This window comes from Nocardia sp. NBC_01499 (genome assembly GCF_045040275.1).
Classification (GTDB): Bacteria; Actinomycetota; Actinomycetes; order Mycobacteriales; family Mycobacteriaceae; genus Nocardia.
The window spans coordinates 7468553-7523921 of record NZ_CP109426.1 but is presented as its reverse complement, the minus strand read 5'-3'; the positions used below and the strand labels follow the sequence as shown (position 1 = coordinate 7523921).

General features: G+C 65.7%; 62 protein-coding genes, 1 other RNA gene and 1 pseudogene (2 of these 64 cut by a window edge). 25 read left to right on the top strand and 39 right to left on the bottom strand.

From position 1 onward, the window contains the following. Positions 1-275, top strand: partial view of a hypothetical protein gene (locus tag OG203_RS34555; protein ID WP_405161409.1) — the final stretch only. It extends 337 nt beyond the left edge of the window; the window shows 275 of its 612 coding nt (coding positions 338-612); its start codon lies beyond the left edge, outside the window; its stop codon occupies positions 273-275. Between the two features lie 33 nt (positions 276-308). On the opposite strand, the gene OG203_RS34550 is transcribed toward OG203_RS34555, so the two are convergent. The 8 genes from OG203_RS34550 to OG203_RS34515 all read right to left on the bottom strand — a co-directional run bounded on the left by OG203_RS34550 (position 309) and on the right by OG203_RS34515 (position 5804). After that, complete coding sequence (locus tag OG203_RS34550) at positions 309-1457, bottom strand: hypothetical protein (RefSeq protein ID WP_405161408.1); 1149 nt, start codon at positions 1455-1457, stop codon at positions 309-311. 75 nt (positions 1458-1532) lie between these two features. Continuing rightward, positions 1533-2375, bottom strand: coding sequence for an EamA family transporter (locus OG203_RS34545; RefSeq protein WP_405161407.1), 843 nt, complete (start codon positions 2373-2375; stop codon positions 1533-1535). 121 nt (positions 2376-2496) lie between these two features. Next, complete coding sequence (locus tag OG203_RS34540; RefSeq protein WP_405161406.1) at positions 2497-2844, bottom strand: YbaB/EbfC family nucleoid-associated protein; 348 nt, start codon at positions 2842-2844, stop codon at positions 2497-2499. Positions 2845-2846: 2 nt separating this feature from the next. Then, positions 2847-3395, bottom strand: a complete 549-nt coding sequence (locus OG203_RS34535) for an SMI1/KNR4 family protein (protein ID WP_405161405.1) — start codon at positions 3393-3395, stop codon at positions 2847-2849. Continuing rightward, positions 3364-4818, bottom strand: coding sequence for a deaminase domain-containing protein (locus OG203_RS34530; protein WP_405161404.1), 1455 nt, complete (start codon positions 4816-4818; stop codon positions 3364-3366). Before OG203_RS34530 ends, OG203_RS34535 begins: the two co-directional genes overlap by 32 nt. Beyond that, positions 4815-5108: a WXG100 family type VII secretion target gene (locus OG203_RS34525; RefSeq protein ID WP_405161403.1), complete on the bottom strand. Its 294-nt coding sequence runs from the start codon at positions 5106-5108 to the stop codon at positions 4815-4817. The genes OG203_RS34530 and OG203_RS34525 overlap by 4 nt, the downstream gene beginning before the upstream one ends. Next, complete coding sequence (locus OG203_RS34520; protein WP_405161402.1) at positions 5105-5413, bottom strand: WXG100 family type VII secretion target; 309 nt, start codon at positions 5411-5413, stop codon at positions 5105-5107. The genes OG203_RS34525 and OG203_RS34520 overlap by 4 nt, the downstream gene beginning before the upstream one ends. A 40-nt stretch (positions 5414-5453) precedes the next feature. After that, positions 5454-5804 carry a hypothetical protein gene (locus OG203_RS34515; RefSeq protein ID WP_405161401.1) on the bottom strand — a complete coding sequence of 117 codons (351 nt, stop codon included), beginning with the start codon at positions 5802-5804 and terminating at the stop codon, positions 5454-5456. A gap of 152 nt (positions 5805-5956) precedes the next feature. Here OG203_RS34515 and OG203_RS34510 point away from each other — a divergent pair, with 152 nt between their 5' ends. Together OG203_RS34510 and OG203_RS34505 are read left to right on the top strand one after the other, a co-directional pair. Further along, complete coding sequence (locus OG203_RS34510; RefSeq protein ID WP_405161400.1) at positions 5957-6367, top strand: pyridoxamine 5'-phosphate oxidase family protein; 411 nt, start codon at positions 5957-5959, stop codon at positions 6365-6367. Positions 6368-6452: 85 nt separating this feature from the next. After that, positions 6453-6851 (top strand): helix-turn-helix domain-containing protein, encoded by a 399-nt coding sequence (locus OG203_RS34505; RefSeq protein ID WP_405161399.1) that lies wholly within the window; start codon positions 6453-6455, stop codon positions 6849-6851. A gap of 4 nt (positions 6852-6855) precedes the next feature. Here the strand turns inward: OG203_RS34505 and OG203_RS34500 are convergent, their stop codons facing one another. From OG203_RS34500 to OG203_RS34485, 4 genes are all read right to left on the bottom strand, one after another. Continuing rightward, on the bottom strand, positions 6856-7449 hold the full coding sequence (locus OG203_RS34500; protein WP_405161398.1) for a ClpP family protease: 594 nt from the start codon (positions 7447-7449) through the stop codon (positions 6856-6858). Between the two features lie 2 nt (positions 7450-7451). Continuing rightward, positions 7452-8054: a ClpP family protease gene (locus tag OG203_RS34495; protein WP_405161397.1), complete on the bottom strand. Its 603-nt coding sequence runs from the start codon at positions 8052-8054 to the stop codon at positions 7452-7454. Positions 8055-8130: 76 nt separating this feature from the next. Continuing rightward, positions 8131-9297 (bottom strand): acyl-CoA dehydrogenase family protein, encoded by a 1167-nt coding sequence (locus OG203_RS34490; RefSeq protein WP_405161396.1) that lies wholly within the window; start codon positions 9295-9297, stop codon positions 8131-8133. A 186-nt stretch (positions 9298-9483) separates the two neighbouring features. Further along, positions 9484-10344 carry a helix-turn-helix transcriptional regulator gene (locus OG203_RS34485; protein WP_405161395.1) on the bottom strand — a complete coding sequence of 287 codons (861 nt, stop codon included), beginning with the start codon at positions 10342-10344 and terminating at the stop codon, positions 9484-9486. Between the two features lie 101 nt (positions 10345-10445). On the opposite strand from OG203_RS34485, the gene OG203_RS34480 reads away from it, so the two are divergent. Then, on the top strand, positions 10446-11195 hold the full coding sequence (locus OG203_RS34480) for an SDR family oxidoreductase (RefSeq protein WP_405161394.1): 750 nt from the start codon (positions 10446-10448) through the stop codon (positions 11193-11195). A gap of 67 nt (positions 11196-11262) precedes the next feature. Here OG203_RS34480 and OG203_RS34475 read toward each other — a convergent pair whose 3' ends face one another. The 3 genes from OG203_RS34475 to OG203_RS34465 all read right to left on the bottom strand — a co-directional run bounded on the left by OG203_RS34475 (position 11263) and on the right by OG203_RS34465 (position 15060). Continuing rightward, a complete protein-coding gene (locus OG203_RS34475; protein ID WP_405168103.1) occupies positions 11263-12828 on the bottom strand; it encodes an ABC transporter substrate-binding protein in 1566 nt (521 codons plus the stop codon). 197 nt (positions 12829-13025) lie between these two features. Then, complete coding sequence (locus OG203_RS34470) at positions 13026-14747, bottom strand: thiamine pyrophosphate-dependent enzyme (RefSeq protein ID WP_405161393.1); 1722 nt, start codon at positions 14745-14747, stop codon at positions 13026-13028. Between the two features lie 40 nt (positions 14748-14787). Next, the gene (locus OG203_RS34465) at positions 14788-15060 is read right to left on the bottom strand and encodes a GlsB/YeaQ/YmgE family stress response membrane protein (RefSeq protein ID WP_405168102.1); all 273 of its coding nucleotides are present in this window, start codon (positions 15058-15060) and stop codon (positions 14788-14790) included. 147 nt (positions 15061-15207) lie between these two features. Between OG203_RS34465 and OG203_RS34460 the strand changes: the two genes are divergently transcribed. Genes OG203_RS34460 through OG203_RS34445 form a run of 4 tightly spaced genes read left to right on the top strand, consistent with a single transcriptional unit; the run spans position 15208 to position 18318 of the window. After that, on the top strand, positions 15208-15972 hold the full coding sequence (locus OG203_RS34460; RefSeq protein ID WP_405161392.1) for a glycosyltransferase: 765 nt from the start codon (positions 15208-15210) through the stop codon (positions 15970-15972). Then, positions 15972-16961, top strand: a complete 990-nt coding sequence (locus tag OG203_RS34455) for an acyl-CoA dehydrogenase family protein (protein WP_405161391.1) — start codon at positions 15972-15974, stop codon at positions 16959-16961. The genes OG203_RS34460 and OG203_RS34455 overlap by 1 nt, the downstream gene beginning before the upstream one ends. After that, positions 16943-17695 (top strand): PIG-L deacetylase family protein, encoded by a 753-nt coding sequence (locus tag OG203_RS34450; protein WP_405161390.1) that lies wholly within the window; start codon positions 16943-16945, stop codon positions 17693-17695. Before OG203_RS34455 ends, OG203_RS34450 begins: the two co-directional genes overlap by 19 nt. Next, positions 17692-18318, top strand: a complete 627-nt coding sequence (locus OG203_RS34445; protein ID WP_405161389.1) for a class I SAM-dependent DNA methyltransferase — start codon at positions 17692-17694, stop codon at positions 18316-18318. The genes OG203_RS34450 and OG203_RS34445 overlap by 4 nt, the downstream gene beginning before the upstream one ends. A gap of 4 nt (positions 18319-18322) precedes the next feature. On the opposite strand, the gene OG203_RS34440 is transcribed toward OG203_RS34445, so the two are convergent. From OG203_RS34440 to OG203_RS34430, 3 genes are all read right to left on the bottom strand, one after another. Next, the gene (locus tag OG203_RS34440; RefSeq protein ID WP_405161388.1) at positions 18323-20434 is read right to left on the bottom strand and encodes a prolyl oligopeptidase family protein; all 2112 of its coding nucleotides are present in this window, start codon (positions 20432-20434) and stop codon (positions 18323-18325) included. A gap of 9 nt (positions 20435-20443) precedes the next feature. Further along, on the bottom strand, positions 20444-21025 hold the full coding sequence (locus tag OG203_RS34435) for a TerD family protein (RefSeq protein ID WP_405161387.1): 582 nt from the start codon (positions 21023-21025) through the stop codon (positions 20444-20446). Positions 21026-21134: 109 nt separating this feature from the next. Beyond that, positions 21135-21569, bottom strand: coding sequence for a MarR family winged helix-turn-helix transcriptional regulator (locus OG203_RS34430; RefSeq protein WP_405161386.1), 435 nt, complete (start codon positions 21567-21569; stop codon positions 21135-21137). Between the two features lie 204 nt (positions 21570-21773). Here OG203_RS34430 and OG203_RS34425 point away from each other — a divergent pair, with 204 nt between their 5' ends. Next, positions 21774-23198 (top strand): pyridoxal phosphate-dependent decarboxylase family protein, encoded by a 1425-nt coding sequence (locus OG203_RS34425; RefSeq protein ID WP_405161385.1) that lies wholly within the window; start codon positions 21774-21776, stop codon positions 23196-23198. 18 nt (positions 23199-23216) lie between these two features. Here OG203_RS34425 and OG203_RS34420 read toward each other — a convergent pair whose 3' ends face one another. Further along, a complete protein-coding gene (locus tag OG203_RS34420; RefSeq protein ID WP_405161384.1) occupies positions 23217-23876 on the bottom strand; it encodes an RraA family protein in 660 nt (219 codons plus the stop codon). A gap of 436 nt (positions 23877-24312) precedes the next feature. Between OG203_RS34420 and OG203_RS34415 the strand changes: the two genes are divergently transcribed. Further along, on the top strand, positions 24313-25953 hold the full coding sequence (locus OG203_RS34415; RefSeq protein WP_405161383.1) for a TerD family protein: 1641 nt from the start codon (positions 24313-24315) through the stop codon (positions 25951-25953). Between the two features lie 19 nt (positions 25954-25972). Here the strand turns inward: OG203_RS34415 and OG203_RS34410 are convergent, their stop codons facing one another. The 6 genes and pseudogenes from OG203_RS34410 to OG203_RS34385 form a co-directional block, all read right to left on the bottom strand. Next, positions 25973-26761: a class I SAM-dependent methyltransferase gene (locus OG203_RS34410; protein WP_405161382.1), complete on the bottom strand. Its 789-nt coding sequence runs from the start codon at positions 26759-26761 to the stop codon at positions 25973-25975. A 65-nt stretch (positions 26762-26826) separates the two neighbouring features. Beyond that, the gene (locus OG203_RS34405) at positions 26827-28593 is read right to left on the bottom strand and encodes a sugar-binding protein (RefSeq protein WP_405161381.1); all 1767 of its coding nucleotides are present in this window, start codon (positions 28591-28593) and stop codon (positions 26827-26829) included. Between the two features lie 73 nt (positions 28594-28666). Next, positions 28667-28963 (bottom strand): annotated as a pseudogene (locus tag OG203_RS34400) (response regulator); the annotation flags it as partial. Between the two features lie 75 nt (positions 28964-29038). Next, the gene (locus tag OG203_RS34395) at positions 29039-29476 is read right to left on the bottom strand and encodes a DUF488 family protein (protein WP_405161380.1); all 438 of its coding nucleotides are present in this window, start codon (positions 29474-29476) and stop codon (positions 29039-29041) included. A gap of 121 nt (positions 29477-29597) precedes the next feature. Continuing rightward, the gene (locus tag OG203_RS34390; protein WP_405161379.1) at positions 29598-30281 is read right to left on the bottom strand and encodes a hypothetical protein; all 684 of its coding nucleotides are present in this window, start codon (positions 30279-30281) and stop codon (positions 29598-29600) included. 227 nt (positions 30282-30508) lie between these two features. After that, positions 30509-30811: a hypothetical protein gene (locus OG203_RS34385; protein WP_405161378.1), complete on the bottom strand. Its 303-nt coding sequence runs from the start codon at positions 30809-30811 to the stop codon at positions 30509-30511. 306 nt (positions 30812-31117) lie between these two features. Here OG203_RS34385 and OG203_RS34380 point away from each other — a divergent pair, with 306 nt between their 5' ends. Together OG203_RS34380 and OG203_RS34375 are read left to right on the top strand one after the other, a co-directional pair. Further along, positions 31118-31384, top strand: coding sequence for a type II toxin-antitoxin system Phd/YefM family antitoxin (locus OG203_RS34380; RefSeq protein WP_330249824.1), 267 nt, complete (start codon positions 31118-31120; stop codon positions 31382-31384). Beyond that, a complete protein-coding gene (locus OG203_RS34375) occupies positions 31381-31635 on the top strand; it encodes a Txe/YoeB family addiction module toxin (RefSeq protein WP_330249825.1) in 255 nt (84 codons plus the stop codon). The genes OG203_RS34380 and OG203_RS34375 overlap by 4 nt, the downstream gene beginning before the upstream one ends. Positions 31636-31678: 43 nt before the next feature. On the opposite strand, the gene ssrA is transcribed toward OG203_RS34375, so the two are convergent. From ssrA to recQ, 7 genes are all read right to left on the bottom strand, one after another. Next, positions 31679-32050, bottom strand: a transfer-messenger RNA (tmRNA) gene (gene ssrA / locus OG203_RS34370). Between the two features lie 82 nt (positions 32051-32132). After that, entirely contained in the window at positions 32133-32996 is an 864-nt protein-coding gene (locus OG203_RS34365; protein WP_405168101.1) for an EamA family transporter, read from the bottom strand. Further along, entirely contained in the window at positions 32993-33466 is a 474-nt protein-coding gene (smpB, locus tag OG203_RS34360) for an SsrA-binding protein SmpB (protein ID WP_405161377.1), read from the bottom strand. The genes OG203_RS34365 and smpB overlap by 4 nt, the downstream gene beginning before the upstream one ends. A gap of 65 nt (positions 33467-33531) precedes the next feature. After that, positions 33532-33768: a hypothetical protein gene (locus tag OG203_RS34355; RefSeq protein ID WP_405161376.1), complete on the bottom strand. Its 237-nt coding sequence runs from the start codon at positions 33766-33768 to the stop codon at positions 33532-33534. Between the two features lie 68 nt (positions 33769-33836). Next, positions 33837-34904 carry a metallophosphoesterase gene (locus tag OG203_RS34350; protein WP_405161375.1) on the bottom strand — a complete coding sequence of 356 codons (1068 nt, stop codon included), beginning with the start codon at positions 34902-34904 and terminating at the stop codon, positions 33837-33839. A 96-nt stretch (positions 34905-35000) separates the two neighbouring features. Next, the gene (gene phoA / locus OG203_RS34345) at positions 35001-36491 is read right to left on the bottom strand and encodes an alkaline phosphatase (RefSeq protein ID WP_405161374.1); all 1491 of its coding nucleotides are present in this window, start codon (positions 36489-36491) and stop codon (positions 35001-35003) included. A gap of 232 nt (positions 36492-36723) precedes the next feature. Then, the gene (recQ, locus tag OG203_RS34340) at positions 36724-38610 is read right to left on the bottom strand and encodes a DNA helicase RecQ (protein WP_405161373.1); all 1887 of its coding nucleotides are present in this window, start codon (positions 38608-38610) and stop codon (positions 36724-36726) included. A gap of 389 nt (positions 38611-38999) precedes the next feature. On the opposite strand from recQ, the gene OG203_RS34335 reads away from it, so the two are divergent. Continuing rightward, on the top strand, positions 39000-39518 hold the full coding sequence (locus tag OG203_RS34335; RefSeq protein ID WP_405161372.1) for a GNAT family N-acetyltransferase: 519 nt from the start codon (positions 39000-39002) through the stop codon (positions 39516-39518). Beyond that, positions 39518-40141 (top strand): histidine phosphatase family protein, encoded by a 624-nt coding sequence (locus OG203_RS34330; RefSeq protein WP_405161371.1) that lies wholly within the window; start codon positions 39518-39520, stop codon positions 40139-40141. Before OG203_RS34335 ends, OG203_RS34330 begins: the two co-directional genes overlap by 1 nt. 14 nt (positions 40142-40155) lie before the next feature. On the opposite strand, the gene hisN is transcribed toward OG203_RS34330, so the two are convergent. Together hisN and OG203_RS34320 are read right to left on the bottom strand one after the other, a co-directional pair. After that, positions 40156-40941, bottom strand: coding sequence for a histidinol-phosphatase (gene hisN, locus OG203_RS34325; protein ID WP_405161370.1), 786 nt, complete (start codon positions 40939-40941; stop codon positions 40156-40158). Positions 40942-41142: 201 nt separating this feature from the next. Further along, a complete protein-coding gene (locus tag OG203_RS34320; protein ID WP_405161369.1) occupies positions 41143-41733 on the bottom strand; it encodes an NADPH-dependent FMN reductase in 591 nt (196 codons plus the stop codon). A gap of 141 nt (positions 41734-41874) precedes the next feature. On the opposite strand from OG203_RS34320, the gene OG203_RS34315 reads away from it, so the two are divergent. The 6 genes from OG203_RS34315 (at position 41875) to ftsX (ending at position 46824) form a co-directional block, all read left to right on the top strand. Then, a complete protein-coding gene (locus OG203_RS34315; protein ID WP_405161368.1) occupies positions 41875-42723 on the top strand; it encodes a helix-turn-helix transcriptional regulator in 849 nt (282 codons plus the stop codon). Between the two features lie 132 nt (positions 42724-42855). Next, positions 42856-43971 (top strand): peptide chain release factor 2, encoded by a 1116-nt coding sequence (gene prfB, locus OG203_RS34310; RefSeq protein WP_405161367.1) that lies wholly within the window; start codon positions 42856-42858, stop codon positions 43969-43971. Between the two features lie 107 nt (positions 43972-44078). After that, positions 44079-44924: a mechanosensitive ion channel family protein gene (locus OG203_RS34305; protein WP_405161366.1), complete on the top strand. Its 846-nt coding sequence runs from the start codon at positions 44079-44081 to the stop codon at positions 44922-44924. Positions 44925-44937: 13 nt separating this feature from the next. Then, positions 44938-45135, top strand: coding sequence for a hypothetical protein (locus OG203_RS34300; protein ID WP_405161365.1), 198 nt, complete (start codon positions 44938-44940; stop codon positions 45133-45135). A 94-nt stretch (positions 45136-45229) separates the two neighbouring features. Further along, entirely contained in the window at positions 45230-45919 is a 690-nt protein-coding gene (gene ftsE / locus OG203_RS34295) for a cell division ATP-binding protein FtsE (protein WP_405161364.1), read from the top strand. After that, positions 45919-46824 carry a permease-like cell division protein FtsX gene (ftsX, locus tag OG203_RS34290; protein WP_405161363.1) on the top strand — a complete coding sequence of 302 codons (906 nt, stop codon included), beginning with the start codon at positions 45919-45921 and terminating at the stop codon, positions 46822-46824. The genes ftsE and ftsX overlap by 1 nt, the downstream gene beginning before the upstream one ends. Positions 46825-46954: 130 nt before the next feature. Here ftsX and OG203_RS34285 read toward each other — a convergent pair whose 3' ends face one another. Beyond that, positions 46955-47326: a MerR family transcriptional regulator gene (locus tag OG203_RS34285; protein WP_405161362.1), complete on the bottom strand. Its 372-nt coding sequence runs from the start codon at positions 47324-47326 to the stop codon at positions 46955-46957. A 59-nt stretch (positions 47327-47385) separates the two neighbouring features. Here OG203_RS34285 and OG203_RS34280 point away from each other — a divergent pair, with 59 nt between their 5' ends. Beyond that, a complete protein-coding gene (locus tag OG203_RS34280; protein ID WP_405161361.1) occupies positions 47386-48147 on the top strand; it encodes an alpha/beta fold hydrolase in 762 nt (253 codons plus the stop codon). Here the strand turns inward: OG203_RS34280 and OG203_RS34275 are convergent. Next, positions 48144-49607 carry a glycosyltransferase family 39 protein gene (locus tag OG203_RS34275; RefSeq protein WP_405161360.1) on the bottom strand — a complete coding sequence of 488 codons (1464 nt, stop codon included), beginning with the start codon at positions 49605-49607 and terminating at the stop codon, positions 48144-48146. The two genes, OG203_RS34280 and OG203_RS34275, sit on opposite strands and share 4 nt — an antisense overlap. A 129-nt stretch (positions 49608-49736) precedes the next feature. Between OG203_RS34275 and OG203_RS34270 the strand changes: the two genes are divergently transcribed. Continuing rightward, positions 49737-51131, top strand: a complete 1395-nt coding sequence (locus tag OG203_RS34270) for an acyl-CoA dehydrogenase family protein (RefSeq protein ID WP_405161359.1) — start codon at positions 49737-49739, stop codon at positions 51129-51131. A gap of 33 nt (positions 51132-51164) precedes the next feature. Then, entirely contained in the window at positions 51165-52394 is a 1230-nt protein-coding gene (locus tag OG203_RS34265) for an acyl-CoA dehydrogenase family protein (protein WP_405161358.1), read from the top strand. A 56-nt stretch (positions 52395-52450) separates the two neighbouring features. Here OG203_RS34265 and OG203_RS34260 read toward each other — a convergent pair whose 3' ends face one another. The 3 genes from OG203_RS34260 to OG203_RS34250 are packed head-to-tail and all read right to left on the bottom strand — an operon-like array spanning position 52451 to position 53843. After that, on the bottom strand, positions 52451-53308 hold the full coding sequence (locus tag OG203_RS34260) for a class I SAM-dependent methyltransferase (RefSeq protein ID WP_405161357.1): 858 nt from the start codon (positions 53306-53308) through the stop codon (positions 52451-52453). Between the two features lie 17 nt (positions 53309-53325). Further along, positions 53326-53664 (bottom strand): VOC family protein, encoded by a 339-nt coding sequence (locus OG203_RS34255; RefSeq protein ID WP_405161356.1) that lies wholly within the window; start codon positions 53662-53664, stop codon positions 53326-53328. A 26-nt stretch (positions 53665-53690) separates the two neighbouring features. Then, on the bottom strand, positions 53691-53843 hold the full coding sequence (locus tag OG203_RS34250) for a CopG family transcriptional regulator (protein WP_405161355.1): 153 nt from the start codon (positions 53841-53843) through the stop codon (positions 53691-53693). Positions 53844-54399: 556 nt separating this feature from the next. Here OG203_RS34250 and OG203_RS34245 point away from each other — a divergent pair. Together OG203_RS34245 and OG203_RS34240 are read left to right on the top strand one after the other, a co-directional pair. Further along, positions 54400-54837: a hypothetical protein gene (locus OG203_RS34245; RefSeq protein ID WP_405161354.1), complete on the top strand. Its 438-nt coding sequence runs from the start codon at positions 54400-54402 to the stop codon at positions 54835-54837. 177 nt (positions 54838-55014) lie between these two features. Further along, positions 55015-55369 carry the 5' portion of a hypothetical protein gene (locus OG203_RS34240; RefSeq protein ID WP_405161353.1) on the top strand. The gene runs 278 nt beyond the window's last position, so the window shows 355 of its 633 coding nt (coding positions 1-355); it begins with the start codon at positions 55015-55017; its stop codon lies beyond the right edge, outside the window.

Genomic DNA, 55369 nt, shown 5'->3' with positions numbered 1-55369 from the left:
TCAGCGTCTACGCCACAGAAGTCGACAAGGACAGCAAGACCGTCGCCGAAGGCGGCGGCACCGCAAAACTCGTCGTCACGGACTACGACCCCGACACGAAGAAGAACACGGAGAAGCCGGGGTGCGACGGCACGCAGCAGCGGTTGACAGTCACCCTCGACAAGGATGACGAGAAGCCGTGGGTGAAAGGTGGAATGGGCACCGTGAAAGTGTCATTCAGCGACGATGTCCAGCTCAACACGACGCAGAACAACCTGAAGTTCATCGAGGATTAGTCAAATTCTGCACGCTGATTCCGGCGCCGCGATTCACATGAACGACGAGTCCTTGGTCAGCCCAAGGGATTCGTCACCACCGGTGATGATCGGCTGACAGTTACCGACACCGGTCGCACCGGTGGAATCGGTGACCCGGACCACGGTGTCGCGGATCTGATGTAGGCGGCGAGCGGATTCGTAGGTGGAGCAGTCCTCGATCCGCTCGCCGTCCACGTGCAGACCAGGCCCGAGCCACGAACCGTGGTGTCGCCCTTCGAATCCGAAATAGAGCCCGGCGCCGAGATGAAACCCGGTGTCCGACACGGCTTCCAGTGTCAGCACCCGCTCCTTGCCGTCCTCCGTCGTCGCCTGGATCTCGCCACCACGCAGCCGCCGATTGTCCGGATCGAAGGACAGATCGGGCACCAGGTCCTTCCACTTCTCGAACCGGCCGTCCGCATGCTCAACCCCACCCATCACCGTCTTGCTGAAAAACCCGTCCAGCTGGACGATTTGGTAGTGCAGGTGCAGTCCATAGCGTGAGCCGTCCTGGCGGGTCATCAGGATCGGCGCCCAGATCATCCGGAACGAAACCTCCGGCGGCAGATCCATCGACTCCACATCACCGAGCGGCACCCCGACGTCGTAACGCACGCCCCACGAGTGATCCCTGGTCGACACCCAGTCCTCGAACGTGGTCCGCACCCCGTCGATACTGACCCACCCGGACGCGGTACCGATCTGGTGATAGCGCACCAAATCCGACATCACCCGATAGCCACGCCGCATATGCGTGCGATCCTCCAGCTGCGCGGGCAGCGCCGCCTCGAAGACCCAATCGAAAGCCACCGGCTGACAATCGTTTTCCGCCAAGCTGAACCGAATCTGCTGCAGCGGCTCCACGATCTCGTACTCGATCGGCCCCACCGACAGCGCCTCGGGCGTAGGCGCCAGCGTCCGACTCCCCCGCACCGTCACCTGCTCGACGCCCCGCGATATCCCCGCATACCCGTCGAGCACATTGCGATTCTTGTACTGCCCCAACCCGAATCCCAGCTGCACCGACCCATCCGGCGCACACGCCATCGCGCACACCTTCTCGGTCCATGCCAAGTCACTGGTGCCGACCGTGGCAACGGTATCGACGATCTGATGATTAAAACCTTCGTCGGCAGCGCCGAGCGGTCCGATCGGATTCACGCCGCCCGTCGTAACACGCCCCGCGAACCCCCGTCGACCCCCGATCCCGCCCACCGGGCGCACCTCCGCCGTCCGTTAACCCTTGTCCGCCGTGCGCGTAGCACCAACCGAAGCGGCAACCACGCAGATGACGCCCACCCACTGCGGGATATTCATGAACTGGCCGAGCACGATCACTCCGGCGAGCGCCGCCACCGCGGGTTCCAGGCTCATCAGCACCCCGAATACACGAGGCGGAATCCGCCGCAGCGCCTCCAGTTCCACCGAGTACGGCAGCACCGACGACAACATCGCCACCCCGAATCCCACCGCGAGAACAGCGGGTTCGAGCAGCGAACTGCCCGCGTCGACGATGCCGACCGGCACCATCAATACGCCGCCGAACGCCATCGCGATCGCGAGCCCACCCCCGCCGCTGGTCCGCTCGCCGAGCGCCGCGCTCAACAAGATGTACGTCGCCCACAACGCGCCCGCACCCAGTGCGAGCAACACCCCGACCCATTCGACCTCGGCGTCGGCCTGGGTCAACAGCACCACCCCGCCCCCGGCCAGCACCGCCCAGACCGGATCGGTCCAGCGGCGCGATCCCGCCAACGCCACGGCGAGCGGTCCGAGGAACTCGATCGTCACCGCCATCCCGAGCGGAATCCGATCGATCGCCTCATAGAACGACAGATTCATCAACGCGAGCACCAGGCCATACGCCAGCGCCACCGGCACCGCGCGCCACCCGATCCGCAACGAGGACCGCCAGAACACCAGCAACACAATCCCCGCGAACACCAACCGAATGCTGACGGCCCCCGCTGCCCCCGTCGTCGCGAACAGCTGCTTCGCCAGCGCCGCCCCCACCTGCACACTGACGATCCCCGCCAGCACCAACGCTGTAGGCGGCACCCCGCCGAGCCCACGCTCCACAACTCCTCGCCACGCCCCGCGAGCCCCACCCCCACGCACCGACCGTTCAACGTCGATCGCTACCACAGCAGTCCCTCCATCCAGTCCCCCGCCGACACCCAGGGTGTCCCGACGCCGGTCGCTATCTGTCGCGCAGTGCGCGCGACGCCGACAATGTTGCCGCAATACGCGGATCACCCGTCAACGGTGCCGCCGCTTCGCTCGCTTGGCGCGCGGCCGTTTGCTCGGCCTGCCTGATCGTCTCCACCAGCACCTGCGCCAGCTTGACGTCGCCGAGCCGGAGGGCCTGCGGGGTAAGTCGGATATCGAGCACGTGACCCTTCGCGTCCACGGTGACGCCCAGTTCACCGTTGCGTGCGGACACCCGGACGCGTATCTGGTTCAGCGCGGTCTCGACTGCGCGCGTCTTTCGCTGGAGTTCAGCGACTGTCGCGCGCTGCCGAGCCTCCCAGTCACCGAGTTCGGTCATCGCTACAGTTTCCCCTCGGCGCGCATCTGCGCCCGCTTGGCTTCGGTCTCGGCCTGGAGTCGCCTGTTGTCTTCGTCTATCGCTTTAGACCGTTCGAGAACTGTCCAAAGCCAGGACTGGAATGTTTCACCTAGCTTCTGGACCTCGGGATGACCTTCTTGGTAAAAGAAGACTGCTGGCGATCCTTTTTCAAAAAAGAAGACCCTATATCCCTGATGATGGCCGAAGAAGAATCTATCCGGCAGCGTCAGTTTCTCGTTCGGGCCTTCAGCGATATCCTCTGCGGCTTCGAATGCGTCCAAGGGCTCAGGAAAGAAGATTGCACTTCCACGCAGCAGGGTTCCCGCCTTCCGGCCGAGAACCTTCAGGAAGGCCACATACTCGTCGGGGAGGGGGAACGTCGCGACGGCAGCAACACGAGCGATCTCTTCGTCGGTGCAACCGGCAATGTCGTCACCTGTGGCGATGCCTGCATCGATCAGTGCGTGACGGAAGCGTTCAACTTCCCGCAGACTCTCCTCAGTTGGGGGGAACGTTGGTGTAGGTGACATTCAGTCTCACTCCAGGGAATTTGGCCGAAAACTGGTTTATGACACTATCGCATGCCCTACAGGGGGCATTCTCGGTATACAAGTCGATCACGCCTTTGGAATCGGGCTTCAGCCGAGTCGCAAGTTCCTCGAGAATCTTATACTCGGAGTCAGTAGGACGAACGACTTCACCGTATTCGTCAGTTGGCCTGAAGACAGGATTCTTTGGAACTTCCACGGTGCCTGTCGGCGATGCCTCTCCGCTGACCGACTCCAACCTCTCCGCAGGTATGAACTGCCCGTCGATATCCGCCTGCGCGACCGCGACATTCCTCTTGTTCTTGATCGTTTCGCCCGCATTCGCCAGGCGGTCTCGCGCGTTCTGCGCCGCCTGCTCACCATTGAATTCACCCGCCTCAGACCCAGGGCGCACCTGCGTCGGCCCCGGCTCACCCCCACCCGGACGCGTATTCGCATCGAACTTCGTAGGCTGCGCATCGAGCAACGGCTGCACATTCTGCAACAACGCGCCACCCGCGACCGCCACACCCGCCAGCCGTACCGCAGACGCATCCGCGACAACGACCAAACCTTCGATAGCCCTGGCGACCTCACCGCCCACCGTCGCGCCCCGCACACCGGCGAGCGCGGCCCCACCACCACCGCCGAGCGGACCGGCAAGCAACCACCCGGCGCCTTCGATCAGGATCGCGGTCCCGACGAACCCTGCGAGCAGCGCCAGGATCTTGCCGTGTGCGTCTTCGATCGCCTGCGCGTAGTCGTCGCAGGCCGAGGCGAGGTTGTAGAACTGGTCGACGGTGGCGGTGATGCCGTTCGCGACGATGTCGATTTGAGTCAGGATCTGCGAGACTTCGGGCGAACTCTGGTCGGCGATAATCGTTCGAGCGCTTGGGATTCCGTAGCCAGCCCCTGTGACGATCCCGGCTGCCGTTCGCCATGCGGTCGCTACCGCTCGCAGCTTGTCGGGATCGCCGTTGGGCCACACATAGCCCTGTACCCACCGGCTGATCAACGCCCAGCCGAACGGTGCGTCCGACGGCCCGCCGTAGGCGCCCTTGAACTTCGGCGCCTGAAGGAATGTGGTCTCCGGGGGGAGCGGCAACTCGTCGGCCGGGTTCGGGCTGACCGACGATTGGCTATGCGCGTTGGCGTGATTCACGCTATTGGCCTGCAACAGATCGTGCAGCTTGCCGAGCGAGTTCACGATCGCGGTGCCCATGTCGACGGCTTTGAAGGCGGCCGGGTCGTAGCTGGAGGTCCACCGCTGGCCGCTGGTGTCGGTGCCGCCGCAGCCCCAGTTGGCGTCCAGGGTCGCGGCAAGCGCCTTCATGCCGAGTGCCGCGGATTCGCGTCCACCCGAAAACGTGCCAGCCGCCTGGCCGAACGCCGCTGGCAGCACGCTGATCGTCGCGGTCGGACTCACCCGGGCCACATCCCCTGAAGATGTTGGCCGTTGGCCGAATACACGTCGTGCGCCCGCTGCGCGGCGGCGGCCAAGGTGCCCAGCGCTTCGCGCATTTCCCGCGCGGCGGCCATCCATTCGTCGTGCTTGGCTCGGTGCGCCGCGGCGGCGTCACCGGACCAGCCGATGTGCAAATCGTCGACGGTCCGTCCGGTGTCGGTCAGACCTTGATCAATGCGATCGCTGATGCGCTTGGCCGCGTCGACCAGATCCAGAATCTCGCCGAGGTTGGCGACATAGCGGCCGCTCACGGCAGATCCAATCCGCGTAATGCCTGGGCATAGCCGTCGTCGGTCCCGCCGAAGCGCGCCGCGGCTTGATGCAGCAGCACCGCGTCCGCGGACAGGGCGGCGACGATCCGGCGAACGCCGCCTTCCCATTCCTCCCATGCTGTGTGGTGGGTGTCGGCGGCATCGCCGAGCCATTCGGCGCCGATCACCGAACGGGCTCTGCGCATCAGTCCGTCGATATCGTCGGCGAAACCCTCGGCCAATCGACTGACTCGATCCGCCGCGGTATGGATTTCAGTCTTGTTAGCCGCCACCCCACCTGACATGCGGACCAGCGTAACAGCGCAGGTCGGCGGCCCACAGTGGTCAGCGGCGGCGCAGGCGGGGGCGGGGGATTTGGCCGTCGGCCGGGGCGGGGGCCTGGCGTTCGCTGGCCAGGGCGAGCATGGCGAGGCCGGTGTCGCGGATCAGCATGTCGAGGTCGTCGACCAGGGCGGTGATGGTGTCGCGGACCTGGGGTTGGGCGACGGGGTCGATGGCGTCGAGTACGTGGTGCAGTTGCAGGCCGACGTCGAACAGGTGGCGGACCAGGCGGTCGCTGGCGTCGGTGAATTCCACACTGCTGCTGGCGGATTCGAGGGGAGGCTCGGCGGATCGGTGCGGGAGGCGGACGCGTGTCGGTCTGCCCGTGTAGCCGAGCCGCGCGGAATAGGGCATGTACTCCTCCTCGATCCATACGTGGCTCGACGCCACATTCGAGCCGCGCTTCGGGACTCCCGGCGATGCCTAATTTTACGGATACTCGGGCAATTTCCGCTATCGACGTCCATGCCCCGAAACCGATCCGCAACAGGTGGAAGAATGGACATATGCCCGCCCACCGCGCAAGCGAGACGCGTGAGCTGTCGGTAGAGGACTCCTTGGACCTGCTGCACACCGTCCGATTCGGCCGTATCGCGTTCTCGCGGCATGCATTACCCGCGATTCGCCCTGTCCGGCACACGATCGTCGACGGCTGCATCGTGATCGCCGCGGACCCGGCCATGATCCGCACCCTGCACAGACAGGTTGTCGCCTACGAGGTCGACACCATCGACCACCAGACCAACCTCGGCCGCTGCGTGATCATCACCGGCGTCGCCGACACGGTCACCGACCAGCAGGAACTCGCCCATTACCAGCTCCACCTGCAGCCGGAGACGGTGCTGGACGGTCAGCTGATCGTGATCGATCCGGACATCATCACCGGCATCGAATACATCGACGGCAACGGCGCCTGAGCCTGCCGAATCCCCTCGCCATGCCGTTGTCTGCCGTGGGCGAACATCGTCCGGATCGGCGGCGCGAGGTGTAAGACTCGTCGCTATGGCAGCAGAAGAGGATGGCGTCGTAGTCGATCTCGATGCGCACCGCCGTGGCGAGCACCGCCGGAATCGGGTCGCGACGGCCGAGCCGCGCCGGGATCGGGTCGATACCGCGTCGCCGCTGCTGCGTTCCGTGTATGGCGAGGTGCTGCGCGACGAGCGGCAGGATCAGGACCGCACGCTGGCCGATGTCGCGACCGAGGTCGGCATGTCCAAGCAGTATCTGTCGGAGATCGAGCGGGGACGCAAGGAAGCCTCCTCGGAAATGCTGCATTCGATCTGCGGTGCGCTGGGATTGTCGATCGAGGTGCTGCTTTTCCGCGGCGCTCGGAGACTGGGCGCGCTGCGGCATCTCAACCGCCCGGTCTCCGAGGCACGCGTCGAACTGCTCGCGGCCTGAGGCGTCAGCGGTCGCGGGTGAAGATCAGTTCGTCGGCCAGGCCGTAGTCGACGGCCTCCTGCGCGGTGAACACCCGATCACGAGCGGTGTCCTTGCGCAACTGGTCGACGCTCTGACCGGTGTGCTTGCTGAGAATGGCCTCGGTCTGCGAACGGATCCGCATCACCTCCGCCGCCTGCAGCGCCAGGTCCGAGATGGTGCCCTGCCCCTGCGCCGACGGCTGATGCAGCAGCACGCGGGAGTGGTTGAGGACGTAGCGCCGCCCCGGCGTGCCCGCCGACAACAGCACCGCCGCGGCCGACACCGCCTGACCCATGGCGTAGGTCTCGAGCGGCGGCCGCAGGAACTGCATGGTGTCGTAGATGGCGAGCATCGCCGTGTTCGAGCCGCCCGGTGAGTTGATGTACAGGCTGATCTCGCGATCCGGTGACTCCGACTCCAGGTGCAGCAGTTGCGCCATCACGACATTCGCGACGCCGTCGTCGATCTCGGTGCCCAGGAAGATGATTCGGTCGTTGAGCAACCGGCTGAAGACGTCGAAGGAGCGTTCGCCGTTCGGGGTGCGCTCGATGACATGGGGAATCGTGTACTGGGACATGGTCACAACCCCGCTCGGTGTGCGTTGGTGAATGGTGCGATCTGGGCGAAGCCCGCGGCGATCTCGTCCACGATGCCGTAGTCGCGCGCCTGCTCCGGAGTGAACCAGCGGTCACGGTCGCTGTCCTCGCGGATCTCCTCCAGCGAATGCCCGGTCTCCGCGGCGAGGATCTGCTCCGACTGCAGCTTCATGTACTCCAGGTTCTCCGCCTGGATCGCGATGTCCATCGCGGTGCCGCCGATGCCAGCGGAGGGCTGATGCATCATGATCCTGCTGTGCGCCAAGCTGATTCGCTTGCCCTTGGTACCGGAGGCGAGCAGCACCTGCCCCATGCTCGCGGCGAATCCGACGGCGACGGTCACCACGTCGTTCGGTATCAGCTTCATCGTGTCGTAGATGGCGAGCCCGGCGAGCACCGACCCGCCCGGTGAGTTGATGTAGAGGACGATGTCGCGCTTGTTGTCCTCACTGGCGAGCAGCACCAATTCACTGCAGGCGCGCTCGGCCATCGCGTCGTCGACCTCACCGGTCAGTTGGATGGTCCGATGGCGGAACAATCGATCGGCTAGTTGTCCCCGGTAGTCCAGGTGCGATGTTTCGATCATGCCTCAGGTCTATCCCCGCCGACACCTCGAATCCCCCGGTGTCTGCCGACAGCAGACCCGCCGCTCGACCGACCGCCTAACGCACGCCGAGCACGAACGGGAATTCCGGTTTCCCGCCGAGCAGGAACGCGCCCGCCGTCTGGATCATCTGGTCGTGCGCCATGAGATGGGTTGTCATGGTGCTCATATCGCGCAGCCAGATATCGAGGGGACTCGGTTTGTAGATCGAATCCGTGCCGACCAGCTCGCACAGGCGGGCGACGATGCGGCGGCAGGCGCGGTACGAATGGGTGCGGGTCAGCAAGGTCTGAATCCGGATGTCCGCGGGCAGGTCGGCAAAACGGTTCTCGTCCAACGCATCCCACAGGGTGCGCAGGCTGTCGACGACAGCGCCGCGGGCGACGATGTATTCCATCTCGCACTCACCCAGAATGTATTGGGCCCGATAGTTATCCGCCCACTTCTGCCCGGTCGCCGCAACGACCTTGCCCCGCGCGAGATCGCGGACGTAGTCCAGTGCGGCGCGCGTCGCGCCGAGCGGGATGCCGGGCATCACCCTGGCAAGGGCCTCGGGTTCGGTGAGTTTTCCTGTGCCGCTTCTCGGTTCGTAGAAGTCGAAGCAGTGCCGCTCGGGAATGAAGAGATCGTCGACCGCGTAATCGTTGCTGCCGCTGCCGCGCAGGCCGGTGCTGTCCCAGGTGTCGAAGACCTGAACCTGATCGCGGCGCATGAAGTACATCTTGGCGATCGGCGCACCGTCGGCGGTCGCGACTTGGTCGCCGTCGAACACCATGGCACCGGCGACGACGAGGTCGGCGTGCGTGATGGCGCTGCCGAGTTTCCATCGGCCGGTCAGCCGATAGCCGCCGGCGACTCGCACGGCCCGTCCGGACGGCGAGATCAGTCCGGCGGTGATCAGGTCCCGCGTCGGCATCAGCTCGGCGATGACCCGCTTGTCGAGGAATCCGGCGTAGATGCCCGTCGCCGCGCCGATCATCGCGCACCAGCCGGTGGCGGTATCGCCGTAGGCGAGTGCCTCGAACACCTCCATCTGCTGTAGCGAGGTCAGCCCTGGCCCGCCGAGTTCGGCGCTGAATCCCATGGCGTAGATGCCCATCGAACGAAGCCGTTCGACGATATCGGCGGGCAACTGCCTGGCCGCATCGATCTCCTGTCGTCGCTTCGCCACTTCCGGCGCGAAGGCGCGAGCCGCAGCCAACAGTGCACTTGCGTCTCCGGTCACCATTGCCCCCAATCAGGTCCAGCCGCAATCGAATTGGCACCATTTCCGGTACTCGCAGCGTATATCGATACGCGAGCTCCAACGCTGAGAATCAAGTTCCCGGAGCAACCACGACCGAAGTATCTCCAGGCACCGCTACCAGCGCCAGCGACCGGACCACTGATCGAACCAACCGGACGCGACGAGCTAATCCAACGACGGCGCGGGTGACTTCCGCAAGGCCGGATCCCCGGTAGCGACCATGCTGCCGAGCAGCGCGAGCCCACGCTCGGACTCGGAGCCGGGTGCCGCGTGATACGCGATGAGCAACTGCCCAGGCGCACCGTTCACGGAGAACGTTTCATAGGACAACGTCAGCTCCCCGACCAGCGGATTGAGGAAGCGCTTGGTTCCAGCGATCTTCCCCCGAATGTCGTGGCGCGCCCACAACCTGCGGAAGTCGTCACTCTTGAGCGACAGCTCGCCGACGAGTTCGGTCAGCCGTGGATCGTCGAGATCGCCCGCGCTTGCCCGCAAACTCGCCACCGTCTCCGCGGCGTGCATAGCCCAGTCCGGGTAGACAACGCGCGCCTCCGGATCGAGAAACATCATCCTGACCTGGTTGACGCCCGGCACCGAACACGAATTGACCGCGGCGGCAAGGGGATTCGCGGCAAGCACGTCCAGATGCCTGCCGAGCACCAGCGCGGGCGTCTGCGGCCACGCCTGCATCAAGGCGAGCAGGCCGGGACTCACCTTCTCGGGACGCTGCGGCGCGCGCCTGCGCCGCACCACCGGGCGGGCCAGCTCGCGCAGATGCGTTGCGCCCTCCTCGTCGAGCGCGAACACCCGCGCCAACGCGGCAACCACCTGCTCGGACGGATGCTTGTCCCGTCCTTGCTCGAGCCGCACGTAATAGTCGGCGCTCACGCCAGCCAGCATCGCGACTTCTTCGCGGCGCAGCCCGGCCACCCGGCGCTGGCCGCCGCCGGACATGCCGAAGTCCGCCGGGCACACCAGCTCGCGCCGTGCCCGGAGAAAGGCGCCCAGTCGGTTGTCGGAGTCCATACTTCGAGGGTAGGTGAGGGGCTTGCCGGCTGGGTGGCCCTGCCACTACCAGGAAGTCCGTACCCTGGCACGGGTCCGTGACCAGCGCGAATGTTGTGGTCATGACAAACAACCTCACCGGCCGCGTCGCGGTCGTCACCGGAGCGTCCAGTGGAATCGGCGCCGCCACCGCACAGCGGCTCGCGGCCGACGGCGCGAAGGTCGCGCTGCTCGGGCGGCGCAAGGATCGGCTCGAAGAGTTGGCCGCCCAGATCGGTGGCGAGGCGCTCGCGGTCACGGCCGACGTGGCGGTACAGCAGTCGATGCTGGACGCCGCGGCGACCGTGCGGGCGGCGTTCGGTCCGATCGACCTCGTTGTCGCCAATGCGGGCGTCATGCTCGGCGCACCGTTCGAGTCAGCGCGGACCGACGAGTGGGACAAGATGGTCGGCACCAATATCAACGGATTGTTCTACACCGGAAGGGCTTTCATCGACGATCTGCTCGCCGCGGCGAGCAACGGCGAACGTGCCGACCTGGTGCACGTCGGCTCGATCGCCGGACACGTCGCGTTCCCCAACTACGGCGTCTACTGCGCGACCAAGGCCGCCGTCGCGCACCTGACCCGCAACCTGCGCACCGAATTCGGGCCGCGCGGTGTTCGCGTCCGGACCATCGAACCCGGATTCGTCGGCACTGAACTCGGTGCCGGCATGCTCGACGAGGACCAGAAGACCGTTCTCGCCGGATGGCGCAGCGAGATGGAAATCCTTGTCGCCGACGACATCGCGGACGCGATCGTCTACTCCGTCACGGCCCCGAAGCGGGTGAACATCGCCGAAATGATCGTCGTACCAACCCCACAGGGCTGATACCCGAACTCGAAGGCCCGCTGACGCATTCGCGCGTCAGCGGGCCTCGGCACCGAACAGCAAATCGCTACTTCTCGATATTCTCGAAGTCGAAGAAACCGTTCCACGCCAGCTCGGCCTTTTTCACCTTGTCCGAACGACCTGCGGCAGCGTTGTAATCGAGCACCGGGATTTCGGCCATGTCCTTGAACAGCAGCATCTGGGCCTGCGCCACGATCTTGTAGGACTCCTCCAGGGTTGGCGCGGCCAGCGCGGCGTTGAGCAGGGCGTCGAACTCCGGGCTGTTGTAGCTGACGTTGTTGGTCTCGGAGAAGCTGTAGTACTGCGAGGTCAGGAACTGCAGCATGGTCGGGTAGTCGCCCTGCCAGCCGCCACGGAACGCCTTGCCGATGGTCTTGGCGGTGATCGCGTCGCGGATGGTCTTGAATGTCGGATACGGCGCGCCGATGGCCTCGATACCGAGGGTGTTCTTGATGCTGTTCGCCGTGGCCTCGATCCAGCCCTGATGGCCGCCGTCGGTGTTGTAGGCGATCTCGTACTTGCCCGACCACGGGGAAATAGCGTCAGCCTGCGCCCACAGCTTCTTGGCCTCTTGCGGGTTGAACTTCAAGAACTCGGAGCCGGGCAGGTTCCCGTTGAACCCGGGCAGCGTGCTCGCGGTGAAGTCACGGGACGGGATCCTGGCGCCGTGGAAGATATTCTCGCAGATCTGCTCTCGATTGATCGCCATCGAGATGGCCTTGCGGCGCAGCACGCCTTCTTCGCCCGCGAAGTGCGGGACATTGCTCTGGATACCGATATTCACCTTGTACGCGATCGGCTTGCTGATCGCGCGGTCGCCGAGATCCTTTTTGTAGCTGGTCATCGCGCTTTCCGGGATGACGTCGAGGGTGTCCAGATTGCCCGCCTGCAGATCGGCGTAGGCCGTGTCGTAGGACTGGTACATCACGAACCGCAGGCCCTTGTTCTTGGGCACCCGGCCGCCCTTGTACTCGGGGTTCGGCACCAGGTCGATCTGGACGTTGTGCTGCCACGCACCGTTCTTCGCGAACTTGTACGGGCCGTTGCCGATCGGATTCTCACCGAACGCCTTCATATCCTTGTACGCGACCTCGGGCAACGGGTAGAACGGCGCGAAGCCGAGCTCGGTCTCGAAGTCGATCGACGGCTGCTTCAACGCCACGGTGAGGGTGTGGTCGTCGACCACCTTCAATCCCGACATCGTCTGCACCTTGGCGTCTTTCGCCTGCACTTCGTCGAACCCGATGATCGGGGCGAAGACGTAGCTCTGCAGCTGAGCATTAGTGCCAAGGGCACCGTAGTTCCACGCATCGACGAACGACTTGGCCGTCACCGCTGTGCCGTCGGAGAACTTCCAGTCCGGCTTGATGGTGATCGTGTAGTTCTTCCGGTCCGTCGTCTCGATCTTCTGCGCCATCTCGTCGTGCGCGCCGCCGTTGGCGTCGTAGTACTTCAAGCCCGCGAACAGCCGGTCGACGACGCGGCCGCCCATGTTCTCGTTGGTGTTGGTGGGCACCAACGGGTTCTGCGGCTCACCACCGTTCGTGGTGACGACGTCGGCATCGCCACTGTCATCCGACGAGCATGCGGTCAGCCCCAGGCTTGTGGCCATGAGCGCCGCGGCGAGCAGCGCACCAGCTCTTGTGAATCTCACGCGTTCTCCCGATTTCGAACAGGTCAACGGGACCCACCGGGACGCGAACAAACTCACCGCGCCCCAACCCGATCACCTTTGAATGTCCTCGGACACTAACCATTCCGAGGACACTTGTCATGGGATCCACCGATGATCGGACCGGGGGCGAGCCGTCATGCGCGGCTCTCGAGCGTCTCCTTCACCTTGGCGATGGCGAAGCCCCATGCCTGATCGAAAGTCGGCTTCGGTGGTATCGAGATCTCGTCGGGGTTGGTGACGACATCGAGGAGCACCGGGCGGCGTTGCGCGAAGGCCTGCGCGACCGCCTCGTCCAGATCGTCCGGGTCGGTCACGCGACGCGATTCCAGGCCCATCGCGGCCGCGACCGCGGCGATATCCGGATTATCGAGCACGGTGCCGAACTCGGGCAGGCCACCTTCTTCCTGCTCTAGTTTGACCATGCCGAGCCGCCCGTTGTTGAACACCACCAGCGTGACCGGCAGATCGTAGGTGACCGCCGTGCGCAGGTCGCCGAGCAGCATCATCAGGCCGCCGTCCCCGCAGAAGGCGACGACCTGACGGTCCCGATCGAGGATCTGGGCACCGAGGGCCTGCGGCATGGCGTTGGCCATGGACCCGAAGTTGTAGGAGCCGATCAGCCGGCGCGAGCCGCGCAGGCTGAGGAATCGGGACAGCCACACCGTGGACATGCCGGTGTCCGAGGTGAAGATCGCGTCGTCGGCGGCATGGGTGTTGACCGCGGCGGCAACGGCTTCGGGTCGGATCAGCTGGTCCGGGTTGTCCAGGTGCCGACGGATCCGGCCGAGGAGTTTGCGGTCGTGCTTTGGTTCGGCCAGCCGCTGCTGGAGTCCGTGCCAGCGCTCGTACTCCGACTGCGCCTTCTTCAGATGCTTGTCGGACGACTTGGTGTCCAGCTTCAGCAGCAGTTCGCGCAGTGACGGGCCCGTGTGGCCGACCAACGCGACATCGACGGTGGTGCGGCGACCGATGTGGTCGAGCCGGGAGTCGAGTTGGACGACCGTCTTGCCGGTGGGATACCAGTCGCGGTAGGGGAAATCGGTGCCGACCATGAACAGCACGTCACAGTCCTCGAGCGCCGAATTGGCGGCGGGGTTGCCGATCAAACCGGTCTGCCCGACCGCGTACGGGTTGTCGTGCTCGAGACCTTCCTTCGCCTTGATGGTGAGCACCATCGGCGCCGAGAGCTGCTCGGCGAGCCGCAGCACCTCCTCGCGCGCCTCCCTGGCCCCGATGCCGACCAGCAGCGTGACCTTGTCCGCCTTGTTGAGCGTCTCGGCGGCCTGCACGATCTCGGTCGTGCCGGGAACCGTCGTGCGGTCGCGCGCGACGAACCGGGGGCGCACGTCGGTGTCGAGTTTCAGCCCGCCGATGTCACCCGGAATGGTCAGCACGGAGACGCCCTGCCGCGACACCGCAGCGTTCACGGCCTGTTCGAGCAGCCGCGGCATTTGACTGGCATTGGTGACCGTCGCGGTGAACTCCGAGACGTCGCGGAAGACCGCGTCGTTGTCGACCTCCTGGAAGTACTCGCTGCCCATTTCGGAGGTCGGCACCTGACCGCAGATCGCCAGCACCGGCGCATGCGATTTCTTCGCGTCGTAGAGACCGCCGAGCAGATGGATCGAGCCGGGACCGACAGTGCCCATGCACACCCCGATGGTGCCGGTGAGCTGGGCCTGAGCACCCGCGGCATAGGCGGCGACCTCCTCGTGGCGCACACCGATCCACTCGATGCGATCCTCGCGGCGGATGGCGTCGGTGATCGGGTTGAGTGCGTCGCCGACGACGCCCCAGACCTGGGTGACGCCCTCGTCGGCCAGCGCGGTGACGATCATTTCCGCAACCGTGGTCATAGTCGGCTCCTTTTCTTCCTAGTCTGCTCGGCGGCCCAGATCAGTGCGACACTCGCCGACCGGTGACAAGACCAACCAGGAACAGCAGGATCACCGCACCGGCGATGCAGGTGAAGAAGCTGAACCAGAGGCCGCCGCCATTGACGTCGACGCCGAACAACTTCAGCAGGAAGCCGCCGAGCAGGCCGCCGACGATGCCGACGACGATGTTCAGGAAGATGCCCTGTTCGGCGTCCGTCTTCATGATCTTGCTGGCGATCCAACCCGCAAGGCCGCCGATGATGATCCATCCGATGATCCCGAGACCCAGCATGATGTCCTCCTGTTGTGGTCGTGCCCGCCGCAACGGCGCGCTTCGGCGGTCATACCCCCGGATCAGCAGCCCAAGCAGACCGGCGAGATTCACCACATCGAGACTCGCTGACCGTTTGCCCGATCCGCCGCAGGGTAGCCGGGAGCCATGACCGACTCACGTCCTCGCGACCGAGTCCGTACCCCGCACGCCGACCGGCCCGAAGACGCCGCGTCCGGTAGTGCGGTCGCGCGGATTCTGGTTGTCGTTCCGGTGCGCGACGAGCAGCGGCTACTGCCCGCCTGCCTATCGGCGTTGGCCAGGGCGGCGGAGCTGGTCGATGTGCCGGTCCGCGTGCAACTCGTGCTCGACGCGTGTACCGACGATTCCGCGCGGGTGCCCACCTCTGCTGTCGAGGTGATGGCGGTCGACGAGCGCAATGTCGGCGCGGCCCGCGCGCTTGGGTTCGCGCGCGCCGGTGCGACCTGTGGAGCCGAAACCTGGTTCGCGACAACCGATGCCGACTCCGAAGTCGAGGAAAGATGGTTGCGTACCCAGCTCGCGCACGCCCGTGCAGGCAGCGACGTGGTTGCCGGAATCGTCGGGGTACGGAGTTGGGCGGGCCACCCGGACGCCGTCCGGCACGGCTATGAGGAGCAGTACCGCACCAGCGGCGAGCACGGTCACGTGCACGGTGCGAATCTCGGCTTCCGGGCCGACGCCTATTGGCGGATCGGCGGCTTCCGGCACCTGCGGACCGGTGAGGACGTCGACCTGGTGTCCCGCATGACGGCCGATGGCGCACGGATCACGTGGGCCGATGACGTCCGCGTCACCACCTCCGCCCGCCGAGTCGGGCGGGCACCGCAAGGGTTCGCCGCACATTTGCGGCGACTCGCGAATACGTACAGTACCGAGAGCAGGAGTGCCTGATGCCGCCGACCGAGGTCCTGAGCACTCCGGCCACGCCAAGCGCGACGGCGAGCGCGCTGCGGCGGCTCGCGGATTCCGGTCGGCTCGAGCTCGCGCTCCCCGGTTCCGGCGGCACCATCGAACGCTGGCGCGCGCTCGCCGACTTCACGTTCGGCAATGTGGTGGTCGGGCGGATGGTCGAGGCGCACGCCGATGCCGCAGCGATTCTGGCCGAGCTCGGCGGTGCCGCCGTCGCGCGCAGCCAGCTCTGGGGCGTGTGGGCCGCCGAGCCGCCGAAGCCGGTGCTACAGGCCACATTCGGGCCCGACGGCTGGACCCTGCACGGGCGCAAACCGTGGTGCTCTGGCGCGACGATCTGCACCCATGCCCTGGTCACCGCGCGGGCCGGGGACGAGCGCAGGTTGTTCGCCGTCGATCTCGCCCAGCCGTCGATCCGCGCGGTGCCGGACACCTGGCACGCCGTCGGGATGCGGGAATCCGACTCCGGCGCAGTGGATTTCACCGATGCCGTGGCCGAGCCGATCGGCGAACCCGGCGCGTATCTGACCCGGCCGGGCTTCTGGCACGGTGCCATCGGCGTGGCCGCCTGCTGGTACGGCGGCGCCTGCGCTGTCGCCCGCACCCTGCACGACCGCGCCACCGACGAGCACGCGCTGGCCCACCTCGGCGCCGTCATGAGCGGATTGCACGCCGCCGCAGTGTGTTTGGCGGATGCCGCGCGGGAGATCGACGCCGACCCGACCGACCGTGCTTGCACCGCGCGGCTGCGCGCCAGGACGGTGCGGGCCGTGGTCGAGGACGCGGCAACCGCGACCATCGACCGGGTCGGGCGCGCGCTGGGCGCCGGTCCACTGTGCGCCGACGCCGAACACGCGCGGCGCGTCGCCGACCTCACCGTCTACCTCCGCCAGAGTCATGCGGAGCGAGATCTGGCCGCTCTCGGCCGTGACTACGCGGAAAAGGAGTTCTCATGGTTGCCGAACCGCTGATCGACCTAGCCGCCCGTGGCACTCCCGAGCGCGCCTGGGCCCGGTGGCGCCTGCGTCGCCCGGAACTGTCGCTCACCGGGTGGCGGCACTTGATCGTCGTCGCACCGCATCCCGACGACGAGGTGCTCGGCGTCGGCGGGCTGATCGCGCTGGCGCGCTCGCGCGACCTGCCGGTCACCGTCGTCACGGTGACCGACGGCGAAGCGTCGCATCCGGGTTCGCCGACCTGTTCGCCGAGCGAACTCGCCGACCTGCGGGTGGCGGAATCTCGTCGTGCCGCAGCGGAATTGGGTGCCGAACCGCCGATCCGGCTCGGTATCGGTGACGGCAGGATCGCCGCCGACGAGGCCGCGGTGACCGGTGCGCTGTCGGAGGTTCTCGCCGAGTGCGGCCATGCGGGCGCGTGGTGCGCGACGACCTGGCGGCGCGACGGGCACCCTGACCACGAGGCCGTCGGCCGCGCCGCCGCTGCGGCCTGTGCGGGCACCGCGACCCGGTTGCTGGAATTCCCGGTGTGGATGTGGCACTGGGCGACGCCCGAACATCCCGTCGTCCCCGCCAGCCGCGCCCGCACGTTGACGTTGCCCGGCACCGCGGTCGACGCGAAGTTGCGCGCCATCTCGCAATTCCGCAGCCAGATCCTGCCGATGTCGGCAGACCCCGCCGACCAGCCGATCCTGCCGCCGCACGTGCTCGACCGGTTCACCGGCAACACGGAAACGTTCTTCGTATGAGCGAGACCCGTTTGGCCGCAGACTATTTCGACGACATGTACGCCCGTGATCCGGACCCGTGGGGCTTCATCACCCGCTGGTACGAGCAGCGCAAGCGCGCACTCACCATGGCGGCGCTACCGAAGCCGCGCTACCGCAGCGCGTTCGAGCCGGGCTGTTCGATCGGCACCCTGTCCGCCGAACTCACCGGCCGATGCGATCGACTGGTGTGCACCGACATCGCGGCCCAAGCCCTCGACTCGGCGGGCAAGCGCATCGACCGGCTGCCCGAATCCGAGCGCGGCGCAGTCGAATTCCGCCGCTGGGGCCTCGGCGAGCTGTGGCCCGACGAGCATTTCGACCTGATCGTGCTCAGTGAGGTCTGCTACTACCTCGACTCCGCCAGCCTGCGTACGGCTTTCGCGCATGCCGTCGAACACCTCGAATCGGACGGCACGCTGCTCTGTGTGCATTGGCGGCGAAAGGTGCCCGAGTATCCGCTGTCCGGCGATCACGTGCACGCGATCGCGCGCACCACACAGGGTTTGACGGCCATGGCGGGCTACCACGACGAGGACATGCTGCTCGACGTCTTCACCGCGGGCGACCCGATCTCCGTCGCGAAGACCGAACACATCGAGTGATCCGCTACATCAGCTTGCGCATGAAGTAGGTGTATTGGAGGACGCTGGTGTGTACCGTTTCGTCGATATTGGCGTCGGCTCCGTGGCCGCCCTCGGTGGCCTCGTAGAAGAGGTAGGGCGTGCCGAGCTCGGCCAGCCGCGCGGCGAACTTGCGGGCGTGCTGCGGGCCGACGCGGTCGTCCTTGGTGGTGGTCCAGACGAACGGCTCCGGATACCGCACGCCCGAGCGCAATTGCGCGTAGGGCGAGATGGATTCGAGGAAGGCGCGCTGGGCCGGGTCGGCGACCGTGCCGTATTCACCGACCCAGGAGGCGCCGGCGGCGATCTGTTCGTAGCGCATCATGTCCAGCAGCGGCACCTGGATGCCGACCGCATTCCACATCTCCGGATGCTGGGTGAATTCGACGCCCATCAGCAGTCCGCCGTTGGAGCCGCCGAGAATGCCGAGACGCCGCGGTGTGGTGACCTTGCGCGCGATCAAATCCTTACCGACGACGGCGAAATCGTCGAAGGCGCGCTGCCGGTTGGTGGTGAGCGCCGCTTCGTGCCACGCCGGGCCGAATTCACCACCGCCGCGAATGTTCGCCACCACGAACGCGCCGCCGTGCTCGAACCACAGCTTGCCGAGAAGCCCGTCGTAGGTGGGTGTTTGGGACAGACCGAAGCCGCCGTAGCCGTAGATGATGGTCGGAGTGGTGCTGTCGAGCTTCATTCCGGCGGCGTGCACGATGAAGTACGGCACCTGGGTGCCGTCGGGCGAGACGGCCTTCTGCTGATCGACCACGAACCGCGACGAATCGAACTGTGGCGACGTGGTTTTCACCTGCTGCACCCGCCCGGTCGCGGTGTCGAGGCTCCACAGTGCGGTCGGCGACAGGAACGAGGTGACCGACAGGTAGGCGACACTGCCTCGTGCGTCGGCGTCGACGGTGTTGATGGTTGCGTTGTCCGGCAACGGCACCGGTGCGCCGGACCAGGAGCCGTCCGGCTGCGGGGTGTAGGCCGTCGCGCGGCCACGCACGTCGTTCAGCGACGTGACGACAATGTGGTCGTGGGTGGTAAGCACGCCCTCCAGCGTCTCCGTCGGGCCGGGCTGGTAGATCGGGGTGGCGCGCAGCCGCTGCGGGTCCTTGGTCACCTCGTCCGCGTTCAGCGAAACCAGCGATCCGGTGCGGAATGTCGCGCCCTCGGTGGTCCAGTCCTGCCGCAGCGAGACCAGGATGTGGTTGCCGACCAGACCCGCCAGGTCCGATTTCGGCGGCAGCGCGAACGGTGTCGTGCCGGACGCGGTGAGCAGGCTGAATCGACGTTCGAAGAACGAGGGGTTGCGCTGGATGACACTCAGCCTTCGCCCGTTGCCGTCGTCGAGCAGCAGCGATTGGGTCGCGAGTCCGTCCGACTTCTCGCCACGGGTGATTTCGGTTGCGTCCGTGAGGCTTTGGCCTCGGCGCAGCTGTTTGACGATGAACGGATAACCCGAGGTGGTCGTCTCCCCCGGCTGCCATTCCCGCGACACCAGCAGCGTATTGTCGTCGGTCCACGTCACGTACTGCTTGCTGCGCGGCAGCACGAATCCGTCGGCGACGAATCTCTTGGTGGCTACATCGAATTCGCGCAGCGTCACGGCGTCTTCACCACCGTCGGACAGCGAGATCAGGCAGCGCTTCTTGGTGATCGAGTCACAGTTGGCGCCCTTCCACACCCAGTTCTTTCCCTCTGCCCGCGCGAGTGCGTCCAGATCGAACAGCGTTGTCCAATTCGGCTGTGGCGACTCGTAATCGGCGACGGAGGTGGTCCGCCAGATGCCGCGCGGATGGTCGGGGTCCTGCCAGAAGTTCGTGAGCGCACCGTCAGAGAACGCGGGCATCGGAATGCGATCGGGTGCGTTCCCGATCCCCTCGGCCGCCGCCAGATTGTCGGCGTAGCGCGGATCCCGCTCCAGCACGCCGAGCGTCTTGGCGTTCTCCGTGTCGACCCACGCCTTGGCCCGCGGGCTGTCGAGCTCCTCCAGCCAGCGGAACGGATCGTCCTGCGCCGCCGGCTTGCCGCCGCATGCCGCGATCGTCACCAGGGCGAGCGCCATCGCCCCGGCCCGCCAAATGCCCCGCACGCTCATGTATAGCGACTACGCCATCGCGAAGCGGAGCAGTGCCTGCTTGTCGCCCTGCTTGATCTTGCCCTTGCGGTTCAGCACTTCCAGCTGCCATGCGGAGCCGGAGCGGAAGGCGCGGGCGACGGCATTGGCGTTATCCGCGCCGAGCAGCGACGGCCAGATGTCGGCGACCTGCTGGCTGCTGCCACCGCTCGCGTCGTAGACCTTGAAGCTGATGTTGTTGGCTTTGTCGAACGAGCTGCCCTTCTTGAAGGCGGCCGCGACGAAGATGATCGAGTCGATGCCGCCGGGCACATCCGCGAAGGTGACGTGCACGGTCTCGTCATCGCCCGCGGCGGCGCCGGTCTGCTCGTCACCGCTGTGCAGCACCGAGCTGTTGCCCAGCGGGTCGAGGGAGTCGAGTCCGGCGAAGCGGACCGGCTCGGCACCCTGCATGAGGATGGCGATCAGGTCCAGGTCGACGCCTTTTTTGCGGCGTGCCCAGCCGAGCGCCCCGCCGCTGGTCCCCGCCGAAGGATCCCAGCTCACCCCGACACTCAGCTTGGTGACACCGGCGAGATCCGCGGCGCCGTCTTCTTTCTTGAGCGTGATCATGGGTTCAGATTAGCGGGGGTTTCGTAACACCAAGCGCCAGAATGATTCTCGTTCGGGTCGTGCACGACCATCGCGAAACCCATTGATAGCGCATAGCTCTCGTGACTGCTCAGGTGCTGGAAGTGGCCTTCGACAGTAGTCGGTGCAGCTGACGTTGCTCCCTGGCCGACAGTCGGCGCAGCGGCAGGTGCTCGGTCATCGCGTCGACCAGCTTTTCGCGTTGCGCCGCACCGGCCGCGGTGAGCGCGACCACTTTCACCCGCTTGTCGTCCGGTCCGGGTAGTCGCTCGACGGTGCCGCGTTTCTCCAGCTTGTCGATGATGAAGGTGACCGTCGAGGGGTCGCTGCAGGTGCGGCGGGCGAGCTCGGACATCGACGGCAGCGCGGCCGCCGGGGTGAGGTGCCAGAGCACGTTCGCCGACGGCACGGTGAGATCCAATTCACGCAGGACGCTGACGAGCGCGGCGTCGAGCTGGTCGGATACCGTACGAAGCTCGGCGAGCAGGCGATAACCCAGGTCCGCTTCAGGCAGGTCCGCTGTCACGGACGACAGTGTAGCCAGCTACTTGAAGTCTCCTATCAAGTTACTTTGACACTCAAATTTCGACGCCGTGCTGTCGGCTGCCGCATCGTGTGATCGCAGCCCGAAGATCGCGTGTCGCCTCGGCGCGCCGCACCGGTCCAGATGATCAATCACCTTGGCCGACTGGCTATTTACAAAGGCGGCCGACGCGCGGTTCGGTGGGGCATGGCTGATCCGCTGAAAGAACACGACCTCACTACGCACGCGCTGGCATTGGTGAATCAGGCGGCGGGGCCGTACCTGGACAGTCTGCCGGAGCGGCTCGTGCACGACGCAACGCACAACCCGCTCATCGACGACCTCGGCGGCCCGCTGCCCGAGCAGGGCGGCGGCGCGCTGGCGGCGATCGAGGAGTTGCTCGCGGTCGGCACGCGGGCGGCGGTGCACACCGCCGGGCCGCGCTTCTTCCATCTCGTGGTGGGCGGGGCAACTCCGGCCGCGCTGGCCGGTGACTGGATAACCGCGCTGCTCGACCAGAATGCCGGGCTGTGGGTGAGCTCCCCGCTGGCGTCGAGCACCGAGACCGTGGTGCTCGGGTGGCTCAAGGATCTATTCGGTCTACCGCAAGACTTCGGCGCGGTACTCACACCGAGCGCCACCTTCGCGAACCTGACCGGGCTGGCGGCGGCTCGCTACTGGTGGGCCGATCGGCACGGGGTGGACGTGGTCGCTCGCGGGTTGGCGGGGCTGCCGCAGCTGCCGGTGCTGACCAGCGGGCTGGTGCACGCCAGCACTCGCAAGGCGTTGCAGATTCTCGGGTGCGGCCGAGATACGTTGCGCACCTTCGTCCGCGACGATGCCGGACGAATCGACCTGGCGGCGCTGGAGCGGGCGCTGGTCGAGCTCGATGGCGCGCCCGCGGTGATCGTCGGCAACCTCGGCGAGGTGAACACCGGCGACTCCGATCCCATCAACGACCTGGCCGACCTGGCCGAGCAGTACCGCGCATGGCTGCACGTCGACGGCGCGTTCGGACTGTTCGCGGCGGTCTCGCCGCGCACGGCGCACCTCGCCCGCGGTGTCGAGCGGGCCGATTCGATCACCGCCGACGGGCACAAGTGGCTGAATGTGCCGCAGGAGAGCGGGTTTTCGTTCGTCAAGGACAATTCGTTGCTCGGCAAGACGTTCGGCAACTGGGCCGCGGCCTACCTGCCGACCCTCGAAGACGGACAGATCAGCTACAACATGCACGGCCCCGAATCCTCCCGCCGCGCACGAGCATTCCCCATCTGGGCGACACTGCGGGCATACGGTCGCGCCGGATATCGCGAGATGGTGGAACGCCATCTGGACGTGGCCGCCCACCTCGGACGAGTCGTCGACGAAGCACCCGACCTCGAGCTCCTGGCACCAGTTCAGTTGTGCGTCACCTGTTTTCGCTACCGCCCGCCGGGCGTGCCGGAATCCGAGCTGAACACCCTCAATGCCCGCCTCGGCCAAGCCATCCTCGACGACGGCCGCGTCTACGTCGGCACCACCACCTACCGAGGGATGACCGCCCTGCGCCCGACCTTCGTCAACTGGCGCATCACCGAACCGGAAGCAGACCTGCTGGTCCAGATCATCCGGGAGATCGGGCCTCGGCTGTGAACCCCTTGCCGCCCGCGCTCAGGTCAGGAACTGGAGAGTCGAGCGCTCGCCATTGCGGAGGGCCTCGGTGTGCGTGGCGACGTTCAGTCCGTCGCTCAAGGTCGAGCCAGCATCCAATTTCGCGATGATCCCGGCTTCGGCCTCCTTGATGGCCGCGGCGGCCTCCAGCAGGGACTCGATCCGGTCAGCATGGACGACGATGGCGCCTTCTTCGTCGGCGAGGATCAGATCGCCGGGGGCTACCGCGACACCACCGCAGGTCACCGGAACCTGAAGTTCACCGAGCTGGGATGTGCCGCCCGCCATGGGAGTGACGAACCGGCTGTAGATCGGCAGCTCGCAGCCACGGACATACCCGATGTCCCGGTACCCGCCGTCGACAATGATCCCGCCGAGCCCTCGAGCAATCGCCCCGCGCGCGAAAAGTTCTCCGGCGAACGCGATTTCACTCCCACCACCATCGACAACGAGCACATCACCGGGCGACGCGGACTCGACCGCCCGCAGCACCGCGAAGAAGTCGCCCCGGCACCGAACGGTGAACGCGGGCCCAACGATCCGCACCTCGGCACTACGCGGCCGAATCCCACTGTCCAGCACCCGAATCGACTTGTCGGCATCGCACAGCGCGGTCGTATCGACAGAGTGGAACTTCGCGACAAGCTGTTCGGCCAGCATCGGCGCCGCCCCTTCAAGGCTCGGAGTGTGCAGTCGCGTCGACTGTACTTTCCGGGGAATGCCGTTATCCGCGCAGGCCGCTGTCGGACACTTCCGGCGGCAATGTCTTTGGGGCCAAGAGAATTCGGGTGTCTACGACCCGTCCATCGCGTGCGATGCTGAATGCGAGCCGAAGCGGATGGGAGACCGAGGAGGCCGGGTGGGGAAATCACGCACGCGATTCGTGGCCGATCAGCTCGTGGCCGAGCAGCAACGGACCCCTCGCAAGCTGGCACTCCCCCACCACCCCACCGCCGGACAGCCCCGAAGCCGATACCGCCCGCTTCCTCCAACCCACCGACTGGATTTCGAAACCAAATACCCCACCCAGCTGAGCACAGGCCGGTCTGCCTGCCCCGGCCGCCGTACGCGTAACGGAACTCGCCGCGGAGACGGTGTGCTGCACGTGAAGCTCGCACGAGGTGGGAACGCTGCGGTGACCGCGCCGACAGTGACCGTGATGCTCAAATGGGGGACCCAGCAGGAGGTCGACCCACAGGCGCTGCTCTTGGCAGCAACCGGGAAGATCCGGACTAACGACGATTTTGTGTTCTATAACGCGCAACGCCACCCGTCCGGCGCGGTTTCGCTGGACGAGTCCGTAGCCGGCCGGGCAGCACTCACTGTCTCGCTGCCTGCCGTTGAGGACGCCGTTTCCCGAGTCGTCATTTCGGGATCTGTTGATCAAGGTTCGTTCCGCGACATCCCCGGCCTCACGCTGACCGTGCAAGACGGGAGCCGCACTCTGATCTCGTTCGACGTCGATCAGTCCGATGCCGTCACCGCGATGGTGTTCGGTGAGTTCTACCGGCGCGACGGAGCGTGGAAATTCCGGGCGGTCGGCCAAGGATGGGTAAGCGGATTGCGTGGGCTTGCCGAAGAGTTCGGTGTCGAGGTCGATGATTCGCCGACCACCCCACCATCGCCCGATCCGGTACCCCATCACGTGGCACCACAGCCTCAGATGGAGCCAGGATGGTATCCGGACTCGACCGATTCGGGTCACGTCCGCTGGTGGAATGGCACGACGTGGACCGGTGACACCAGACCGCTGTTCCCATCGGATCCGGCGGTATGCGAGCGTTGTGGTCGAGCGAAACGAGTTCAGCGTTTCGGTAGCCCGCCACCGTGTCGCTGGTGTGAGTCGGATGTCAACGGATTCATGGAAACGTGGCGGTCTCAGGCGTGGCAGGTGCTGACCACCTCGGGTCCGCACGGCCCCGGCTGGGACCAACTCTGGATCGCCCTGCGCTTCCAGCGGATTCATGAAGCCAGCGGCCGGGAAGCGCTACTCCCCCTCGCCATGGCGTACCTGGAACGGGTAGTCACCTTCGCCTTTGCCGACGACGAAATCGAGGCCCATGAACTCGACGGCTTCGAGCGCGCGGTGACCGATCTTCAAGCGGTCGTTGACATGAGCGTCGCCCACCAGCGGGTGAACGAACTTCGACAGCGCATGCTCCGCGGCAGATCGCTCACCCAGGTGCGTGCCGGTGAGCTGCCTCGCATACAACGACCTGACCTGCATCTGGAGGCTGACGAAACGCTATACATCGACGTCAACGCGGCGCAGGTCAAATACTTGGCCAGCGGGCCACGGCACAACAGCGGCAGGCTGATCGGTAGCAGCAAGAAGCTCCGGTTCGTCGGTGCGGGAGCCGGCACCGAGTTGCCGTGGTCGAAGATCATCTCGATAGCCAGCGAGTACGGGAACGTCATCATCTCCGCGACCACCGCCCGCGGCGGTGGAACCTACAGCGTTCCCGACCCCGAATACGTTGCCGCCGTGCTCGAAGGAGCATTGCGCGTCGCGAAGCGACTGGTACTCGCTCCAGGGCACCGTGATTCCCGATCGATACCACCGGACGTGAAAGCCGCAGTGTGGCAACGAGATGGCGGACAGTGCTGTCAATGCGGCGACACCCACTATCTAGAGTTCGATCACGTCATCCCGTTGAGCCGAGGCGGTGCGACCAGCGTCGGCAACCTCCAGATCCTTTGCCGCAGATGCAATCTCGAGAAAGGCGCACGCATCTGATCAAAGGTCCGCCACCGGGTCATGCGCGGGAGAAGACTGCGTGAAGGAGGGGTGGTTGTTGGGGCGGGAACTCGACTGTTATTGCGGGGTCGGCGAATTCGGCGAGAGCAGCGAGAGCTTGGGGGCGGTAGGCGCGGAGCATGCTGATGATCGCATCGTGCAGGAACGGCAAGATGGTTATCGGGCCCTTGCGCAGCGCGCCTGGCGCCGCGACGACGAGCCCTAACAAGGGGATGAGTGGGAGTATCGGCGTTGGTAGTCGGGCGAGGTCGATCACCAGGAATTTCGTGCCGATGCGGGTGGCTTCGGAGATGGCGCGCCAGGCGAGTGCCGGGGGTAGGTGATGGAACGACATCGCGAATACCACCAGGTCATAGCTGTTGTCGGGCGCGTCGATGGCGGTGGCGTCGACGACCTGGGTGTTGGCGCGCTGGTGCGTGCCGAGGGAACCTGCGGCGATATTGGCGACCGAGGTCGGGTCCAGGTCGGTGACGGTCACCGTCGCGCTCGGGTGTAGTTCGAGGATCTTCGCCGACAGTTTCCCGTGTCCCGCACCGAGTTCGAGGATTCGCGGGCTGTCGATGTCGGCGACCAATGCCAGTGCTGTGCGCGCGTTGTCCTCGTGCCAGTCGCTTTCACCCTTGCGCTCGAGTTCGCTGATGACGACCTGTTTGATGTGATCCGGCACGTCGTAGCGATCGATGTATTCGAGCAGATCGGTCTGCATCCGCCGGTCCAGCCAGGAGGCGCTCGGGCCGCCGCGTGGCATCGTGTCGATGTCGAAGACACATGATTGCTGCTCAGCCATGACTTACCAAAATCCCTTGCTCGCCGATGTTTTCACGGTACCGGGTGCGGGTAACGCGAGCCGAGCTAGCGGGCGGGCAACGGGTTGCCCGCGATCGGCACTCCGGTGCGCTTGGTCTGGGCCAGGGCGGCAGGCGAGTCGGCGCTGTGAGCGGCGGTTTGCGGTATGGCAGGCGGTATCTCGGCTGTCGGCGGGGGCCGATAGTCAGCGAGTACCGCGGTGCCCCACACGTAAGGATCTGCCTGCGCACTGCCGAATGGTGACCAGGCCAGGCGCGTTTGGCCGGTCTTGTCGTCGGTGTCGGAGTCGTAGACGAGGATGTTCATCGCGAACCTGGCCGGATCGACCGGTGCGGGCAGCTCGGTGAGGGGGATCTTCACCTCGACCGAGTAGCCGCGGTACGGCTCGGTGACGATCGCGGCCACCCGCATCCCCGGTATCGTCTCTCCCTGATGATTGTCGGCGTCGCGCTCGGCGGCCGGACCACCGCGGTTCGCCGTGTACGGCAGGATGCCGGTTTTGAAGGTGGTCGAGGTGTCGTCGGAGTCGCCGCGCGGATCGATGGCTATCTCGACCGAGTCGGTGCGCCAATGCCGTTTGATGTCGTCGGCCGCGAGTTCGGCGCCCTTCCGATCGTCGGTCACGGTGACGAGCACGTAGAGGTCGTCATCGTGCCTGGCCAGCTTCGCGGTCGCCGTGCAACTGCCGCCGCCCTGCCAAATAGCAAGCGGCAGTTCAGGTCCCGGGTACTCCCCCGGTCCGTCGGCGCCGTTCAAGATCGGTGCGATCGCAACGGCCGGGATGATGGTGGTCGGGTTCGGCGGGTAGTCCGGCTGGACCCGGTTGGCCAACCAGGGCACCCCGGTTCGGTCGGCCCAGTCCGCGAACTCGGCGTACAGCGGTTTCAGTCCGGTCTGCCGGTGCACCGGCGCCTCGATGAACCGGCCGTCCTCGGCCAGGACGGTGAACCAGTCGGAACCGAGCTGCTGCGGGTCGGTCGGCATTCGCGCGGGCTTCGCGGCGTAACCCTGTGTGAGATATAGCCGAGCCGCGTCGCGCTCGAGCTGCGCCCAGGTCGTGTTGTGTGCGCGCGAGCGGGTGCCGGACCACACGCCGAGGAGCGGCAACCCGGTGTCGGGATCGGTGCGGGGTTGTTCGGGTGCGTCCGGTCCGAGCAGCGAGTCGAAGCCGTAGTTCTGGGCGAGGAGCCTGGTGGGCTGCCACGGCGTCAGGCCCTCGTCGGTGAGCTGCTCGGGATATGACTGCGGGTCGCCTGCCAGTCGGCACGCTTCGATACCGAGACGTGCCGAAAGTTGGTGGCCGCCATGCTGATTGAACGGACGGGGATCCATCACCACGATCGTGTGCGGTGTGGTCAGGCGGACCAGCCGCACCAGTCTGGCCCTGGTGTCCTCGCCCCAGATGCGTGCGGTCAGCGGCGCGGAGAGGGTGTACCAGAAGTCCGGCTTGTCGAGGTAGTAGATGTTCTCGATCCCGGCGAAAGCGGTCGCCTTGCGTTCCTCCGTCTCGCGAATCAGGCCCAGCTCCGGACCTTCCTGCAGCCCAACGGCATTGCCGCCACCCTCGCCACGGGTGACGGTGACGACGCCGGTGCTCCAGCCCAGGTCTTCGTGCCACTGGCCGAAGGTGGACAGGTTGCTCGATTCGTCGTCCGGGTGCGCGCCGATGAACAACACGTCGGTGTGGGCCGGGTCCCGCTGCACCGTGTTCCGTCGCCCGCGGTCCGAGGAACTGTCCGTGACCAGCCAGGTTGCGGCCAGTCCCAAAGCAAGGACGGCTCGGCGGCTCAGCGGGCCCCCTACTCCTGCCATCGAAGCTCGCCTGCCGTCAGTCTTGCAGGGGTAGCCAGGCGAACTGGATGAAGAAGTTGTCGATCTGTTTGATCGCCTCGATCCGTTCGAGAACCTGGCGGCCGTCGTACTTCGGCAGGTTCAGATCGAGCAGAATCAGGCCGGCCCGCGGCGCGTCAGCGTGATCGCCTTGCCGGTAGAGAAAGTCCAGCGCCTCTTGCCCGTCACGCGCCACATGCAAGGTATTGCCAACCTTGTTCTCCTCCAGCGCTTCCCGTGTCATCAGCTCGTCACCGGAATCGTCTTCCACGAGCAAGATGTCGACCGAATCGCCGAAAATGCGCACGCATGCTCCTAGGAATCTGTCTGCGTTCGAGTATTGGGCGACCATGACGATAGTCGGTGGTTAGCTCGACCCGCTCGAGTGAGCGCCGTCCCGAGCCGCGGGACGACAGCAGACGCCCGGTCAACCCAGGTGCTCAATCGTGACGCCACCCCAGCGCCGCGCCAGATATTCCGCAACCAACCGACGATGACAGTGGTGCGGCGCGTCCTCACTACAAAGCAGAACCGCATTGTCGACCAGTTCCCGCGGAACAGCCTCCTCGATACCCCGCTCCGCCATCAGTTCCAGAAACCGCGCCTCATACATCGCCCAGCCAGTACCCAACTTCCGATAGTCATCCAACATCGGCTGCGTAGGCGCCAAATCCGGCCGATGTTTGTACTCCATACCGCACAACTCACGGACGAAGTACCTCAAATCATCCCGCTTAGCGAACCCCGCCAACTGCGAAACATTGTTCAACCGAACATCGATCAGCGTCCCCGCCCCCGACGTCCGCAAGAGTCCGAAGAACCTCTCGGCAGACTTCTTCGTGAACCCGATCGTATGAATCTTCATCCGCCTGCCATCCTGTCGGCGCGAAGCCCTAGTTGACGTACATGATGCCGCATCCCTGACGACCCAGAGCTCTGACAACAGCTGCGCAGGACGAGACAGGTACTCACAGCGGCCGAGAACCTCACCCTGGTTGCAGGACGGCACCTGCTCTCAGTGCCTGTATCCTCCGTCGCAAGACCTCGTTGATCGAATCGTTCAACATGACCTCGAATTGCGTCATGATCTTCGTGTCGACAGTTTCCTCGTCGTCGAATTCTTCCAGAGTCAAGAACAATGATTGAATTTGTTTTGGTATTTCTGGATCTTTTGGATGTTGACTATACATTTTAATCAGCCCTTCGTATCTCTCACGTATATGCACCAAGCGGTAGTAACGTGCAGTCAGCATGTCTACAACACCGTGCCACAACCAACGGGCAGAGTCATCGCGAAAACTGATGCGGAGCCGTTCCTCCAAGACTCGTGCTGAGATGCGAAATTCTTCAAATTGCCGAGTAAATCTTTCGGGATTAGGGGGAACAACCCATCGTTGCGAGCTCGGGGTAGCTGCTTTGTGCTGCTCGACGCGGACTACCTCCGTCAGCCTGAAATAGAACGCGTAGGCAACCGTCATCATCTCAGTACTCAGGTCCTGCCTCAGGGTACGAGTCTCTCGACGCGCTTGGGCTTGCTGGATCAAAACGCTGACAACCAGCCCGCCCAGGAGGGCTGCCACAGTCGGGCTGACAGCATTCAGTGCGGCCTGCCTCCAGAAGTTTTCCCCGGATGTGACCGCAACGAGCAAAGCCGAATCGAGCGCAGCCACGTTACCCCCTCGAATACCAGAACTGTTCGACATGCCTTACGCCACAGCATAATTGAGTCAGGGCTGGTCACGCCCCTTTACACTGCCGTCGGCGTGAGACTTGGACACAACATCGGAGTTGCGCAACCCTCGAGATTCGGCCGGTTAAGCAGCCGTCGATGAGGAATCTTTACCGATCGAGTCGACCGCCGTGAAATCCGGCCCTCCATGGCGCTAGCCCAAGCTGTCTATGCCTGTCGGCCGGACTCAGCCTCACCCGAGCCGACCTCGCCGCACGCAGACCTTTCCACTCGGCGGCAGTAGACGAACAGGATGTTCTCGGGTTCGGCAGCTTCGTGGTCGGAGATGAATGCGCTCTCCCGAGACTCCAAGACCTCGAGGCCTGATCGGCGAAGGCGGTCGAGGTAGTCGGGTGCGGCATAGCTGCTCGCCCGAGTGGGATGGCCCATGAAGGCGATGTCGACCTGTTCCACATCGGCGGGAACGGTGGCGAGGAGCAGGTAGCCGCTGGGGCGTAGCCAGCTCGCCATGCTGTCCACAGATGCGGACGGATCCACTGCACCGCCTGGCGCGGATGCGGTCAAGCGCTCTTCGAATACCCGGCCACAGGCGCCGGCAGGTTCCGCGGCATCATGGCCGCTATACACCCATCTGGTCAGCACTCCCACACATGGTGTCGACTAAACACCGGAATGGCAGCCGCTGGGTCCGACACCACTTTGGGCGGCAGCAGGCAAAGTATTCATGACCGGCGTTGCTGGGACCCACAGCGCAGGCCTCACCGACCCGTACCGGAATCCGGTACCATTGTGAGTGACACCGCGAAAGGGGCCGCCATGACCACCTTCTCTGCCAGCGAGGCACGCGCCAAGCTATACCCGCTCATCGAGCAGGTTAACGACGACGCCGTAGCAATCCACATTACCGGCCGCAAAGGCAACGCCGTTCTCATCTCTGAGGACGAATACAACGCCCTACGCGAGACGCTCTACCTGCTGCGTTCCCCCGCCAACGCCGCGCGGCTCGCCCAGGGCATCGCGCAGGCCGAAGCGGGTGACGTGATCGAGGTGGACATGGATCGGCTCGCGAAAGGGCTTGAATGAGAGTAACTTTCGTCAAGGTCGCATTCGAGGACTTCGAGCATTGGGTCAGCACCGACCGTAAGATGGCGTTGCGGATCATGCGGCTGATCGGCGATATCCAGCGCGACCCGTTCAACGGTCTCGGCAAGCCCGAGCCCCTGAAAGGCGACAAGTCCGGCTACTGGTCGCGGCGGATCAACGACGAACACCGCTTGGTGTACTCGGTCGCAGGCGACACCATCACTATCGTGCAGGCTCGCTACCACTACTGAACCGACACGACAAAAGGCCCGGTCCAGGTGGACCGGGCCTTCTCGGTGGAGCTGCCGGGAATCGAACCCGGGTCCTCTGCCGCGTCTCCAGGGCTTCTCCGTGTGCAGTTCGCTGTGTCTCTACTTGGATCTCCGGGTCTCGCGAACAAGCTCAGATGACGATCCCAGTCGCTGTTTGATGTTCCATTCTGGTCCGCGACCGGCCAGAACAGTAAGTCCCTCTAGCTGATGCCAGGACCCGGGTCGAGGGACGAACCCGGACTGACAGACTTGCTCTGCTACTTAGGCAGCGAGAGCGAAGTCGCGCTGATTGGAATCGGCGCTTAATTGGTTGCGATGACGCTTACGGTGGTCTCTCGCCTGCACCGACACGCTTCCCCTGAATCTACGTACAAAGTCGAAACCGTTCAGCCCCGTACGCCCCGGCACCGTGCCGGGCTGTTCATGTTAACACCGCCCAGCGCCCGGTTCTTCCCATTATTCGGCGGGTGTCGGGCTCAGGCGACGGCGATGAGTCCGACCGCGACTAGGGCGAGCAGCATGCCTGCCTGCTGTTGACGCCCGACGCGTTCGCCGAGCAGCACCATCGCGAGCAGGACGGTGGCCGCGGGGTACAGCGAGCCGATCACGCTGACCAGCGAGAGTAGCGATCCGTGGAACGCGTACAGCAGCGCCGCGTTGCCGATCACGTCCAGCACGCTGATGTAGACGGCCAGCCGTAACGGTTCGCCGCGCAACCGCTTGAACTGTCCGGCCGTGAGCGCAGTACCCCACACCACGCCGGTGGCCGCGGCCCGCTGCGCGAGCAACGGCCACAGCCCGGCTGACGCGGCGGTCTGGTGCATGAAGACGAACATCAGACCGAATGCCAAACCGGATCCGACGGTCAGCAGGGCGACCCTCTTGGTGAACCGCAGCTCGCGGCCACCGGTGATCTCCTCGGTGACGGCGTCCGGCGATTCCCGGCTGACCAGCAGCACGGCGATCAACGCGAACCCGATACCGGTGAACGCGAGCGGCCCTGGACGCTCCCCGATCATCAGCCCGACCAGCACCGGCACGCCCGCAACGAGCACCGCCGTCAGCGGCGACACGACCGCCATCGGACCGCTGGCGAGCGCGGCATAGAACCACCAGACGGCGAGACCGCTGGCAACGCCCGCGGCCAGACCCCAGCCCATCGAGGCGGCATCTATCGTCCCGTCGACAAACGGCAGGAGCGCGAGCACCAGCACGATCGAAAACGGGTAGGAGTAGATGACGACCCGCAGCGCGGTCACCTTTCGGGCCGCGACGCCGCCGAAGAAGTCGCTGACGCCGTAGCCGAGTGCGGCTACCAGCGCCAGCAGGACGGCGGTCAGCGCATGCCTTTGATACGCCGCCCTAGCTCGCGGGTGACTTCGCGCTCAGCGTCGCGCTTTGCCAGATCCTGTCGCTTGTCGTAGTCCTGCTTACCCTTGGCGAGGGCCAGTTCGACCTTGACCTTGCCGTCGGAGAAGTACATGGACAGCGGGACCAGCGTCTGGTTGCCCTCGCGCGACTTGCCGACGAGGCGGTCGATCTCCCGCTTGTGCAGCAACAGCTTCCGGATCCGGCGCGGTGAATGGTTGGTCCAGGTGCCGTGGCTGAACTCCGGAATGTGCAGCCCACGCAGCCACACCTCGCCGTTGTCGACCGTCGCGAACGCGTCAACCAGCGAGGCCTTGCCTTCACGCAGGCTCTTGACCTCGGTACCAACCAGCGCGATCCCTGCCTCGTAGGTGTCAAGGATCGTGTAGTTGTGCCGCGCCCGGCGGTTGGTCGCGATGACCTTGCGCCCCTGTTCCTTCATAACGATCAACCTTAAGTGACGCGGCAACCGGATTATTCCCAGGTCGGGGCGCGGCACCCGAGGTACTAGCCGCCTGGGCGCATAGTGACCCAGAGTGTGAGCAGCGCGATGAAGGCCACGACGAGCAACACCGTGGAAAATCGGGGCCTGCCGGGTCTCGGGGGCGGGCGGTGCCGCAGCCACACCCCTTCGACGGTCGGGTCGATCCCCCTGCGTGTGTTCGGCGGCGCGTCCGGAACATCGGTGCTCGGGGAATTGCCCGACGCGTCGCCCCCGTCGCCTGGGCCATCACCGTGAGCCATAGCGAGCACGGTAGCCCCGCACGGTCGCGACACGCCGCAATTCCCGCGTGCCGCAACATAGTTGGTACTCAGGCGAGACGTCGGGCGAATGCCTCGGTGGCGGCTGAGGTCGCGACGTCGACGGTGAACACGCGCAGGTCGACGGTGGTCGGAGTGAGATCGAGCACCATGAAACCGAGCTCGTGATAGTTCTCGAACAGCGCGGGATGCCCGCCGCGCGGCGTGATCGAGGGTTCGGCGGCGACGGTCTTGGCGGCGGCGCCGGACACGATCTGCCTGGTGCCCTTGGATTCGACGGTCGGCTCCAGCACTTGAAGCGAATGGTCGTGCCCGGAAAGCAGGAACTGGCAGGCGCCCGCGACGTGGTCCTCGATGAGGTGCTTCACGTGGATGCCGTTGATCGGATCGATCGGCAGGTTCTCGTAGTGTCCCGCGTCGCCGTGCGGGCCGTTGTTGAGGTAGGGCTGGTGGGTGCAGGCGATCTTCCAGGTGGCGGTGGATCCAGCGATGGCCCGGTCGAGCCAGGCGCGCTGCTCGTTCATGAACTGCCCGTCGACCGACCAGTACGGCGAAAGGATCGGCGGGATATAGGCGGCGAGCGGGTTGACGTCGAGGACGAAGAACTCGACAACGGGATTCTGCTCCGGCACCCGGACCGAGTAGTACCGGCTCGGCATCCACCAGCGCGGCGAGTTCGCGTGGTACTCGACCTCGTGGTTGCCGCGCGCCAGCCAGGCGCCGTCACCGGGGAAGACGGAACTGGTGTCATGGTTGCCGAGCACCATCAACCACGGGAAATCCAGTCCGGTATTGGGGTTTTCGAACTTGTCGGCGAATTGGCGGTCGGTGCCGCTGTTCGGGCCGAGTTCGTAGATGTTGTCGCCGAGGCCGAGGGCGAGGGCGGCCGGTTCACGGCGATGGAACTCGCGCATGGCGTTGGCGACCGCCCACTGGGTGCGCGTTCCGGTGCCCGCGTCGCCGGTTACCAGCACGCGCAGCGTGCGCCCGGTCGGGAAGGCGAACTTGGTGACTCCGGCCGCGACCGGCACCGCCTGCGCGGGTGAGAGACCGACCAGCGATGCGACGCCCGCCGCACCGGCCAGGAAGCCCCGGCGACCAAAACTGTTGTCAGGCATACGATGTCCTCCGCAGTCCGGCCCCACCCGGCGACCATCCTCGCCTATCGGGCGAACAATGGCGACGCCGGGCGGGGCCGGATCAACTGGGGAGGACTACTTCGCCGCGGCGGCCGGCTTCTTGTTCCGGTCAAGGCCGAGCGCGTCGGACATGGTGAAGAACAGGTCTGTCTGATCGGTCAGACCGACCACGTTGGCGGCACGCGGGCCGTAGGCGGCGAGGCGCAGCTGGGTGCCGGTGTGCTCCTGCGAACCGCCCGCTTCGGCGTTGCCGTAGGAGACGCCCATCTCGGCGCCGTCCTTGGTGACGACCTTGCTGGTCAGCGAGAGCGACTTGGTCTCCAGCGGAACGATCTGGCTGCTGTGCGCGTGGTCGGCGGTGACGATCACCAGGGTGTTGCCGTCGTTCTTGGCGAATTCGAGCGCGGCCTGCACGGCCTCGTCGAGGTCGACGGTCTCACCGACCTGACCACACGGGTTGGCGTTGTGGTCCTGCTTGTCGATCGAGGCACCCTCGACCTGTAGGAAGAAGCCATCCTTGCGCGGCTTGAGCAGGTCGATCGCCTTGCGCGTCATGGTCGCCAGGTCGGGCTGGGTGGCGGCGCGCTCGGGGTTGGGCTTGCAGGTCTGCGCGGGCAGGTTCAGGCCGTTCTGCACGGCGTTGTCACCCGTCCAGCGGACCGGCATGTTGCCGGGCGTGAACAGGCCGAGCACCGGCGCGTCCTGGTCCGCCTTGGTGATGCCATCGAGACCGGTCTTGTCGGCGACGAGGTTGTAGCCGCGCGCCTTGGCCTGGTCACGCAGGGTCTGGCCCTGCCACTGGCCACCGGCCGCCTTCTGCTCGAAGCTCTTCGAGCCGCCACCGAGGGTGACGTCGGCGCGAGTGTTGAGCAGCTGCTCGCTGATGGAGCCGAGGCCGCCCTTCTCCAGCGCGTTGGTCGGGCACTTCAGTGCCGTCTCCTCCGGGCCGTAGCACTTGCGGTCGGTGACGTGCGCGGCGAGCACGGCCGGGGTGGCGTCCTGGATCTCGGCGGTGGTCACGTTGCCGGTGGCCTTGCCGTTGGCCTTCGCGATCTCGAGCAGGTTGGTCTGCGGGGCACCCTTGAGGTCGACGCCGATGGCGCCGTTGTAGGTCTTGGTTCCGGTCGACCACGCGCTACCGCTGGCCGCGGAATCGGTGACGTAGTCCGGCTTTCCGGTGTTCTTGTCCAGCGAGTAGTGCGTGTACGAGCCGGTGAGCGGCAGTGCGTCGATGCCCTTGAAGTAGCCGCCCGCGCCCTCGGCGACGTTGCGCGCCACCGTGATTTCGGAGTCGCCCATGCCGTCACCGATCAGCAGGATGACGTTCTTGGCCTGGTTGCCGTTGAGCGAGGCGCGCAGCGCGTCGGTCCGGTCGCCGGTGGTGCGGCGGGCGCCACCGTTCTCGGTCACCGTGCCCTTGGCGTTGGGGGTGAGGAGATCGCCGTTGCCCTGCTTCGTGGAATCGGAGGAACCGCAGGCGGCCAGGGTCCCGACGAGAACGGCGGCGCCCAGGATGGCGCCCGCACGGAACCGGCGGGGCAGAGAACGCGACGAGGCAGGGGGCATGAGCGAAAACTCCATTGTTCGTAGATACGACGGTTGGTTGGAGCCTTGCGATGTCGTCTGAACAAAAAGGGCATAGCGGGCAACTAGGCGGTTACCGGACGATTTCCCATTAGCATGTCCGCATACGTCAACTAGCCGGGCGGCAGGCGAATACCGCTGCCGCACAGCAACTTTCCCGTAAATCCGGGTACCAACCCGATCTGCTGGTCACTTGTCCGAAAGGTGGAGAATGTCACTCTCCGGCTAGGACCTCCAGCACCCCTTCGCCGTACTTGGCCAGTTTGTTCTCGCCGACGCCGGTGACTGTGCCGAGCTCGGCCAGGCTGGTCGGCTTGCGCGCCACGATCTCGCGCAACGTGGCGTCATGGAAGACGACATAGGCGGGAACGCCCTGCTCCTTGGAGGTCGCGGCCCGCCACTCGCGCAGCCGCTCGAACAGGGGAGCATCCGCGGGTGCCATCTCCACGGCCGCGGCCTTGCCCGCCTTCGCCGCACGCGCCGGTTTGGTCGGCCGCTCACGTTCGCGACGCAGCAGCACCTGGCGGCCTTCGAACAGCACCTCGTTGCTCGCGTCGGTGAGCGTCAGCACGCCGTAGTCGCCGTGTACCGCGAGCAACCCGCCCGCGAGCAATTGCCGCACCACGCCGCGCCATTCGATATCGCGCAGGTCGGTGCCGATCCCGAAGACCTTCAGCTCGTGATGATCGTGCTGCAGCACCTTGGGGTTCTTCTTACCGAGCAGGATGTCGACGATGTGACCCGCGCCGAAGCTCTGGCCGCGTTCGCGTTTGAGCCGCAGCACCGTGGACAGCAGTTTCTGCGCGGGGACGGTGCCGTCCCAGGATTCGGCCGGGGTGAGGCAGGTGTCGCAGTTACCGCACGGCTGCTGGTCGTGCTGGCCGAAGTAGTTGAGCAACTGCACGCGACGACAGGTCACCGTCTCGCAGAGCGCGAGCATGGCGTCCAGGCGCAGCTGCAACTGGCGGCGATGGGCGGCGTCACCCTCCGAGGAGTCGATCATCTTGCGTTGCTGCACAACGTCATTGAGGCCGTACACCATCCACGCCGTTGACGGTTGCCCGTCGCGGCCCGCCCGGCCGGTCTCCTGGTAGTAGCCCTCCACGGACTTCGGTAGATCGAGATGCGCGACGAAGCGCACGTCCGGCTTGTCGATGCCCATGCCGAAGGCGATGGTCGCGACCACCACCAGACCGTCCTCGCGGAGGAACCGCGTCTGGTTCTCCGCGCGGGTGCGGTTGTCCAGGCCCGCGTGATACGGCACCGCGCTGACGCCGTTCTCGGTGAGGAACGCCGCGGTCTTCTCCACCGAATTACGGGACAGGCAGTAGACGATGCCGGCGTCGCCGGCGTGTTCGGTGCGGATGAATTCCAGCAGCTGACGGTCGGGCTTGTTCTTCGGCTCGATCCGATACTGGATATTGGGCCGATCGAAGCTCGCGACGAAGCGGCGGGCATTGCCGAGGTCGAGGCGCTGGACGATCTCGTCGCTGGTCTTCGCCGTCGCGGTCGCGGTCAACGCGATGCGCGGCACGTCGGGCCAGCGTTCGTGCAGCATGGACAGCGCGAGATAGTCGGGGCGGAAATCGTGGCCCCACTGCGAGACGCAGTGCGCCTCATCGATGGCGAACAGGCCAACCTTGCCGCGATCGAACAGCTGCGCCGTCGATTCCAGCCGCAGCCGCTCCGGCGCCAGGTACAGCAGGTCCAACTCCCCCGCCGCGAACTGCGCCTCCACGGTGCGACGCTCGTCAGGGAACTGGGTCGAATTCAAGAATCCAGCGCGCACACCGAGCGCACTGAGCGCGTCCACCTGGTTCTGCATCAGTGCGATCAGGGGCGAGATCACCACTCCGACGCCGGACCGCACCAGCGCGGGCACCTGGTAGCACAGCGATTTGCCGCCGCCGGTCGGCATGAGCACCAGCGCGTCACCGCCCGCGACCACGTGTTCCACGATCTCCCGCTGATCGCCGCGGAAGCTGTCGTAGCCGAAGACTCGACGTAGAACCTCTTGCGCCGCACCGGATCCGGCGTCCACACCGGGATGGGTGTCGGTCGCCGTGGCCGCGAATGCATCGGTGGGAGTCACCCGGCCCATCCTACGAGCGCGCGCTCGCGGCGCTACCGGTACGTCGCCAGATTCTCCAGGTCGGGTCTCGAGTTATCCACATGTGCATAACTCGCCATCGACTGAGCTGGGCCGAGGCCATGACCTGCGACTCACCCCGGTTGGCCCGAATTCATCCGCCCTGCTGCGGCCTCGAGCTGCTGTTAGGTTGGCGCACATGCACATTGGACGGGGAGTCATCGAATACGAGCGGTGCTGGTCACCGTCTGGGCTCTCTACATCACCGGCATGGACGGAACCCCGCGCCGACTACGGCCGCCGGCGAGCATCGATCTCACCCCGGCCACGCCGGGGCGGTAGAAACGAAGAAGTGCGGCCCGACCCCGATCGGGGCGGGCGTAGGTGGAAAGGAACCAAGCATGCCGGAATCGGCTCCCATGATCGTGGCCACGCAGGACGATGCCGAGGACATCGCCAAGCTGCGTGACCGGCTCGCCCAGTGGATGGTCGACAAGGGCATCGTGCAGTGGGTCCCCGGCGAGTACCCCGCGGCGACGGTCGCAGCGGAGGTGGCGCGCGGCGAATGGTTCGTCTGGCGCGACGAGACTCACGCGCTGATCGCCGTCGTGCGCGTGGTCTGGCGCGACCCGGAATTCTGGGGCGCCGACGATGCCGAGGCCGGCTATATCCACGGGCTGATGGTCGCCCCCGAATGGCGGGGACACGACCTCGGCGACCGGATCATCCAGTTCTGCGCCGACTACACCCTCGCCAACGGGATCACGCGGCAACGTCTCGACTTCGCCGCCAACAATCTCGTGCTCCGGAAGTACTACACCGCACAGGGTTTCATCGAGCTTCGCGAGGCACCGCTACCGCCCCGGTTCCACAACCACGGCACGACCAACATCGTACTGATGGAGAAGATGCTGGCCTGATGACCGGAACGGCCACCCGGTACCTCTATCTCGCCAGGCACGGCGAGGCGACGCCGGACGAGAGCGCACTGAGCGAACGAGGTCGCAGTCAGGCCTGGCTGCTCGGTGAGCGGCTGCGGCACAGCCCGCTCGCACAGGTCCACCATGGTCCGCTGCCCAGGGTGACGCAGACGGCGCAGCTGATCGTCGACCGCTTGGACGGCGTGCCACTGCGCGCCGCAGCATCGGCCGGTGACTACCTGCCCTACCTGCCACGCAAAGATGAGCTGCCTGCGGAATCGGCTGACGCGCTCCTCGGCTTCCTCGCCCAGTTCCCCGCCGAGCAGCGCGAGCACGGACCGCATCTGGCGCGGGCAGCCGTCGAGCAGTTCACCGGCCCGGTCGAGGGCGAAACGCCACGGCACGAACTGGTCGTCACGCACGCCTTCCTCATCGGCTGGCTGGTGCGTGCCGCGCTCGACGCACCGAAGTGGCGCTGGATGGGGATCAGCCCCGCCAACGCCGCGCTCACGGTGATCCGTTACGCGCCGGGCAGACCCGATGCCGTGCTGTTCTTCAACGACACCGGCCACCTGCCACCGGACCTGCGATGGACCGGGTTCCCGCCGGAACTGCACCTCTGAGAGAGGCCCCGCGATCAGGGCCGCAAACGACTCAACGTCTCGTCATGCAGCAAACCATTCGTCGCAACGGCATCACCACCATGCGGCCCAGGCTGCCCGGCGAGCGAGGTGAAACGCCCACCCGCCTCACGGACCAGAATGTCGAGCGCGGCCAGATCCCACAGCGAGACTTCGGGTTCGGTGGCGATATCGAGCGCACCCTCCGCGAGCAGGCAATAGGTGAAGAAGTCGCCGTACCCACGAACCCGCCACACCTCGTCGGTGAGCGCGAGGAAGTTCTCCCGCAGCCCGCGCGCACGCCAGCCGGAAAGGCTGGAGAAGGCCAGGCTCGCCGAGCTGAGCTCAGCAACGGCGGACACCGAAATCGGTTTCGGCGCTTCGGCATCGAAGCTGGCCCAGGCGCCCGACCCCGCCGCCGCCCACCAGCGCCGAGACAGCGCGGGCGCGCTCACCACGCCGACCATCGGCACGCCGTCTTCCAGCAGCGCGATCAGCGTGGCCCAGATCGGCACGCCGCGCACGAAGTTCTTCGTGCCGTCGATCGGATCGATCACCCACTGCCGCCCGGTGAACTCGGCGTCCCCGCCGAACTCCTCGCCGAGCACCGAATCAGCCGGCCGCTGCTCGGAAAGCACCTGCCGGATCGCCTTCTCCACCGCGAGATCGGCATCCGACACCGGCGTCAGGTCCGGCTTCGCGTCCACTTTCAAATCGAGCGCCCCGAACCGCGCCCGGGTAATCCCGTCGGCCGCATCGGCCAATCGCAACGCGAGTTCCAGGTCAGCAGAGTCCACAGCCACGTCCGCACCCTATCGGGTCACCCCACCACCCGATCAGCGCGGCACAACTCCGCGCGACCAACCGACCTTCCGCGCAGACAGCTGTGAGCAGGCGGAAGATCTGGATTACCGGATCGCGACGCCGTCGGACCGTGGCGCCAGAGTCCGATGCCACCGGACTATGCGGGCGCCGGACCGTCTTTCCAGCGCCCGCCCATCGCCTCACCCCACCGCGGCAACCGTGCGCGCCGCCGCCAAAGCATCGGCCCACCACTGCAACTGATCGAGCATCGCCAACGCCGCCGCCCCGGGCTCGTCCGGTTCCCGAAGCCGACCTTCCTCATCGAAGAGCAGGTAGTACCGCGGAAACGAGACGTAATTACGCACGGTGTGCGCGTTGAGTTCGTTGAAGATCTGCCGCAGGTGTTCGATGGCGAGCAACCCGCCGCTCGCGCCGCTGTAACCGACGAAACCGATTGCCTTGGCGTCCCATTGGGTGAAATGCCAGTCGATGGCGGCCTTCAGCGCGGCCGGGATGCTGCGGTTGTAGTCGGGCGTGACGATCACGAACGCGTCGGCCGCCGCGAGCCGCTCGGTGAGATCGATCATGCCGTCCGGCCGCTCGGGATTCGGGTCCATCGCCGGTGAGACGGCGGGCAACGCCAGCGGCAGCTGCGCGTCCGCCAGGTCGATAACGTCCACCTCGAACGCGCCGTGTCCCCTGGCGTGTTCGGTGAACCATTCGGCTACCACCGGTCCGAAGCGTCCCTCCCGGACGCTGCCGATGATCACCGCGAGTTTCAATGCCGACATCGAGTTCCTCCCACAGATTTCGGCGACCGGGCGCGGCCGCAGATCCCAATCTCCTAGCCGCCGCGACGACCAGGGAGACCGCCGTAAGAGTGGTAGCGGCAGGGATACCCTGCGGCCGTCGCGACTTGTTACGTTCGAAGCGTGAGCGACAACGAGCTGGGCCTGTTCCTGCGCACCCGGCGCGAGGCGATCACCCCGGCCCAGGTCGGCCTCGCCACCGGACCGCGCCGCCGCACCCCCGGCCTGCGCCGCTCCGAACTGGCCACGCTGGCTGGCGTAAGCGTCGAATACATAACCCGGCTCGAACAAGGCCGCGATCGCCGCCCCTCACCGCAGGTGCTTTCCGCGCTCGCCGACGCACTGCGCCTGGCCCCGAGTGAGCGAGTTCACCTGCACCGCCTCACCAAATCCGCCGACATGGGCTTCAACTGCATGGGTGGCGCCCAGCCGCCGCGCGAGGTGCGCCCCGCGGTCCGCGCGATTCTCGATCGCCTCGAACCCGCACCCGCGGTGGTCGTGAACAGACTCACCGATGTGCTCGCCCACACCGACGGCTATCAGCGCCTGATGGCACCGTTCGGCCTGTTCGACACCACCTCGGCGAACCTGGCCCGCTTCGTCTTCACCGATCCGCGCGCCCGCACCGCATACCCGGACTGGAACCACATCGCCGACCACACGGTCGCCACCCTCAAACACGGCCCGTTCCGCAAGGACCCGCACATCGCCGGGCTCGCCGACGAACTCACCGTCACCGTCGGCCCGGATTTCACCAACCGCGTCGAGACCGTCCCGAGCCTGCCCGCCGCCACCGGCATCACCCGCCTCGCGCACCCCGCCGCAGGTCAGCTGCGCCTGGCCTACGAGATCCTCGACCTCTCCGCCGACGACGACCAGCACCTGATCGTCCACCTCCCCGCCGACGAAACCACTGCTACCGCCCTCGACAAGCTCGCGGGCCTGCGGCCAGGCGCCCTCCACGCGGTCTAGCGGCGCCGCGTACTCCAGCGGCAATCGGTCACTAGGCAGAAAGAGCGAGTTCGATCACCGATCCCCCAACGCAACCCATTCGAGCCGCACTGCTGCTATCCCAGCTGCGCGATACCAGTAGGCTTGACCATCGTGCATCCTGACGTTTCCGCTGATCTCGCCGAACTCGACGCCACGCTCAAGACGGTCGAATCGGTCATCGACATCGAGCAGCTGCGCCGACGCATCGATGAGCTCGAGCACCAAGCCGCAGATCCGGACCTGTGGAACGACCAGGACCACGCGCAGCAGGTGACCAGCGAGCTCTCGCACGCGCAGAACGAGCTCGGTCGCGTCGTGACATTGCGGGAACGCCTCGACGATCTGCCGGTGCTGTACGAACTGGCCGAGGGCGAAGAGGGCGAGTCGCGCGACGTCGCGCTCGCCGACGCCGACTCCGAACGCGCCGCACTGCACGCCGACGTCGAGCTGCTCGAGGTCCGCACCCTGCTGTCTGGCGAGTACGACAAGCGTGACGCGCTGGTCAACATCCGTTCCGGCGCCGGTGGCGTCGACGCCGCCGACTGGGCCGAGATGCTGATGCGCATGTACATCCGCTGGGCCGACCGGCACAAGTACGCCGTCGAGGTCTACGACACCTCCTACGCCGAAGAGGCCGGTATCAAGAGCGCCACCTTCGCGGTGAAGACGCCCTACGCCTACGGCACCCTCTCGGTCGAGATGGGCACGCACCGCCTGGTGCGGATCAGCCCGTTCGACAACCAGGGCCGCCGCCAGACCTCCTTCGCCGAGGTCGAGGTGCTTCCGGTGGTCGAGACCACCGACCACATCGAGATCCCCGAGGGCGAGATCCGCGTCGACGTGTACCGGTCCTCGGGCCCCGGTGGCCAGAGCGTCAACACCACCGACTCGGCGGTGCGCCTGACGCACATCCCGACCGGCATCGTCGTCACCTGTCAGAACGAGAAATCCCAGCTGCAGAACAAGATTTCGGCCATGCGCGTGCTGCAGGCCAAGCTGCTGGAACGCAAACGGCAGGAGGAGCGCGCCGAGATGGACGCGCTCAAGACCAACGAGGGCGCGTCCTGGGGCAACCAGATGCGCTCCTACGTGCTGCACCCGTACCAGATGGTCAAGGACCTGCGGACGAACTACGAGGTCAACAACCCGTCGGCGGTGCTCGACGGCGATATCGACGGCTTCATCGAATCGGGCATCCGCTGGCGCATGCGGGAGCAGCCGAACTAGATCGTTGCGGCTGGCGCAATCGCGGGCCGCTTGCGCGGAATGGTAGGACGTACGGCGGTAACCTGTCTGGCGTGCGTCCAGTTGGGAGTTCTGTCGAGGTGTTGACCATGTCACTCGCAACGACCTCGGAAACCACGAACTGGCTGCGTTCCAACGGGCTCGAGATCGTGTTGTTGCTCCTCGGTGCCGTGCTGTTCAGCCGATTCGCCACCTTTCTCAGGGATCGGATCACCCGCAAGATCGACGCCGAATTCCGCGGCGGCGACGCGCTGGTGCGCACCGAGGCGGCCAAGCACCGGCACGCGCTGGCGCAGGTGGTCACCTGGGTGGTGCTGACCATCGCCTATGTGCTGATCGGCATGGAGGTGCTGCAGCGGATCGGCTTCGCGGTCACCGGGCTGGTCGCGCCCGCTGCGGTGCTCGGTGCCGCGCTCGGTTTCGGCGCGCAGCGCATCGTGCAGGACATCCTGGCCGGGTTCTTCCTGATCACCGAACGGCAGTACGGCTTTGGTGACGTAGTTCGCATCGCGGTGACTGGAGCATCGGAGATGGCAGAGGGTACGGTCGAGGACGTCACGTTGCGGATCACCACACTGCGCAATTCCGACGGTGAAGTGATCACCGTGCCCAACGGCCAGATCGTGAAAGTGACGAATCTGTCCAAGGATTGGGCACGCGCCGCGATCGACGTTCCGGTGTCCGCGAGCGCGGACATCACCAGGGTCAACGAGATCCTGCACGAGGTCGGTACAAAGGCGTACGAAGATCCTCGACTCAAGCCACTGCTACTCGATGAGCCCACGGTGATGGGCGTCGAGGATTTGACCGTTGACCAGATGAACATCCGAATGGTTGCCCGCACCTTGCCGGGCAAGCAATTCGAAGTCGGCCGTGAACTGCGGGTGCGAGTAGCCGCGGCGTTGCGCCGGGAGGGAATCAGTGAGACCACGTAGAACCATCTCGCTCTTGAAGGAATCGGTGCGACCCACCGCGCTCCTGAAGGAATCCAGGCCACGCCGATCCACCGCGATCCTGATGGCCACCTGGGTCGCCACGTTCGTGCTCTACCTGTTCGTCAAGCCGGATCAACCGTTCGCGCCGGGCTCGGAGCCGACCCTGAACACCGTTCCCGCAGCGGTGAATCCAGCGGTCGCGCCGCGCTGAATCAGACAAACGCCACGCTGAGCTCGGCGGACTCGCCGAGCATCAGTGATCGGCAACACGGCGGACACAGATTTGCTGGTTACACTGGCTCCCCGTGATCACGATGCGGAACGTCACCAAGTCGTACAAGACCTCGACGCGACCCGCGCTGGACAACATCACCGTCGATGTGGGCAAGGGCGAGTTCGTCTTCATCATCGGACCGTCCGGCTCGGGCAAGTCCACCTTCATGCGATTGCTGCTGAAGGAGGAGAGCCCCACCGCCGGGCAGATCCAGGTCGCGGACTTCCGGGTCGACCGGCTGCCCGGGCGCAAGGTGCCGAAGCTGCGCCAGCGGATGGGATGTGTGTTCCAGGATTTCCGGCTGCTCCAGCAGAAGTCGGTGCACGACAATGTCGCGTTCGCGCTCGAGGTGATCGGCAAGCGGCGCCAGTTCATCGAGCGCACCGTCCCCGAGGTGCTGGACATGGTCGGTCTCGGCGGCAAAGCCGATCGACTACCTTCCGAGCTTTCCGGCGGCGAACAGCAGCGCGTGGCGATCGCCCGCGCCTTCGTGAACCGGCCGCTTGTGCTGCTCGCCGACGAACCGACCGGCAATCTCGATCCCGATACCAGCAGCGACATCATGATGCTGCTCGAGCGGATCAACCGCGTCGGCACCACGGTGCTGATGGCCACCCATGACAATCACATCGTCGACGCCATGCGCAGGCGAGTGATCGAACTCGATCGCGGCCGCCTGGTGCGCGACGAGGCGACCGGTGTGTACGGGGTGGATCGCTGATGCGCGCGAGCTTCCTGTTCAGCGAGGTCTTCGCCGGTCTGCGGCGCAATGTCACGATGACCATCGCGATGATCCTGACCGTCGCGGTCTCGCTCACCATGCTCGGCGGTGGTCTGCTCGCGGTGCGGATCGCCGACAAGACCGAGCAGTACTTCCTGGATCGGCTCGAGGTTCGGCTGTATCTCACCGAGGATGTCTCCGCCAACGACCCGGACTGTTCGCGCGATCCGTGTAAGACGCTGATGGCGGATCTGAAGGCGACCAAGGACGTGGAATCGGTCCAGTACCTCAGCCGCGACGACGCCGTGCGCGAGGCCAAGGAGAAGACGTTCAAGGACCAGCCCGAGCTGGCCAAGTACGTCAGCGAGACGCCGCTGCCCGCGTCGCTGCGGGTGAAGATGAAGAACGCGGAGCTGTATCCGCAGATCTACGAGCAGTTCTATCAGCGACCCGGCGTCGGCATGGTGCGCAATGACAAGGACATCGTCGACCGGCTGGTCAGCCTGTTCGACGGGCTGCGCAATGCCGCGTTCGGTCTGGCCGTGCTGCAAGCCCTGGCCGCGCTGCTGCTGATCGCGAACATGGTGCAGATCGCCGCGTTCACCCGGCGCACCGAGGTCGGCATCATGCGGTTGGTCGGTGCGACCCGCTGGTATACCCAGCTGCCGTTCCTCCTGGAGGCGGTGGTCGCCGCGCTGGCCGGTTCGCTGGTCGCGGTGGGCGGACTGCTCCTCGCGCGGCCGCTGGTGATCGATCGAGCGCTCGGAGATCTGTTCTCCAGCAAGGTCTTTCCGCGGATCACCGGCGACGATATCGCGATGGTCGCGCTGGTGATCGCACCGGTCGGCATCGTCTTCGCCGCGCTCACCGCGTATGGCACGTTGCGGTACTACGTGCGCGAATAGGTCGTTGCAGTGCGGGCCGGTCCAGGCTGGCCCGCACTGGTTGACACCGGCCCGCACGGACACTTTCCGTGCCGCACAGCGGTATTCGGGCACTCGGCGCCGAGAAATGTCCGGTAAGACCGGGTGCCAGTCAGCGCCCGGCAGGCATTCCCTCTCTGATCAAAGCCCGCTTCACGCTGAGCAATGCCCGCTGCCGCTCGAGTGCCGCAATCTTGTTGTCCAGATCGCTGTGGCGGCTCTCGACGATGCCAAGGGACTCGTCGCAAGACTGAATCCACTTCTTCACATGGTCGGTCGCGCATGGCAGCAGGCTGCGGATGTCCTCGGTCGACAGGCCCGCGGCCAACATGTCCCTGATATGACCCACCCGCTCCGGTGCGTCGTCGGCATACGAGCGGTAGCCGAGCGCGTCGCGCTCCGGTTGCAGCAGGCCCTGCTCCTCGTAGTACCTGAGCAGTCGGGTACTCACGGCGGTGCGGCGCGCCAATTCTCCGATCAACATATGACCTCGCTCACCCTCGCCTTGCCTTCACACTCATGTGAATTCCTAACTTGGCTGACATGACAGCAATTCCCTTGCGCACCACGGTCACCGGCACCGGACCCGGCCTCGTCCTCGCACACGGGGCGGGCGGCACCATCGAGACCAACTTCGGCGCCCTGATCCCCGCACTGGCCGCGACACACACCGTCGTCGCCTCCGACTATCCGGACAGCAATATCCAACTCACCCTCGACGGTCTCGCCGACGCGCTCGTCGCGGCCGCGGTCGATTCCGGCGTCGAGACCTTCACCATCGTCGGGTACTCCCTCGGCAGCACCGTCGCCGTGCGCGCCGCGGTGCGACATCCGGACCGGGTGCGCGGCCTGATCCTCGCCGCAGGATTCGCCGAGTCCGACAACCGTGCCCGCCTCACCGTCCAGATCTGGCAGGACTTGCTCGACCGCGACGACACCGCCACGTTCTCCCGCCTGGCCCTGTCACAGGGATTCAGCCCCGCCTTCCTCAACGCACTCCCCGCCGACCAGGTCGACAAACTTGTCCGAGTCGGTATGACAACCGTCCCCGGCGGCACGCTCCAGCAGGCCAGCCTGGTCGAAATCGTCGACACCACCGGCGATTTGGGCCGCATCGCGGTGCCGACCCTGATCGTCAACGCCACCGAGGACCTGCTGATCGACCCGGCGAACTCCCGCTTCCTCGCCGAGTCCATCCCCGGCGCGGAATACACCGAGATCGCGGCAGGCCACGTCCTCATGGCCGAACAACCCGATCAGTGGCGCACAACCGTCGAACATTTCCTCACCAAGCACCACCTCTAACCCAGGTATTTGGCCTGAGGCCATAGTTCGGAGAAGGGGGCGCGGGGGTGTCGGCAGACGAAGAGAGGGGCGTTTTGCTCGGCGTTGGCGATGCCGAGGCCGTTATCGATGCGACCGGCGGGTTCGATGTCGACGAAGAAGCGCGCTAGGCGGTCTCGGTCGATGCCGATCGTGAGTACCTCGGCGGCGGTGTCGCTCGGCGGGCCCCACCACCAGTAGGAGTTATGGCCGGAGTGGGGTGTCGGGAGGTTGTACGGCGCGCCGAAACGTTCGATGGCAGCGGCCTCGCCGTAGTTGGCGGTGAGGATGGCGAGGTCGGGGCCGAGCCGGGCACGCACCTCCCCGATTTGGCGGGTGAATTCCGGCCAGCCGATCGTCTCGCCCGCGTCGTAGTTGATCGCGAGGACCGGGGTGTCGTTCAACATCGAGATGGGCAGCACCGGAAGGAACAGGATCGCCGAGACGATCGCGTTCGCCGCGACCACGAAACTCATTGCCGCCCAACGTATTCGTCGTTGACCCAGCCACGCCGCCACCGGGACCGCCCCGGCCGCGAGCAGGATCGGGTACATCCCGCCCAGGTAGTACGCCTTTCCGCCGACCGCGACGAACACCACGAAAAGCAGGCCGTAGGCAGCCGCGAACGCTCGATATCGACGATCCCGAGCCAGCCGCCACAACCCGAACGCCCACAACGGCACCAGCAGCGGGCCGATCAGCCCGAACTGTAAGAGCACGAACATGATCGGCGAATCCGAGGTCCCCGACGACCCGCCCGCGATCGCCCGGCCCATCTCCCACTGCGGCCACCCGTTGCGCGCCTGCCACACCAGATACGGCAGCCAGATCAGCACCGCGATTGCGATGGCCATCGGAAAGAACTTGGTGGCGAACAGCTTTCGCGGGCCGAGCACCAGCAACGACACCAGCAGGGCCAGTACCGGAAAGATCAGCAGCAGCTTGTTCTGCAGACCGATGCCGACCAGCGGGCCGAGCACCAGCCACCATCGTTGGCCACCATGACCATCGGCTTCGAACTCCCCTGGCCGAGCTGCCCGTAGCAGCATCAGCACCACCAGCGACACCACCGACCACACCGCCAGATCGAACACGGCCGTGCTCAGCAAGTGCCCGGCCCCCATGATCAGCGCCGCACTCGCCACCGCGGCCGCCGCCAACGCCTGCGCCGCACGCCCGCCACCGAACTCTCGCGCCATCAACCCGGCACACACCACCACCAGGGTGGCCGCGAGCACCGCGGGCAGCCGCAGCACGAATAACGAATCGGGATCGATCGCCGCCATCGCCTTGGCGACCAGCGGCGTGAGCGGTGGTTGATCGGGGTATCCCCACGCAAGATGTCGGCCAGCCGCCAAGAAGTACAGCTCGTCGCGGTGGTACCCATAGCGCGGGGTACATACGAGCAAGACGGCGGCGAACAGCACCGCGACGATAGGCACCCGCCCAGCCTGGCACAGATAGGGGCGTATGCTGCACCTCGACGCGGTTCTTACTCTGGAGTAAGATAGTCTTACTGAGGAGTAAGATAGCCGGGGGCAAGACCTCACCCCACCCACCCGAGAAAACAGGTGATGATGAGCACTCGAGACAGCGCAACGAAGCGAAGTCCAGACACGTCCGCAGTCGGCCTCAGCCACCCCAAGCGGGACTGGATGGGCGCGGCCATGCGGGTGATGACGACTCTTACCGGGTCGGAGCTCGCCGAGAAGTACAACCTGCGCAAGCCGATCGAGCGAGTCACCTACGAGGGCACCAAGACCGGTTTCCGCACGCTCGGCGCAGCCACCCGTGCCTTCGCCAAGGTCACCGGCAACGGTCAGCCGAAGCGCCTGGCCCCCAACGAGGCGAAGACGAAGGACTTCTTCGACCTCACCCCGAGCGACGAGCAGCAGATGATCGTCGAGACGGTGCGGGAATTCGCCGAAGAGATCCTGCGCCCGGCCGCCTACGACGCCGATGCCGCCGCGAAGGCTCCGCGCGACCTGCTGGAGCGCGCCGCCCAGCTCGGCATCACCCTGATCAACGTCCCCGAGGAGCTCGAGGGCGCGGCATCTGAGCGCGGCGCGGTCACCAATTCCCTTGTGGCCGAGGCGCTTGCGCACGGCGACATGGGCCTGGCGCTGCCGATCCTCGCGCCGAGCGGTGTCGCGGTCGCGCTGTCCCAGTGGGGCACCGACGCACAGCAGAAGACCTACCTGCCCGCCTTCACCGGCGAGAACGTGCCGCAGGCCTCCGTGGTGATCAGCGAGCCGCGCGCGCTGTTCGACCCGTTCGCATTGCAGACCAAGGCCGTTCGCTCGCCGAGCGGCTACCGGATCTCCGGCGTGAAGAGCCTGGTGCCCGCCGCCGCGGATGCCGAGCTGTTCCTGATCGCCGCCGAACTCGACGGTCGCCCTTCGCTTTTCATCGTTCCGTCGGATACCCCCGGCCTGGTGGTCGAGGCCGATCCGAGCATGGGTCTGCGTGCCGCCGGTCTCGGTCGCCTGCTGCTCGACAATGTCGCGGTCGGCACCGACGCGATCCTCGGTGACGGTGACGCCAAGCAGCGGGCCGAGGACTACGCCGACGCCGTTCGGCTCGCCCGCCTCGGTTGGGCCTCGCTCGCGGCAGGCACCGGGCAGGCCGTGCTCGACTACGTGATTCCGTATGTGAACGAGCGGGAGGCGTTCGGCGAGCCGATTTCGCACCGTCAGGCGGTCGCCTTCATGGTCGCCAACATCGCGATCGAGCTCGACGGCCTGCGGCTGGTGACCCTGCGGGGTGCCTCGCGCGCGGAGCAGGGGCTTTCCTTCGCCCGTGAGGCTTCGCTTGCCCGAAAGCTGGCCACGGACAAGGGAATGCAGATCGGCCTGGACGGCGTGCAGCTGCTCGGCGGCCACGGCTTCACCAAGGAACACCCGGTCGAGCGCTGGTACCGCGATCTGCGGGGCATCGGCGTCGCCGAAGGTGTCGTGCTCATCTAACCGGCCCGTTCCTTACCTTCCAGGAGACCTCCCATGATCAACCTCGAACTCCCCAAGAAGCTGCGGGCCAGCGCGAACCAGGCCCATCAGGTCGCGACCGAGATCTTCCGGCCGATCTCGCGCAAGTACGACCTCGCCGAGCACGAGTACCCGGTCGAGCTGGACACCATGGCCGCCATGGTGGAAGGCCTCGCTGACTCCGGCACCCAGAAGATCGGCGGCGCCGCCGGTGGCCGCGAGGACGACAGCGAGTCCGACGCGCACGCCACCGAACTGCTCGGAAACTCCAACGGCGGCAACATGTCCGCGCTGCTGAACGCCCTGGAAACCTCGTGGGGTGACGTCGGCCTGATGCTCTCGATCCCCTACCAGGGTCTTGGCAACGCGGCCATCGCGGCCGTCGCCACCGACGAGCAGCTGAAGCGTTTCGGCAAGGTGTGGGCCTCGATGGCGATCACCGAGCCGTCGTTCGGTTCCGACTCCGCCGCCGTCACCACCACCGCCGTGCTCGACGGCGACGAGTGGGTGCTCAACGGCGAGAAGATCTTCGTGACCGCGGGCCAGCGCTCCACCCACATCGTGGTGTGGGCGTCGGTCGACAAGAGCCTCGGCCGCGCGGCGATCAAGTCGTTCGTCGTGCCGCGCGACGCTCCCGGTCTCTCGGTGGCCCGGCTCGAGCACAAGCTCGGCATCAAGGCCTCCGATACCGCCGTATTGCTGTTGCAGGACTGCCGGATTCCGAAGGACAACATCCTCGGTAGCCCGGAGGTCAACGTGGAGAAGGGTTTTGCCGGGGTCATGCAGACCTTCGACAACACCCGCCCGCTCGTTGCCGCGATGGCGGTCGGCGTTGCCCGCGCCGCCCTCGAGGAGCTGCGCGGGATCCTGACCGACGCCGGCGTCGAGATCTCCTACGACACCCCGCCGAACAACCAGCACGCCGCAGCCGCCGAATTCCTGCGCATGGAAGCCGATTACGAGTCCGCCTACCTGTTGTCGCTGCGCGCCGCGTGGATGGCCGACAACAAGAAGCCGAACTCGCTCGAGGCCTCCATGTCCAAGGCCAAGGCGGGCCGTACCGGCACCGATGTCTCCCTCAAGGCCGTCGAGCTCGCCGGCGCCATCGGCTACTCGCAGCGCACCCTGCTGGAGAAGTGGGGCCGTGACTCGAAGATCCTCGACATCTTCGAAGGTACCCAGCAGATCCAGCAGCTCATCGTGGCTCGCCGGGTGCTCGGCAAGACCAGTGCTGAGCTGAAGTAGTAAGTCGCACAACGGAAACCGGCGTCGGTCCGCTCTGGACCGGCGCCGGTTCTGCGTTAGGTGGTGGCGATCAGGAAGTCCTCTCCGCTCGACGGACGGAGACCGTCGGTGCGGTCCGCGAAGTAGCGGTCGGCGAGGGTGGTTCCCGAAACATGTTGTGCGTCTTGGAAACCGGCTTCGCGGGCCAGGGCGAGCATTTCCTGCGGGGTGTAGAAGCTGACGAAGGGCGTTCCCGCTGCGCGTGCCCCTTTTTGCGACGCTTGCAGGCCGGAGCGGTCGGCGTCGGCGAGGAGGTCGGTCGGCAGCAGGAAGGTCATCGCCAGCGTTGAACCGGGCGCGAGCGCGGACAGCTGCCGCAGAGTGGCCGCGGTGGTCTCCTTGGTGAGGTACATGCTGACGCCGGTGGAGGCGACGACCGCCGGTCGATCCGGATCGAAACCGGCCGCAACCAGCTGCTCCCACCAGGATTGGTTTGCCTCGAAATCGACCGGCACCAGCCGCAACCAGTCGGGTACACCGAGGCCGAGGTCGGTCAGCCGTTGCCGCTTCCAGGCCTGGGTGCTCGGCTGGTCGATCTCGAAGGTCGTTAGGCGAGAGGCTATCTCGGGCCTTCGCTGGGCGAAGGTGTCCAATCCTGCTCCCAACAAGACGTACTGGACGACACCCTGGTCGGCCCGCTCGGCAACCAGGTCCTCGATGAATCGCGCACGGGCCACCATCGACGCCCGAAAGCCGCTGGTACCAACGGGATCCATGTCAGGGCGACTGCGCCAGTCCGGATCCGGGGCGACGAGTCGCAAGCCGATTTCGTCCTCGAGCACATGCGGCGGCGGGTCGATCTGGACGTGCATCGCTCGCCACAGGGCGGTTCGTACTGCCGTGCTGTCCGGCACCTCGGTCTGTTCGTCGGCCATCCGTCGTCTCCTTACGGTTACTTCTCGGCCTGTAGTGTCCAGAGCCGTCCATCCGGGTCGCGGACGGTCATTTCCCTTGTCCCGTAGTGGGTTTCCTCGAACGGCGTGACCACCTCGATGGCGGGATCGGCGGCGAGCGCGTCCTCGTCGGTCGCCTTCAACACGAGCTGCATCCCGGGTTTCCGGTCCTCGGGGACCTCGGCGATGAATACGTAAGGGCCGTCGCCATTTCGGAGCTGACCGGAGTTGTGATCGGTCGTGAACTCCAGTTCGTAGCCGAGCGCCTGAAAGAACTTCGCCGCCTTGCCCCAGTTATGAGTCTCGAGGAACACAGCCTCAATGCCATTGGTAGTCATCAGGTTTCCTTCTCGGTCGAGTTCCGTCACTGCTCGGTGGCGTCGTCGAGATAGGCGCGCAGCGCCGCGGCGACCAGCGCCGACAACGAGAGGCCCGACTCGATGGAGTGGTGTTTGACCTGCTTGATCAGCCCGATCGGCAGGTACACGTTGAACTGTTTGATCTCCTCATCGCCCACGCTAGAATGCTAGCATCCTAACAAGCTAAGCGCTACGGCCCACTTTTCATCAAGAAACCTCTGCCGCAGGACGCCTCGAACTACCCGCCCGCAGGCGCGCGAGCTTGATAAGATGGGTTCATCACGAGAGTGATGCCGAGCGGTAGGACCGCTGCGCTAACAGCGGCCCCACCTGGTGGGTTTATCTAGCCAGCCAAACTCGGCGGACCAGGATGAGCGCCCCGGCGATTACGACAGCACCTGTTACGACGATGCCGTAATCGACCGGGGCCTTGCTCTTCCTCCGGCGATGTTTCGCCATCCCCCACCACCTCCTCCCTGGGCGCGATGTGTGGACCATGTCCATCGCCCCTCGGAAGGAAGTTCGATCACAATACCCGGGCCTACCAACAACTTTCGGACGCATTCGCAAATCCGTGCGAATGCGTCTGTTTCACATTTTGCGACCGGCGCGGCGCGGCCGGGCGTTCACATCACTACGGGGCGAACGGGTTACGGTATCTGCCGCTATCACGCATTACACCCCTCGTCACTCATCGACAGGAGAGCGTGCTCTATGACAGTCTCGAAAGTCCGTGCCGCAGTGGCTATTGCCATTGCTGTTGCCTCGTGCGGCGGGTTGCCCGCCGTCGCGTTCGCTGATACCGCGTCGCCGACCATCACCCTCACCGGCGTGGATTACGTGAACTCCGGTGACATGCTTGTCACCTTCATCTACAACTGCGCCAAGGGTGCGGCCAAGGGAGTCACCGTCGGAATCGAGCAGACAAAACCGAAGCCAACGGACGATAAGCACATCGTTGACGCTCGCGCTTCCAGCAAGAGGATCACCTGCGACGGTACCAACAGGACGATGTCCCTGCGCCCCTTCTCGTTCCCGTACGGCACCGGCGGCGGCTTCGAACATCCAGGTTCAGGCACGGCGTATGCCCGGATATGGAATGCGAACAAGGACGACATCCTCGCCGAAGGCAAAGGCGACTTCGCCTGGTGATCCCGTCCGAGACACTCCGGGCCAAAAGGCGTCTCTAGCGGGAAAAGGACGCATCCGAACGGGATAGTAGGGCCGGTAGGCAATGGCTGGCAACGTAACGGCCTGCTGTTCTTGATCGACAGATTCAGCGGACGATTTCTTTCGAGCTGTACCAGAGACCTCGAGGAGCAACTGGATATGGAACGACTGAGCGTGACGCGTCGCCTCGCTACCGTCTTTGCCGCCACGGCGGTTGTAGCGAGTGTTTTTGCTGGTAATGCCGGTGCCGAACCGGCGACCGTCGATTGGGCCGGTGCCGCCGCGCAACTGCGGGCGGCGGCCGCGGGCAATCCCGCGGCCGAGCAGGCGGTGGATCGGCTGGTGGCTTCCGGGCAGGTGAACAAGGTCGGGCAGGTGGCGTTGCCCGCGCAACCGTTCCAGATTCCGGCGCAGTCGGATATCGGGCGTGGTGACGGGCCGGGTGTGTACGGGTCAGGCATCGCACTCGGCCTCGACGGATTCCGGTTCGGATTCTTCGGCGGCCCCGGCACGA

Coding starts and splice junctions, on each gene's coding strand:
- OG203_RS34540 (WP_405161406.1), bottom strand. CDS start 2,844: ATGACCGAACTCGGTGACTGGGAGGCTCGGCAGCGCGCGACAGTCGCT.
- OG203_RS34535 (WP_405161405.1), bottom strand. CDS start 3,395: ATGTCACCTACACCAACGTTCCCCCCAACTGAGGAGAGTCTGCGGGAA.
- OG203_RS34520 (WP_405161402.1), bottom strand. CDS start 5,413: ATGTCAGGTGGGGTGGCGGCTAACAAGACTGAAATCCATACCGCGGCG.
- OG203_RS34515 (WP_405161401.1), bottom strand. CDS start 5,804: ATGCCCTATTCCGCGCGGCTCGGCTACACGGGCAGACCGACACGCGTC.
- OG203_RS34510 (WP_405161400.1), top strand. CDS start 5,957: ATGCCCGCCCACCGCGCAAGCGAGACGCGTGAGCTGTCGGTAGAGGAC.
- OG203_RS34505 (WP_405161399.1), top strand. CDS start 6,453: ATGGCAGCAGAAGAGGATGGCGTCGTAGTCGATCTCGATGCGCACCGC.
- OG203_RS34500 (WP_405161398.1), bottom strand. CDS start 7,449: ATGTCCCAGTACACGATTCCCCATGTCATCGAGCGCACCCCGAACGGC.
- OG203_RS34495 (WP_405161397.1), bottom strand. CDS start 8,054: ATGATCGAAACATCGCACCTGGACTACCGGGGACAACTAGCCGATCGA.
- OG203_RS34485 (WP_405161395.1), bottom strand. CDS start 10,344: ATGGACTCCGACAACCGACTGGGCGCCTTTCTCCGGGCACGGCGCGAG.
- OG203_RS34480 (WP_405161394.1), top strand. CDS start 10,446: ATGACAAACAACCTCACCGGCCGCGTCGCGGTCGTCACCGGAGCGTCC.
- OG203_RS34475 (WP_405168103.1), bottom strand. CDS start 12,828: ATGGCCACAAGCCTGGGGCTGACCGCATGCTCGTCGGATGACAGTGGC.
- OG203_RS34470 (WP_405161393.1), bottom strand. CDS start 14,747: ATGACCACGGTTGCGGAAATGATCGTCACCGCGCTGGCCGACGAGGGC.
- OG203_RS34465 (WP_405168102.1), bottom strand. CDS start 15,060: ATGCTGGGTCTCGGGATCATCGGATGGATCATCATCGGCGGCCTTGCG.
- OG203_RS34460 (WP_405161392.1), top strand. CDS start 15,208: ATGACCGACTCACGTCCTCGCGACCGAGTCCGTACCCCGCACGCCGAC.
- OG203_RS34455 (WP_405161391.1), top strand. CDS start 15,972: ATGCCGCCGACCGAGGTCCTGAGCACTCCGGCCACGCCAAGCGCGACG.
- OG203_RS34450 (WP_405161390.1), top strand. CDS start 16,943: ATGGTTGCCGAACCGCTGATCGACCTAGCCGCCCGTGGCACTCCCGAG.
- OG203_RS34445 (WP_405161389.1), top strand. CDS start 17,692: ATGAGCGAGACCCGTTTGGCCGCAGACTATTTCGACGACATGTACGCC.
- OG203_RS34440 (WP_405161388.1), bottom strand. CDS start 20,434: ATGAGCGTGCGGGGCATTTGGCGGGCCGGGGCGATGGCGCTCGCCCTG.
- OG203_RS34435 (WP_405161387.1), bottom strand. CDS start 21,025: ATGATCACGCTCAAGAAAGAAGACGGCGCCGCGGATCTCGCCGGTGTC.
- OG203_RS34425 (WP_405161385.1), top strand. CDS start 21,774: ATGGCTGATCCGCTGAAAGAACACGACCTCACTACGCACGCGCTGGCA.
- OG203_RS34420 (WP_405161384.1), bottom strand. CDS start 23,876: ATGCTGGCCGAACAGCTTGTCGCGAAGTTCCACTCTGTCGATACGACC.
- OG203_RS34410 (WP_405161382.1), bottom strand. CDS start 26,761: ATGGCTGAGCAGCAATCATGTGTCTTCGACATCGACACGATGCCACGC.
- OG203_RS34405 (WP_405161381.1), bottom strand. CDS start 28,593: ATGGCAGGAGTAGGGGGCCCGCTGAGCCGCCGAGCCGTCCTTGCTTTG.
- OG203_RS34395 (WP_405161380.1), bottom strand. CDS start 29,476: ATGAAGATTCATACGATCGGGTTCACGAAGAAGTCTGCCGAGAGGTTC.
- OG203_RS34385 (WP_405161378.1), bottom strand. CDS start 30,811: ATGGCGAGCTGGCTACGCCCCAGCGGCTACCTGCTCCTCGCCACCGTT.
- OG203_RS34380 (WP_330249824.1), top strand. CDS start 31,118: ATGACCACCTTCTCTGCCAGCGAGGCACGCGCCAAGCTATACCCGCTC.
- OG203_RS34375 (WP_330249825.1), top strand. CDS start 31,381: ATGAGAGTAACTTTCGTCAAGGTCGCATTCGAGGACTTCGAGCATTGG.
- smpB (WP_405161377.1), bottom strand. CDS start 33,466: ATGAAGGAACAGGGGCGCAAGGTCATCGCGACCAACCGCCGGGCGCGG.
- OG203_RS34355 (WP_405161376.1), bottom strand. CDS start 33,768: ATGGCTCACGGTGATGGCCCAGGCGACGGGGGCGACGCGTCGGGCAAT.
- OG203_RS34350 (WP_405161375.1), bottom strand. CDS start 34,904: ATGCCTGACAACAGTTTTGGTCGCCGGGGCTTCCTGGCCGGTGCGGCG.
- phoA (WP_405161374.1), bottom strand. CDS start 36,491: ATGCCCCCTGCCTCGTCGCGTTCTCTGCCCCGCCGGTTCCGTGCGGGC.
- recQ (WP_405161373.1), bottom strand. CDS start 38,610: ATGGGCCGGGTGACTCCCACCGATGCATTCGCGGCCACGGCGACCGAC.
- OG203_RS34335 (WP_405161372.1), top strand. CDS start 39,000: ATGCCGGAATCGGCTCCCATGATCGTGGCCACGCAGGACGATGCCGAG.
- OG203_RS34330 (WP_405161371.1), top strand. CDS start 39,518: ATGACCGGAACGGCCACCCGGTACCTCTATCTCGCCAGGCACGGCGAG.
- OG203_RS34320 (WP_405161369.1), bottom strand. CDS start 41,733: ATGTCGGCATTGAAACTCGCGGTGATCATCGGCAGCGTCCGGGAGGGA.
- OG203_RS34305 (WP_405161366.1), top strand. CDS start 44,079: ATGTCACTCGCAACGACCTCGGAAACCACGAACTGGCTGCGTTCCAAC.
- ftsX (WP_405161363.1), top strand. CDS start 45,919: ATGCGCGCGAGCTTCCTGTTCAGCGAGGTCTTCGCCGGTCTGCGGCGC.
- OG203_RS34285 (WP_405161362.1), bottom strand. CDS start 47,326: ATGTTGATCGGAGAATTGGCGCGCCGCACCGCCGTGAGTACCCGACTG.
- OG203_RS34280 (WP_405161361.1), top strand. CDS start 47,386: ATGACAGCAATTCCCTTGCGCACCACGGTCACCGGCACCGGACCCGGC.
- OG203_RS34265 (WP_405161358.1), top strand. CDS start 51,165: ATGATCAACCTCGAACTCCCCAAGAAGCTGCGGGCCAGCGCGAACCAG.
- OG203_RS34260 (WP_405161357.1), bottom strand. CDS start 53,308: ATGGCCGACGAACAGACCGAGGTGCCGGACAGCACGGCAGTACGAACC.
- OG203_RS34255 (WP_405161356.1), bottom strand. CDS start 53,664: ATGACTACCAATGGCATTGAGGCTGTGTTCCTCGAGACTCATAACTGG.
- OG203_RS34245 (WP_405161354.1), top strand. CDS start 54,400: ATGACAGTCTCGAAAGTCCGTGCCGCAGTGGCTATTGCCATTGCTGTT.